The organism is Herbaspirillum sp. BH-1 (genome assembly GCF_002870055.1).
In the GTDB taxonomy this organism is placed as follows: Bacteria; Pseudomonadota; Gammaproteobacteria; order Burkholderiales; family Burkholderiaceae_D; genus Herbaspirillum; species Herbaspirillum frisingense.
Map to the genome: position 1 here is coordinate 1 of NZ_PKOI01000009.1, position 57,671 is coordinate 57,671.

The 57,671-nt window shown below is 63.4% G+C and carries 53 protein-coding genes (1 of these 53 running past the window's edge); 41 read left to right on the top strand and 12 right to left on the bottom strand.

Features of this window, described 5'->3' with window-relative positions; translation table 11 throughout:
- Nucleotides 1-455: Lrp/AsnC ligand binding domain-containing protein (locus tag HBH1_RS13580; protein ID WP_102663194.1), on the bottom strand; the 455-nt coding region annotated here is incomplete at its 3' end.
- 371 nt (nt 456-826) lie between these two features.
- Between HBH1_RS13580 and HBH1_RS13585 the strand changes: the two genes are divergently transcribed.
- The 14 genes from HBH1_RS13585 (at nt 827) to HBH1_RS13640 (ending at nt 16,145) form a co-directional block, all read left to right on the top strand.
- On the top strand, nt 827-1,963 hold the full coding sequence (locus HBH1_RS13585; RefSeq protein ID WP_006464874.1) for a branched-chain amino acid ABC transporter substrate-binding protein: 1,137 nt from the start codon (nt 827-829) through the stop codon (nt 1,961-1,963).
- Between the two features lie 239 nt (nt 1,964-2,202).
- Nucleotides 2,203-3,213 carry a trans-3-hydroxy-L-proline dehydratase gene (lhpH, locus tag HBH1_RS13590; protein ID WP_102663195.1) on the top strand — a complete coding sequence of 337 codons (1,011 nt, stop codon included), beginning with the start codon at nt 2,203-2,205 and terminating at the stop codon, nt 3,211-3,213.
- A 26-nt stretch (nt 3,214-3,239) separates the two neighbouring features.
- Nucleotides 3,240-4,178, top strand: coding sequence for a delta(1)-pyrroline-2-carboxylate reductase family protein (locus HBH1_RS13595; protein WP_102663196.1), 939 nt, complete (start codon nt 3,240-3,242; stop codon nt 4,176-4,178).
- A 180-nt stretch (nt 4,179-4,358) separates the two neighbouring features.
- Entirely contained in the window at nt 4,359-5,288 is a 930-nt protein-coding gene (locus tag HBH1_RS13600; protein WP_102663197.1) for a branched-chain amino acid ABC transporter permease, read from the top strand.
- Nucleotides 5,289-5,377: 89 nt separating this feature from the next.
- On the top strand, nt 5,378-6,592 hold the full coding sequence (locus tag HBH1_RS13605; RefSeq protein ID WP_102663198.1) for an ABC transporter permease subunit: 1,215 nt from the start codon (nt 5,378-5,380) through the stop codon (nt 6,590-6,592).
- 15 nt (nt 6,593-6,607) lie between these two features.
- Nucleotides 6,608-7,375: an ABC transporter ATP-binding protein gene (locus HBH1_RS13610; protein ID WP_006464705.1), complete on the top strand. Its 768-nt coding sequence runs from the start codon at nt 6,608-6,610 to the stop codon at nt 7,373-7,375.
- A 174-nt stretch (nt 7,376-7,549) separates the two neighbouring features.
- Nucleotides 7,550-8,275 (top strand): ABC transporter ATP-binding protein, encoded by a 726-nt coding sequence (locus HBH1_RS13615; protein ID WP_102663199.1) that lies wholly within the window; start codon nt 7,550-7,552, stop codon nt 8,273-8,275.
- A 31-nt stretch (nt 8,276-8,306) separates the two neighbouring features.
- Entirely contained in the window at nt 8,307-8,492 is a 186-nt protein-coding gene (locus HBH1_RS24920) for a hypothetical protein (protein ID WP_146012856.1), read from the top strand.
- 61 nt (nt 8,493-8,553) lie between these two features.
- Complete coding sequence (gene putA, locus HBH1_RS13620; protein ID WP_102663200.1) at nt 8,554-12,252, top strand: trifunctional transcriptional regulator/proline dehydrogenase/L-glutamate gamma-semialdehyde dehydrogenase; 3,699 nt, start codon at nt 8,554-8,556, stop codon at nt 12,250-12,252.
- A 221-nt stretch (nt 12,253-12,473) separates the two neighbouring features.
- Nucleotides 12,474-13,010 (top strand): ATP-dependent protease subunit HslV, encoded by a 537-nt coding sequence (hslV, locus tag HBH1_RS13625; protein ID WP_077235891.1) that lies wholly within the window; start codon nt 12,474-12,476, stop codon nt 13,008-13,010.
- Between the two features lie 89 nt (nt 13,011-13,099).
- Nucleotides 13,100-14,434, top strand: coding sequence for an ATP-dependent protease ATPase subunit HslU (gene hslU, locus HBH1_RS13630; protein ID WP_102663303.1), 1,335 nt, complete (start codon nt 13,100-13,102; stop codon nt 14,432-14,434).
- Nucleotides 14,435-14,463: 29 nt separating this feature from the next.
- Nucleotides 14,464-14,664 (top strand): hypothetical protein, encoded by a 201-nt coding sequence (locus HBH1_RS13635; protein WP_102663201.1) that lies wholly within the window; start codon nt 14,464-14,466, stop codon nt 14,662-14,664.
- A gap of 36 nt (nt 14,665-14,700) precedes the next feature.
- On the top strand, nt 14,701-14,856 hold the full coding sequence (locus HBH1_RS25425; RefSeq protein WP_166758426.1) for a hypothetical protein: 156 nt from the start codon (nt 14,701-14,703) through the stop codon (nt 14,854-14,856).
- Between the two features lie 104 nt (nt 14,857-14,960).
- On the top strand, nt 14,961-16,145 hold the full coding sequence (locus HBH1_RS13640) for a porin (protein WP_102663202.1): 1,185 nt from the start codon (nt 14,961-14,963) through the stop codon (nt 16,143-16,145).
- 53 nt (nt 16,146-16,198) lie between these two features.
- Here HBH1_RS13640 and HBH1_RS24925 read toward each other — a convergent pair whose 3' ends face one another.
- Nucleotides 16,199-16,555 carry a hypothetical protein gene (locus HBH1_RS24925; RefSeq protein WP_146012857.1) on the bottom strand — a complete coding sequence of 119 codons (357 nt, stop codon included), beginning with the start codon at nt 16,553-16,555 and terminating at the stop codon, nt 16,199-16,201.
- A gap of 213 nt (nt 16,556-16,768) precedes the next feature.
- Here HBH1_RS24925 and HBH1_RS13645 point away from each other — a divergent pair, with 213 nt between their 5' ends.
- Nucleotides 16,769-18,304: a tetratricopeptide repeat protein gene (locus HBH1_RS13645; protein WP_102663203.1), complete on the top strand. Its 1,536-nt coding sequence runs from the start codon at nt 16,769-16,771 to the stop codon at nt 18,302-18,304.
- 21 nt (nt 18,305-18,325) lie between these two features.
- Here the strand turns inward: HBH1_RS13645 and HBH1_RS13650 are convergent, their stop codons facing one another.
- The 3 genes from HBH1_RS13650 to cyaY all read right to left on the bottom strand — a co-directional run bounded on the left by HBH1_RS13650 (nt 18,326) and on the right by cyaY (nt 21,645).
- On the bottom strand, nt 18,326-20,476 hold the full coding sequence (locus HBH1_RS13650; RefSeq protein WP_102663204.1) for a TonB-dependent receptor: 2,151 nt from the start codon (nt 20,474-20,476) through the stop codon (nt 18,326-18,328).
- Between the two features lie 226 nt (nt 20,477-20,702).
- Nucleotides 20,703-21,170, bottom strand: coding sequence for a type II secretion system major pseudopilin GspG (gene gspG, locus HBH1_RS13655; RefSeq protein WP_006464144.1), 468 nt, complete (start codon nt 21,168-21,170; stop codon nt 20,703-20,705).
- A 142-nt stretch (nt 21,171-21,312) separates the two neighbouring features.
- Complete coding sequence (cyaY, locus tag HBH1_RS13660) at nt 21,313-21,645, bottom strand: iron donor protein CyaY (RefSeq protein WP_102663205.1); 333 nt, start codon at nt 21,643-21,645, stop codon at nt 21,313-21,315.
- Between the two features lie 49 nt (nt 21,646-21,694).
- On the opposite strand from cyaY, the gene HBH1_RS13665 reads away from it, so the two are divergent.
- From HBH1_RS13665 to HBH1_RS13680, 4 genes are all read left to right on the top strand, one after another.
- Nucleotides 21,695-21,925 carry an LPS translocon maturation chaperone LptM gene (locus HBH1_RS13665; protein ID WP_102663206.1) on the top strand — a complete coding sequence of 77 codons (231 nt, stop codon included), beginning with the start codon at nt 21,695-21,697 and terminating at the stop codon, nt 21,923-21,925.
- Between the two features lie 133 nt (nt 21,926-22,058).
- Nucleotides 22,059-23,360, top strand: coding sequence for a diaminopimelate decarboxylase (gene lysA / locus HBH1_RS13670; protein ID WP_102663207.1), 1,302 nt, complete (start codon nt 22,059-22,061; stop codon nt 23,358-23,360).
- Between the two features lie 319 nt (nt 23,361-23,679).
- Nucleotides 23,680-24,582 carry a phage tail protein gene (locus HBH1_RS13675; protein WP_102663208.1) on the top strand — a complete coding sequence of 301 codons (903 nt, stop codon included), beginning with the start codon at nt 23,680-23,682 and terminating at the stop codon, nt 24,580-24,582.
- A 273-nt stretch (nt 24,583-24,855) separates the two neighbouring features.
- Complete coding sequence (locus HBH1_RS13680) at nt 24,856-26,313, top strand: high affinity choline transporter 1 (RefSeq protein ID WP_102663209.1); 1,458 nt, start codon at nt 24,856-24,858, stop codon at nt 26,311-26,313.
- A 57-nt stretch (nt 26,314-26,370) separates the two neighbouring features.
- Here the strand turns inward: HBH1_RS13680 and HBH1_RS13685 are convergent, their stop codons facing one another.
- The gene (locus HBH1_RS13685) at nt 26,371-27,570 is read right to left on the bottom strand and encodes an ATP-binding protein (protein WP_102663210.1); all 1,200 of its coding nucleotides are present in this window, start codon (nt 27,568-27,570) and stop codon (nt 26,371-26,373) included.
- A 324-nt stretch (nt 27,571-27,894) separates the two neighbouring features.
- Between HBH1_RS13685 and otsB the strand changes: the two genes are divergently transcribed.
- From otsB to HBH1_RS13750, 13 genes are all read left to right on the top strand, one after another.
- On the top strand, nt 27,895-28,641 hold the full coding sequence (otsB, locus tag HBH1_RS13690; RefSeq protein ID WP_102663211.1) for a trehalose-phosphatase: 747 nt from the start codon (nt 27,895-27,897) through the stop codon (nt 28,639-28,641).
- 75 nt (nt 28,642-28,716) lie between these two features.
- Complete coding sequence (locus HBH1_RS13695) at nt 28,717-30,606, top strand: glycoside hydrolase family 15 protein (protein WP_102663212.1); 1,890 nt, start codon at nt 28,717-28,719, stop codon at nt 30,604-30,606.
- Nucleotides 30,606-32,000, top strand: a complete 1,395-nt coding sequence (otsA, locus tag HBH1_RS13700; protein WP_102663213.1) for an alpha,alpha-trehalose-phosphate synthase (UDP-forming) — start codon at nt 30,606-30,608, stop codon at nt 31,998-32,000. The genes HBH1_RS13695 and otsA overlap by 1 nt, the downstream gene beginning before the upstream one ends.
- A gap of 179 nt (nt 32,001-32,179) precedes the next feature.
- On the top strand, nt 32,180-32,548 hold the full coding sequence (locus HBH1_RS13705) for an FmdB family zinc ribbon protein (RefSeq protein ID WP_102663214.1): 369 nt from the start codon (nt 32,180-32,182) through the stop codon (nt 32,546-32,548).
- An 18-nt stretch (nt 32,549-32,566) separates the two neighbouring features.
- A complete protein-coding gene (locus tag HBH1_RS13710; RefSeq protein ID WP_006464134.1) occupies nt 32,567-33,202 on the top strand; it encodes a DUF502 domain-containing protein in 636 nt (211 codons plus the stop codon).
- Between the two features lie 98 nt (nt 33,203-33,300).
- Nucleotides 33,301-35,106, top strand: coding sequence for an aspartate--tRNA ligase (aspS, locus tag HBH1_RS13715; RefSeq protein ID WP_077235875.1), 1,806 nt, complete (start codon nt 33,301-33,303; stop codon nt 35,104-35,106).
- 422 nt (nt 35,107-35,528) lie between these two features.
- Entirely contained in the window at nt 35,529-36,830 is a 1,302-nt protein-coding gene (locus tag HBH1_RS13720; RefSeq protein WP_077235874.1) for an MFS transporter, read from the top strand.
- 8 nt (nt 36,831-36,838) lie between these two features.
- A complete protein-coding gene (locus tag HBH1_RS13725; RefSeq protein WP_102663304.1) occupies nt 36,839-38,068 on the top strand; it encodes a metal-dependent hydrolase family protein in 1,230 nt (409 codons plus the stop codon).
- 143 nt (nt 38,069-38,211) lie between these two features.
- The gene (locus HBH1_RS13730) at nt 38,212-39,117 is read left to right on the top strand and encodes a LysR substrate-binding domain-containing protein (RefSeq protein ID WP_077235873.1); all 906 of its coding nucleotides are present in this window, start codon (nt 38,212-38,214) and stop codon (nt 39,115-39,117) included.
- A 51-nt stretch (nt 39,118-39,168) separates the two neighbouring features.
- On the top strand, nt 39,169-39,672 hold the full coding sequence (gene nudB, locus HBH1_RS13735) for a dihydroneopterin triphosphate diphosphatase (protein WP_102663215.1): 504 nt from the start codon (nt 39,169-39,171) through the stop codon (nt 39,670-39,672).
- Between the two features lie 54 nt (nt 39,673-39,726).
- The gene (locus HBH1_RS13740; protein ID WP_006464128.1) at nt 39,727-40,524 is read left to right on the top strand and encodes an endonuclease/exonuclease/phosphatase family protein; all 798 of its coding nucleotides are present in this window, start codon (nt 39,727-39,729) and stop codon (nt 40,522-40,524) included.
- 2 nt (nt 40,525-40,526) lie between these two features.
- Nucleotides 40,527-41,690 carry a phospholipase D-like domain-containing protein gene (locus HBH1_RS13745; protein WP_102663216.1) on the top strand — a complete coding sequence of 388 codons (1,164 nt, stop codon included), beginning with the start codon at nt 40,527-40,529 and terminating at the stop codon, nt 41,688-41,690.
- A gap of 148 nt (nt 41,691-41,838) precedes the next feature.
- Entirely contained in the window at nt 41,839-43,014 is a 1,176-nt protein-coding gene (locus HBH1_RS13750) for an acetyl-CoA C-acetyltransferase (RefSeq protein WP_006464126.1), read from the top strand.
- Between the two features lie 110 nt (nt 43,015-43,124).
- On the opposite strand, the gene HBH1_RS13755 is transcribed toward HBH1_RS13750, so the two are convergent.
- Genes HBH1_RS13755 through HBH1_RS13775 form a run of 5 tightly spaced genes read right to left on the bottom strand, consistent with a single transcriptional unit; the run spans nt 43,125 to nt 47,250 of the window.
- On the bottom strand, nt 43,125-43,934 hold the full coding sequence (locus tag HBH1_RS13755) for a transporter substrate-binding domain-containing protein (RefSeq protein ID WP_102663217.1): 810 nt from the start codon (nt 43,932-43,934) through the stop codon (nt 43,125-43,127).
- A 56-nt stretch (nt 43,935-43,990) separates the two neighbouring features.
- Nucleotides 43,991-44,719, bottom strand: coding sequence for an amino acid ABC transporter ATP-binding protein (locus HBH1_RS13760; protein ID WP_102663218.1), 729 nt, complete (start codon nt 44,717-44,719; stop codon nt 43,991-43,993).
- Nucleotides 44,703-45,350: an amino acid ABC transporter permease gene (locus tag HBH1_RS13765; RefSeq protein ID WP_102663219.1), complete on the bottom strand. Its 648-nt coding sequence runs from the start codon at nt 45,348-45,350 to the stop codon at nt 44,703-44,705. Before HBH1_RS13765 ends, HBH1_RS13760 begins: the two co-directional genes overlap by 17 nt.
- A 12-nt stretch (nt 45,351-45,362) precedes the next feature.
- Complete coding sequence (locus tag HBH1_RS13770; RefSeq protein WP_102663220.1) at nt 45,363-46,046, bottom strand: amino acid ABC transporter permease; 684 nt, start codon at nt 46,044-46,046, stop codon at nt 45,363-45,365.
- A 28-nt stretch (nt 46,047-46,074) separates the two neighbouring features.
- The gene (locus HBH1_RS13775) at nt 46,075-47,250 is read right to left on the bottom strand and encodes an alpha-hydroxy acid oxidase (RefSeq protein ID WP_102663221.1); all 1,176 of its coding nucleotides are present in this window, start codon (nt 47,248-47,250) and stop codon (nt 46,075-46,077) included.
- Between the two features lie 221 nt (nt 47,251-47,471).
- Between HBH1_RS13775 and HBH1_RS13780 the strand changes: the two genes are divergently transcribed.
- The 9 genes from HBH1_RS13780 (at nt 47,472) to HBH1_RS13820 (ending at nt 57,046) form a co-directional block, all read left to right on the top strand.
- Nucleotides 47,472-48,185, top strand: a complete 714-nt coding sequence (locus HBH1_RS13780; protein ID WP_102663222.1) for a FadR/GntR family transcriptional regulator — start codon at nt 47,472-47,474, stop codon at nt 48,183-48,185.
- 47 nt (nt 48,186-48,232) lie between these two features.
- Nucleotides 48,233-48,607: an RNA-binding S4 domain-containing protein gene (locus HBH1_RS13785; RefSeq protein WP_006464123.1), complete on the top strand. Its 375-nt coding sequence runs from the start codon at nt 48,233-48,235 to the stop codon at nt 48,605-48,607.
- A 97-nt stretch (nt 48,608-48,704) separates the two neighbouring features.
- Nucleotides 48,705-49,166 (top strand): hypothetical protein, encoded by a 462-nt coding sequence (locus HBH1_RS13790; RefSeq protein WP_102663305.1) that lies wholly within the window; start codon nt 48,705-48,707, stop codon nt 49,164-49,166.
- 216 nt (nt 49,167-49,382) lie between these two features.
- Nucleotides 49,383-50,108, top strand: a complete 726-nt coding sequence (locus HBH1_RS13795; protein ID WP_102663223.1) for a TetR/AcrR family transcriptional regulator — start codon at nt 49,383-49,385, stop codon at nt 50,106-50,108.
- Nucleotides 50,109-50,126: 18 nt separating this feature from the next.
- Nucleotides 50,127-51,917 carry an acyl-CoA dehydrogenase C-terminal domain-containing protein gene (locus HBH1_RS13800; protein ID WP_102663224.1) on the top strand — a complete coding sequence of 597 codons (1,791 nt, stop codon included), beginning with the start codon at nt 50,127-50,129 and terminating at the stop codon, nt 51,915-51,917.
- Between the two features lie 215 nt (nt 51,918-52,132).
- Nucleotides 52,133-54,520: a 3-hydroxyacyl-CoA dehydrogenase/enoyl-CoA hydratase family protein gene (locus HBH1_RS13805; protein ID WP_102663225.1), complete on the top strand. Its 2,388-nt coding sequence runs from the start codon at nt 52,133-52,135 to the stop codon at nt 54,518-54,520.
- Between the two features lie 50 nt (nt 54,521-54,570).
- Nucleotides 54,571-54,936: an endonuclease domain-containing protein gene (locus HBH1_RS13810; RefSeq protein ID WP_102663226.1), complete on the top strand. Its 366-nt coding sequence runs from the start codon at nt 54,571-54,573 to the stop codon at nt 54,934-54,936.
- A gap of 29 nt (nt 54,937-54,965) precedes the next feature.
- On the top strand, nt 54,966-56,162 hold the full coding sequence (locus HBH1_RS13815) for an acetyl-CoA C-acyltransferase (protein WP_006464118.1): 1,197 nt from the start codon (nt 54,966-54,968) through the stop codon (nt 56,160-56,162).
- Nucleotides 56,163-56,281: 119 nt separating this feature from the next.
- A complete protein-coding gene (locus HBH1_RS13820; protein ID WP_102663227.1) occupies nt 56,282-57,046 on the top strand; it encodes an enoyl-CoA hydratase in 765 nt (254 codons plus the stop codon).
- A 34-nt stretch (nt 57,047-57,080) separates the two neighbouring features.
- Here HBH1_RS13820 and HBH1_RS13825 read toward each other — a convergent pair whose 3' ends face one another.
- On the bottom strand, nt 57,081-57,671 hold the 3' portion of the coding sequence (locus HBH1_RS13825; protein ID WP_102663228.1) for a GGDEF domain-containing protein. The gene runs 561 nt beyond the window's last position; only the last 591 of its 1,152 coding nucleotides appear in the window; the start codon falls outside the window, past its right edge; it ends in the stop codon at nt 57,081-57,083.

The window sequence follows — 57,671 nt, forward strand, 5'->3', positions numbered from 1 at the left end:
GGCAGGCGGATGGTGTTCTTCACCTCTTCCATCACCGCATAGGTATGCGTTTCGCGCACGCCTTTGAGCTGCAGCAGCGACTTGCCCAGGAATTCGCGATAGGCATTCATGTCCTTGACCCGCGACTTGACCAGATAGTCGAAGCCGCCCGCCACCATGTGGCACTCCATGATCTCGGGAATGCTCTGCACGCTCTTCTTGAACTCGGCGAAGACATCCGGCGTGGTGCGGTCCAGCACCACCTCGATGAACACCAGCAGCGACACATCGAGCAACTCCGGATTCAACTGCGCCGCAAAACCCAGGATATAGCCCGCCTCCTGCAGCTTGCGCACCCGTTCCAGGCAGGCTGCCGGCGACAGGTTCACGCGGGCGGCGAGATCGACGTTGCTGATGCGACCGTCGTTTTGCAGCTCCGCCAGAATTTTCTTGCTGATCTTGTCGAGTCCGGCCATGGTTTCTGAACTTTATTCAGTTAAAAAAATTTAGAGTGAATTTTATTCTGATTATAAAGGGAATAAACGCGCCTAATATCAAGGAAGAGTCAATAGAATCCTCCCTCATAAAAAACACAACGTAATGCGGGCATGAAGTGCCGGAAACGGCCTTCTGCGCGGATGACAGCAGTATCTCGGCAAGAGTGTTGACGAGTTTTGTTTTGCCAGGGCTTGCCTGCGCTTACCCCTGTATTCGCAGAAAGTACAGCATCAACGGAATTGCATCGCCCGCGCCCACAAGGCGCGGGGTGGCGCAAATCCTGCTTTTCCAGCGTTTTCAATGCAATCACCAACCGCAGTCTGACTTTCTAGAAGAGAGGAAACACCCCATGTTCAAGCGCGTCTCCGGACTCAACATCATCGCAGCCTCGCTGGCGCTGATCCCCGCCTTCGCCATGGCGCAAGAAGCGCAGGTCGTCAAGATCGGTTTCTCCAGCCCCCTGACCGGTCCCCAGGCATCGGCCGGCAAGGACAACCAGGGCGGTCTGATGATGGCAGTCGAGCGTCTGAATGCGCAACCCATCACCGTGGGCGGCAAGAAGATCAAGTTCGAAGTCATCGCCGAAGACGACCAGGCCGATCCCAAGCAGGGCGTGGCCGTGGCACAGAAGCTGGCTGACCAGGGTGTCAAGGCCATCGTCGGTCCCTACAATTCGGGCGTGACCATCCCCGCCTCGCGCGTCTACAACGATGCCGGCATCGTGGTGGCCACCGTCGCCTCCAACCCCAAGATCACCCAGCAAGGTTTCGCCACCCTGTTCCGCGTGGCCGCCAGCGACAGCCAACTGGGCGGCAAGATGGCCCTGTACGCAGCCAAGGAGCTCAAGCTCAAGCGCGTGGCCGTGATCGATGACCGCACCGCCTACGGCCAGGGCCTGGCCGAGGAATTCGCCAAGGTCGCCAAGGCCAACGGCATCGAAGTGGTCAGCAAGGACTTCACCAACGACAAGGCCACCGACTTCACCGCCATCCTGACCTCGATCAAGGGCAAGAAGCCCGACGCCGTGTTCCTCGGTGGTTATGCTCCGCAAGGCGGCCCGATCAAGCGCCAGATGAAGCAACTGGGCATCGACGTCCCCCTGATGGGCGGCGACGGCATCTGCTCGCCGGAAATGGGTCGTCTGGGTGGCGACGCCATCGGCGAGACCGTCTACTGTACCCAAGGCGGCACCATGCTGGACAAGGCCAAGGACGGCAAGATCTTCTCCGACGACTACCAGAAGAAGTACAGCCGTCCTGCCGAAACCTATGCGGTCTCGTTCTATGACGGCATGATGCTGATCGCCCAGGCCATGAAGCAGGCCAACTCCATCGAGCCCAAGGCCTTCGGCCCGGCCCTGGCCAAGATCAGCTACAAGGGCGTGGCCGGTCAGTACGACTTCGACGCCAACCACGACCTGAAGCAATCGCCCGTGACCGTCTATCGCTTCAAGGACGGCCTGCCGGTCCCCCTGACCAGCTACTGATCGGTCCGCCAGACGGCCTGATCCAGCCGCCCGCTTTTGCGGGCGGCGCGCCAGGCGTCCCCTACCCCGCTCCAGAGTTGTACATCCCCGCTTCCCGCCGGCCCAGGCCGGCTCGGGAGCGGTTTGTCGTACCCGCTTGTACCCGCTTGAGCCTGCACGGCGGGCCATTTCGCCGGCCGGCGCGGCACAGTGTTAGGCTGTGCCTTTGGCGGCGCGCAGCATACCCGGAAGGAAGTCACATGCTCAGCTACACCCGTACCGTCCAGACCATCGATGCCCACACCGGCGGCGAACCGTTGCGCATCGTCGTCTCCGGGCTGCCCAAGATCCCCGCCGGCACCATCCTGCAGCAGCGCGCCTGGCTGCGCGAACACCGCGACGACCTGCGCTGTTTCCTCATGAACGAGCCGCGCGGCCACGCCGACATGTATGGCGCCTACCTGCTGCCGCCGGTCACCGCCGGTGCCGACTTCGGCGTCATCTTCATCCACAACGAAGGCTATAGCGACATGTGCGGCCACGGCATCATCGCCCTGGGCAAGGTGCTGGTCGAAATGGGTTACGTCGAGCGCACGCAGCCGCAGACCCGCATCTGCTTCGATGCCCCGGCCGGCTTCATCGAAGCCTTCGTCGAGTGGGACGGTGTGCGTGCCGGCAAGGTCAGCTTCAACAACGTGCCGGCCTTCATCTATCGTCGCGATGTCGAGGTGCAGACCCCCAGCTTTGGCAAGGTCACCGGTGACATCGTCTTCGGCGGCGCCTTCTACTACTACATCAACGCCGCCCAGGCCGGCCTGACCGTCAAGCCCGAACTGGTGCGCCAGCTGATCCAGCTGGGCGCCGAGACCAAGGCCGCCGTCATCGCCAAGGTCGCCATCCAGCATCCGCTGGAGCCCGGCCTCAATACGCTGTACGGCACCATCATCGACAGCGAACCCAATTTCCCCGGTGCCGATCAATCCAATGTCTGCATCTTCGCCGACCGCGAGGTGGACCGCTCGCCCACCGGCACCGGTACCTCCGGCCGCGCCGCCCAACTGTTCCTGCGCGGACAGCTGGCGCTGAACCAGGGCTACGTCAACGGCAGCATCGTCGGCAGCAATTTCGGCGTGCGCGTGACTGCCGCCACCCAGGTCGGCGAGTTCGATGGCGCGCTCACCGAAGTCAGCGGCCATGCCCACATCATGAGCACCAACCAATGGGTGCTGGAAGAGTCCGATCCCTTCCCGACCGGCTTCTTCCTGCGCTGAGCGCACCCCTTCGAGACAGGACTTCCATGCACATCCTCGATCCCCACCAGAGCGCCCAGGCGCTGCCCTATGCGGCCCTGGTCGATGCCCTGGCACGCGCCGCGCAGGAACTGGCCAGCGGCGCCATCCGCGCGCCCGAACGCCAGGTCGTTCCCATCGATGCCGCCAGCGTCCTGCTGGGCATGCCGGCCATTGCCGAGGACCTCTCGGTGACCAAGCTGATCACCGTCCACGCCGACAACGCGCGCCATCACCTGCCCGCGATCCAGGGCGAGGTCATCGCCTTCGACACCCACACCGGCCGCCGCCTGGCGCTCATGGATGGTCCCACCGTGACCGGCCGTCGCACCGCCGCCATGAGCATGCTGGGCATACGCACCCTGTTGCCGCGCAGGCCGCAATCGGCACTGCTGATCGGCACCGGTGCCCAGGCCGCCGCCCACGCCGATGCCCTGGTCGAGTATTTCGGCGTATCGCAATTCTGGGTCGCCGCACGCGACCTCGACCGCACCCAGGCTTTTTGCCGCGCTATCAGCGAACGTCATCCGCAGGCCGTGGCCAGTCCGCTCCCGGCACGGATGTTGCAAGAGGAATTACCGCGCACCGACGTGGTGATCGCCATGACCACCTCGCGCGTGGCGGTGATCCCCGAAGGGATCGCACCGGATACCCTGGCCATTGGCGTGGGCGCCTTCAAGCCTGACATGGTGGAGTTCCCGGCCACGCTGTTGCATGCCCGTCGCATCGTCGTCGATGACCTGCCCGGATCGCACCACGAGGCGGGTGATCTGATCCAGGCCAAGGTCGATTGGGCGCAGGTGGTGGGCATCGCCGACGTGCTGGCCGGCAAGGCGCCGGCCACCACCCTGCACAAGGACGGGGCACTGCCAGTGTTCAAGACCGTGGGCCAGGCGTCCTGGGACCTGGCCGCTGCGCGCGTGATGCGTCAAACCTTGGGGCTCTGAAATTGAACGTGCAATCGCAGGAAATTTGATAAATAATTTACGGTTTTCTGCGATTGCGGTTTTCCTTGCGGCTGTTGTTCCTCTTTTTTTCGTCTTTCTTTCATTTTTTTCCGCGTTTTTTTCGCATTCCCCTTTTGCAGTTTTTCATATAAATCATCCTCCACAAGGAGACACCGTTTCATGGACATTTTCATCCAGCAGATCATCAACGGATTGGTGCTAGGCAGCATGTACGCACTGATCGCCCTGGGCTACACCATGGTGTACGGGGTGCTGAACCTGATCAACTTTGCCCACGGCGACATCCTGATGGTGGGGGCCATGGTGGGCCTGTCGCTGCTCAAATTGGTGCAGCATGTGGCACCGGACCTGCCGGGCATCGTCAAGCTGATCATCGCCATCGTCGGTGCGATCCCGGTGTGTATCGTGGTCAGTCTCCTGATCGAACGCATCGCCTATCGCCCGCTGCGCAATGCGCCGCGCCTGGCGCCGCTGATCACCGCCATCGGCGTGTCGATCCTGCTGCAGACCTTCGCCATGATGATCTGGGGCCGCAGCCCCCTGCCATTCCCGCAGGTCATGCCTTCCGACCCGGTGCACATCGCCGGTGCCCTGATCTCGCCGACCCAGATCATGCTGCTGGTCCTGGCGCTGGCCGCCATGATCGGCCTGGTGCTGATCGTGGAAAAGACCAAGATGGGCCGCGCCATGCGCGCCACCGCCGAGAACCCGCGCATCGCCGGCTTGATGGGCGTGGACGCCAACCGCGTCATCATCGTCACCTTCGCCATCGGCGCGGCCTTAGCGGCCATCGCCGGCGTGATGTGGGCGGCCAACTATTCCACCGCACAGTTCGCCATGGGCTTCGTGCCCGGCCTGAAGGCCTTCTCGGCAGCGGTGCTGGGTGGCATCGGCAACATCTACGGCGCCATGCTGGGCGGCATCCTGCTGGGCCTGATTGAAAGCCTCGGTGCCGGCTACATCGGCGACCTGACCGGCAACTTCCTGGGCAGCAACTACCAGGACATCTTCGCCTTCATCGTGCTGATCATCGTGCTGACCCTGCGCCCCTCCGGGATCATGGGCGAGCGCGTGGCGGATCGGGCTTGAGTTTCAAGGTGTGCATGCCTTGCACACCTTGAAGACATAAAACCTTAAAAGTTTAAAAAACAGAACTTAGAGAATCGGAAGAGAACACTATGGCTCTCATGACCTTCGACATGAAGCGCAACCCGCAGCAGGCGCGCATCAGCCTGCTGGCGCTGTTGGCGCTGATGATCATCTTCCCCATGATTGCCCAGCATTTCGGCAATTCCTGGGTGCGCATCATGGATATGGCACTGCTCTACATCATGCTGGCCCTGGGCCTGAACGTGGTGGTGGGTTTCGCCGGCCTCCTGGACCTGGGCTACATCGCCTTCTACGCCATCGGCGCCTATACCGCCGGCTTGCTGGCCTCGCCGCAGTTCGCGGCCGTGATCGAGTCCTTCGTCAATACCTATCCCGACGTCGGCAATTTCCTGGTCTGGCTGTATGGTCCGCAGATCGTGCAGAACGGCATCCACCTCTCGCTGTGGCTGATTGTGCCGATCTCGGGCGTGCTGGCGGCCCTCTTCGGCGCGCTGCTGGGGGCACCGACCCTGAAGCTGCGCGGTGACTACCTGGCCATCGTGACCCTGGGCTTCGGCGAGATCATCCGTATCTTCATGAACAACCTGAATGCGCCGGTCAACATCACCAACGGCCCGCAGGGGATCAACCTGATCGACCCGATCCGCGTCTTTGGCGTGTCGCTGGCCGGTGAACCTGGTTCTGGCTCGATGGTGAAGGTCTTCGGCATGAGCCTGCCCTCGGTCAATGCCTACTACTATCTCTTCCTGGTGCTGTGCATCTTCGTGATCTTCTTCTCGGTGCGCCTGCAGGACTCGCGCCTGGGCCGTGCCTGGGTCGCCATCCGCGAAGACGAGATTGCCGCCAAGGCGATGGGCATCAACACCCGCAACGTCAAGCTGCTGGCCTTCGCCATGGGCGCCTCCTTCGGTGGCGTGGCCGGTGCCATGTTCGGCGCCTTCCAGGGTTTTGTGTCGCCGGAATCCTTCTCGCTGACCGAATCCATCGCCGTGCTGGCCATGGTGGTGCTGGGCGGCATCGGTCACATCCCCGGCGTGGTATTGGGTGGCGTGATCCTGGCCGCATTGCCGGAAGTGCTGCGCCACGTGGTGGAGCCGCTGCAGATGGCCATTTTCGGCCGTGTCTGGATCGATGCCGAAGTGCTGCGCCAGCTGCTCTACGGTCTGGCCATGGTGATCATCATGCTGACCCGTCCGGCTGGCCTGTGGCCCTCGCCGCGCCATGAAGACCGTCCCGAAGTGGACCATACCAAAGTCGGCACGACCGGCGAAGTCAAAGCCTAAGCTGGAGCACAGAACATGACACAGACACTGCTCAAGATCCGCGACGTCAGCAAGCGTTTCGGCGGCCTGCAAGCCCTGAACGGCGTGGGCATCACCATCGAGCGCGGCCAGATCTATGGCCTGATCGGCCCCAACGGTGCCGGCAAGACCACCTTCTTCAACGTCATCACGGGCCTGTATCAACCCGACACCGGCAGCTTCGAGCTGGACGGCAAGCCCTATAGCCCCAGCGCCCCGCACGAAGTGGCCAAGGCCGGCATCGCCCGCACCTTCCAGAACATCCGCCTGTTCGGCGAGATGACCGTGCTGGAAAACGTGATGGTCGGTTGCCACGTGCGCACCAAGCAGAACGTGTTTGGTGCGGTCTTCCGCCACAAGGCAGCCCGTGACGAAGAAGCGGCGATCCGCGCCAAGTCGCAGCAACTGCTGGACTTCGTGGGCATCGGCCAGTTCGCCAAGCGCACGGCGCGTCACCTGTCGTACGGCGACCAGCGTCGCCTGGAAATCGCCCGTGCCCTGGCCACCGACCCGCAACTGCTGGCGCTGGACGAACCGGCAGCCGGCATGAACGCCACCGAGAAACTGGGCCTGCGCGAGCTGCTGGTGAAGATCCAGGCCGATGGCCGGACCATCCTGCTCATCGAACACGATGTGAAGCTGATGATGGGCCTGTGCAACCGCATCACGGTGCTGGACTACGGCAAGCCGATTGCCGAGGGCGTACCGGCCGATGTGCAGAAGAACCCGGCGGTGATCGAAGCCTACCTGGGTGCCGGCCACTAAGAGATGGTCTGAACCGGTTGTGCTGGCACTTGCCGTTCGTCCTGAGTAGCGGCGCAGCCGCGTATCGAAGGCGCTCAGGCGCGTCTTCGATACGGCCATGAATGGCCTACTCAGCCCGAACGGTAGTGGATTGATTTCAGTACAGCCTCCAAGCAGCTAGCGAGAGCAAAAAACATGACAACGAACATCCTTAAAGTCGAACAACTGAGCGTGGCCTATGGCGGCATCCAGGCCGTCAAGGGCATTGCGCTGGAAGTCAACGAAGGCGAACTGGTGACCCTGATCGGTGCCAACGGCGCCGGCAAGACCACCACCCTGAAGGCCATCACCGGCACGCTGCCCAGCAGCAAAGTCGATGGCCACATCTCCTACCTGGGCAATCCGCTGAAGGGCAAGAAGTCCTTCGAGCTGGTCAAGGACAAGCTGGCGATGGTGCCGGAAGGGCGGGGCGTCTTCACCCGCATGAGCATCCAGGAAAACCTGCTGATGGGTGCCTACACCAGCAATGACAAGGGCCAGATCCAGGCCGACATCGACCGCTGGTTCGAGGTCTTCCCGCGATTGAAGGAACGTGCCGCGCAGATGGCCGGTACCTTGTCGGGTGGTGAACAGCAGATGCTGGCCATGGCGCGTGCGCTGATGAGCCACCCCAAGCTGCTGTTGCTGGACGAGCCCTCGATGGGCCTGTCGCCGATCATGGTGGAGAAGATCTTTGAAGTGATCCGCAATGTGTCGGCCCAGGGCATCACCATCCTGCTGGTGGAGCAGAACGCCAAGCTGGCGCTGGAGGCGGCGCATCGCGGTTACGTGATGGAGTCCGGCCTGATCACCATGGAAGGCGAGGCCAAACAGATGCTGGATGATCCCCGGGTCAAGGCGGCTTACCTGGGTGAGGGTTGATCCGGACCAGTCTGTCGCGCCGGTGACACCGATGTCAGCAGAACGCCGCATGCCGCAAGGCCTGCGGCGTTTTTTTCATGCTTCTGGCCGCGTCGCCTGCACAGGCGCGGCCGGCCTGGATGTTGCGCTTGTTCCGGGCTTCTGTGGAAAATTAAAGTTGGTTAAATTATTAAATACAAAATTAAATATTGGCTATTTCACTGAAATACAGAATTAATATTGGTCTTTAGCACATAGAATCCGGTTGCCAAAATCCTTCCCATCCTGAACTCCAGACCATGACTACCGTCGCCTCTGCCGCGCCTGCGGCCACCGCTTCCAGCCTGCCTTTCGGCGCCTTCCACGCCGAGCTGCTGCCCGCTCCCAGCCCCCTGCGCGCCGCCATCACCGCCGCCTACCGTCGCGATGAGCGCGAGGCCGTGCAATGGCTGTTGCAGCAGGTCCAGGGCGACCCGTCCTGGAAGGAGTCGACCCAGCAACTGGCCCGGAAACTGGTGCAGCAGGTGCGCGAGAAGCGCACCCGCTCGTCCGGTGTGGACGCGCTGATGCACGAATTCTCGCTGTCCTCGGAAGAAGGCGTGGCGCTGATGTGCCTGGCCGAGGCGCTGCTGCGCATCCCCGATCGCCAGACCGCTGACCGCCTGATCGCCGACAAGATCAGCAAGGGCGACTGGCGCAAGCACCTGGGTGAATCGCCTTCGCTGTTCGTCAATGCCGCCACCTGGGGCCTGCTGATCACCGGCAAGCTGGTGTCCACCAGCAGCGAAAGCGGCCTGACCCAGGCCATCACTCGCCTGATCGGCAAGGGTGGCGAGCCCCTGATCCGCAAGGGCGTGGACCTGGCCATGCGCATGCTGGGCAACCAGTTCGTGACCGGCCAGACCATCGAAGAAGCGCTGGAGAACAGCCGTGACAACGAAAAGCGCGGCTATCGCTACTCCTACGACATGCTGGGCGAAGCGGCCCTGACCATGCATGACGCCGACGCCTACTACCAGTCCTACGAGCAGGCCATCCACGCGATTGGTCGCGCCTCCAACGGCCGTGGTATCAAGGACGGCCCGGGCATCTCGGTCAAGCTGTCGGCCCTGCACCCGCGCTATTCGCGCGCCCAGCACGCCCGCGTGATGGGAGAACTGTTGCCGCGCCTGAAGCAGTTGCTGCTGCTGGCCAAGCAATACGACATCGGCCTGAACATCGACGCCGAAGAGGCCGACCGCCTGGAGCTGTCGCTGGACATGATGGAAGTGCTGGTCGCCGATCCCGACCTGGCCGGCTTCGAGGGCCTGGGCTTCGTGGTGCAGGGTTACCAGAAGCGCTGCCCCTTCGTCATCGACTACCTGGTCGACCTGGCGCGCCGTCATGGCCGCCGCCTGATGATCCGCCTGGTCAAGGGCGCCTACTGGGATAGCGAGATCAAGCGCGCCCAGGTCGATGGCCTGGAAGGCTATCCGGTCTATACCCGCAAGGTGCACACCGATCTTTCCTACCTGACCTGCGCGCAAAAGCTGCTGGCCGCGACTGACGTGATCTACCCGCAGTTCGCCACGCACAACGCGCTGACCCTGTCGGCCATCTTCCACTGGGCCAAGCAGCACCAGATCGACAACTACGAATTCCAGTGCCTGCATGGCATGGGCGAGACCCTGTACGACCAGGTGGTTGGTGCCGACAATTTGGGCAAGGCCTGCCGCATCTACGCCCCGGTCGGTTCGCACCAGACCCTGTTGGCCTATCTGGTACGCCGCCTGCTGGAGAACGGCGCCAACTCTTCCTTCGTCAACCAGATCGTCGATGAGGCGGTCTCGCTGGACAGCCTGGTGGCGGACCCCATCGAGACCGTGCGCGCCCAGGGCGGCCTGCCGCACCCGGCCATTGCCGTGCCGCAGCGCCTGTATGGCGAGGAACGCACGAACTCAGCTGGCATCGACCTCTCCAACGAAACCCGCCTGCAACAGCTGGACCAGGCCTTTGCGGACATGGCTGGCCACCAGTGGCAGGCCGCGCCGCTGGTGGCCGGCGAGATTGTCGCGCAGGCTGCACAGCCAGTGCGCAATCCGGCCGACCATCGCGAAGTGGTGGGGCAGGTGATCGAAGCCACTGTCGCCGATGTCGATACCGCGCTGACCGCCGCCACCGCCTATGCGCCGCAATGGCAATCCACCCCCGCCGTCGAGCGTGCCGCCATGCTGGAACGCGCTGCCGACCTGCTGGAAGCCAACATCGCCGAACTGATGGCCCTGGCCGTGCGCGAAGCCGGCAAGTCCCTGCCCAACGCGATTGCCGAAGTGCGCGAAGCGGTGGACTTCCTGCGCTACTACGCCATCGCTTCGCGCCATGACGGCAACGTCCTGGCCTGGGGACCGGTGGTGTGCATCAGCCCGTGGAATTTCCCGCTGGCCATCTTCATCGGCGAGGTCAGCGCTGCGCTGGCCGCCGGCAACGTGGTACTGGCCAAGCCGGCCGAGCAGACCGCCCTGATCGCCCATCGTGCCGTGCAACTGCTGCACGAGGCCGGTATCCCGCGCGCCGCGCTGCAACTGCTGCCGGGCCGTGGCGAGACCGTGGGCGCGGCCCTGACCTCGGACGTGCGCGTCAAGGGCGTGATCTTCACCGGCTCCACCGAGGTGGCGCAACTGATCAACCGCACCCTGGCCAAGCGCTCGCATGACGATGGCGATGGCAGCGGCGAACACGGCGAAGTACCGCTGATCGCCGAGACCGGCGGTCAGAACGCGCTCATCGTCGATTCGTCCGCCCTGGCCGAACAGGTGGTGCAGGATGTGCTGTCCTCGGCCTTCGACAGTGCCGGCCAGCGTTGCTCGGCACTGCGCGTGCTGTGCCTGCAGGAAGACATCGCCGACCGTACCCTGGAAATGTTGAAGGGCGCCATGGCCGAGTTGCGCGTGGGTCGTCCGGATCGCCTGTCCACCGACATCGGCCCGGTCATCGACGCCGAAGCCCAGCAGAACCTGCTGGCCCACATCGAACGCATGCGCGGCAGCGCCCGTTCAGTGCACCAGCTGCCGCTGGACCCGGCCTGCCAGCACGGTACCTTCGTGCCGCCGACCGTGATCGAGATCGACGACCTGGCGCAACTGCAGCGCGAAGTCTTCGGCCCCGTGCTGCACGTGCTGCGCTATCGGCGCGATGCCCTGCCGCAGTTGATCGACGCCATCAATGCCACCGGCTACGGCCTGACTTTGGGCGTGCATTCCCGCATCGACGAGACCATCGATTTCGTCGCCCAGCGCGCCCATGTCGGCAACATCTACGTCAACCGCAACATCGTCGGTGCCGTGGTCGGGGTTCAGCCCTTCGGCGGTGAAGGCAAGTCCGGCACCGGCCCCAAGGCCGGTGGACCGCTCTATCTGAAGCGCCTGCAACGCAATGCGCAGCTGCATGAGGAACTGACCCGTGCCCAGCCCTCGGCGGTCCCCAACGCCTTGCTGGACAGCCTGCTGGATTGGGCCCGCACGCACGGCCATGAACGCCTGGCCGCCAGCGGCGAGCGCTATCACCGCGACAGCCTGCTGCAGCGCAGCCTGGTGCTGCCCGGCCCCACCGGCGAGCGCAATACCCTGGCCTTCGCCCCGCGTGGCCTGGTGCTGTGCGTGGCCGCCAGCGTGGGTACCCTGCTCAACCAGCTGGCCGCCGCCTTCGCCACCGGCAACACCGTGCTGGTCGACGAGGCCACCGCGGCGCTGCTGCCGGCCGGCTTGCCGGCCCCGGTGCGCGGCGCTATCCGTCGCGCCGCCCGCCTGGATGGCGAAGCGCTGCAGGCGGCGCTGGTGGACAGCCACCAGGCCACCGCCTGGCGTGCCAGCCTGGCGCAGCGGGAAGGTGCGCTGGTGCCGCTGATCCTGTGCAGCGAAGATACGGCCATCCCGCTGTGGCGCCTGCTGGCCGAGCGCGCGCTGTGCGTCAACACCACGGCCGCCGGCGGCAATGCCAGCCTGATGACGATCTCGGTGTAAGCCTACCCGCCGCGTAGCGGAGTCATCCCATCCGCTGAGACGGGCGCCCGGACCTTGTGTCCCGGCGCCCGTTTTTCTTGCCGGCGTACAATATTGCTCCCCTGCGGGCGGCGTGCGGCCGGCATGTCTTGCAATCGGCACGGCCAGCCCCATCTCGACAGGACGTGGGGCGGCCAGGCCTGCCCCGCAGCACCTACGCATATATTTGAACAGAGGCAAGCATGGAACAATTTCACGGCACCACCATCCTTTCCGTCCGTCGCGGCAACCAGGTCGCGCTGGGCGGCGACGGCCAGGTGACGCTTGGCAACATCGTCATGAAGGGCAGTGCGCGCAAGGTGCGCAAGCTCTATCACGGCAAGGTCCTGGTCGGTTTCGCCGGCGGCACGGCTGACGCCTTCACCCTGCTGGACCTGTTCGAAGCCAAGCTGGAAAAACACCAGGGCAACCTCATGCGTGCCTCGGTCGAGCTGGCCAAGGACTGGCGTACCGACCGCATGCTGCGCCGCCTGGAAGCGATGTTGCTGTGTGCCGACAAGGAAACTACGCTGGTCATCACCGGCAATGGCGATGTGCTGGAGCCCAATGACGGCATCGGCGCCATCGGTTCCGGCGGCAGCTACGCGCAATCGGCTGCCAAGGCCCTGTATGAGAACACCGAGCTGACCCCGGCCGAGATCGTCAAGAAATCGCTCACCATCGCCGGCGAGCTGTGCATCTACACCAACCTGAACCACATCATCGAGACGCTGGATTAAGGCTGGATTAAGGCTGGATTAAGCCCCGGCCCCGGTATCACACCGCGCCCGCTCTCCTGATGAACCGTCACAGCGAAAAGATCACCACCATGAACATGACCCCCAAGGAAATCGTCTCCGAACTCGACAAGCACGTCGTCGGCCAGGCCCGCGCCAAGCGCGCGGTGGCCATCGCGCTGCGCAACCGCTGGCGTCGCCAGCAGATCGAGGAGCCACTGCGCCACGAGATCACGCCCAAGAACATCCTCATGATCGGCCCCACCGGTGTGGGCAAGACCGAGATCGCGCGCCGCCTGGCCAAGCTGGCCGATGCGCCCTTCATCAAGATCGAGGCGACCAAATTTACCGAGGTCGGTTACGTCGGTCGTGATGTCGATACCATCATTCGCGACCTGGTCGACATCGGCATCAAGCAGACCCGCGAAGTCGAAACCCGCAAGGTACGTACCCGCGCCGAGGACGCCGCTGAAGACCGCATCCTGGACGTGCTGCTGCCACCGGCACGCGATTTCGGTTTCACCTCCGAGAATGGCAGCAGTGGCGAGAAGGACGACAAGAACACCACCCGCCAGACTTTCCGCAAGCGTCTGCGCGAAGGCGCGCTGGATGATCGCGAGATCGAACTGGAATTGAACGATGCCGCGCCCACCATGGAAATCATGGCGCCACCGGGCATGGAAGAAATGACCGAGCAGATCAAGTCGATGTTCTCGGGCATGGGCAACCAGCGCAAGAAGGCGCGCAAGATCAAGATCAAGGAAGCCATGAAGCTGCTGATCGACGAGGAAGCCGCCAAGCTGGTCAATGATGAAGAGCTCAAGCTGAAGGCCATCACCAACGTCGAGCAGAACGGTATCGTCTTCCTCGACGAGATCGACAAGATCGCCACCCGCTCGCAGAACGGCAACGCCGATGTCTCGCGTGCCGGCGTGCAGCGCGACCTGCTGCCGCTGGTGGAAGGTACGACCGTCAATACCAAGTACGGCATGGTCAAGACGGATCACATCCTCTTCATCGCCTCCGGTGCCTTCCATCTGTCCAAGCCGTCGGACCTGATCCCGGAACTGCAGGGTCGCTTCCCGATCCGGGTGGAGCTGGATTCGCTGTCGATCGCCGATTTCGAACGCATCCTGACCGGCACCGATGCCTGCCTCACCAAGCAATACGAAGCCCTGCTGGCCACCGAAGGCGTGAAGATCGAATTTGCCGACAGCGGCATCAAGCGCCTGGCCGAGATTTCGCACACGGTCAATGAAAAGACAGAAAACATCGGTGCCCGACGGCTCTATACGGTGATGGAAAAACTGCTGGAAGAAATTTCCTTCACGGCCGGCGAGGCCGGGCTCATGATCGACGGTGACTATGTCAACGAACGCCTCGGTGAGCTCGCGGTGGACGAAGACATGTCGCGCTACGTCCTGTAGAAATTGGATAAAAAGCGGGGGAGCTTGCGATGGCCAACAAGACATTGGGAACGCGGCAGAAACTAAGTTTTCGTGTCGAACCGTCGCAATCCCGCCCGCGCAATCCGGTTGCCGTGGCAGCCCAGCAGCGCGCCGGTGGTGCGGGTCCGCATCGCAAGAATGCATCGGCGCAACGGCAGCAGTTGAAGGCCGAACTGCAGAGCAAACTGGGCGGTGATGACAAAGATTGACCAGCCACTGCAGGGCTGCAGGGGAGATGTATCAAAATGTTAGATTTTGATGAAGGCGCCGGTAGAAATGCCGGCGCTTTTTTCATTGGCGCGGTGCGCTTGCAGATGAGAAGCAGCTGCGCAATGCCAGATGAGGCGATAAAAAAATACAACAATTGCCATTTCAATCTTTCGCTCCCGTCTAAAAAATGACTTGTATCGACCAAGGTGCAGTCATGCGCGACGAGAAGCATTAATGTCTGTCCATCCGACTGCAAGTGCGGATCCTCAAGACTATTTTTAGAGAAGGACGTCACATGAAAAAATCTCTGCTGGCACTCGCCGTTCTGGGCGCGTTCGCAGGCGCAGCACAAGCGCAAAGCTCCGTCACGATCTACGGTATCGTCGATACCGGTGTTGTCTACCAAAGCAAGGTTGCTACCGCCAACGGCGGCACCGGCTCCAAGTTCGGTCTGAACTCGGGCATCATCCAAGGTTCGCGCATCGGCTTCAAGGGTGCTGAAGATCTGGGTGGCGGCCTGTCCGCAGTCTTCAACCTGGAAGCTGGCTTCAGCAACGACACCGGCGGCCTGCAAGGTTCCGACGCCACCACCGGTTCCAACCTGTTCCGCCGCAAGTCGGTGGTCGGTCTGGCTGGTAACTTCGGTACCGTCCTGCTGGGTCGTCAAACCGACTTCGCTGACACCATCTCGGCTTACACCGCCGTGCAAGACTTCGGTGGCTGGGTCAACAACTCCGGTTCCGGTCTGGATCGCCTGCAAGGCACCCGTACCAACAACTCGATCAGCTACACCACGACCAACCTGAGCGGCTTCACCGGTAACCTGATGTACGGCTTCGGCGAAACCGCTGGCCAGACCTCCGCCGGTCAATCCTTCGGCGTTGGCGGCAAGTACGACAACGGTCCTCTGGGTCTGGGCATCAACTACTACCAGTCCAAGGCTGGTTCGACCCCGTCTGACGTTTCGCTGATCCCGGCAACCTCGACTACCGCCAGCGTCAACACCCTGTCGGCCAACGCTGGCAGCTCCGCTCAGAAGGTCCTGAACGTGGCAGCGTCCTACCAGTTCGGTCCGGCACGCGTGTACGGTAACTACTCGCGCGTGAAGCAAGACCTGAACACCCAGGCCAACCTCACCGCCATCGGCGTGGGTTCGCTGACCACCGTGACCAACCGTACGCTGGCCCGTTCCAACAAGGCTGACATCTACGAAATCGGTACCGCTTATTCCTTGACCCCATCGCTGAAGCTGCTGGCGGCCGTGGACCACACCCGTGCCACCTTCGACGGCGTGGATAACAAGGCCAAGCTGACCCAGGTCAGCCTGGGTACCGACTACTGGCTGTCCAAGCGTACCGACCTGTACGCCTTCCTGGCTTACACCAAGGCTAGCGATCTGGTCAATCCGGGCGTCTCCGACAGCACCGGTAACGATGGCAACCAAGGCGCCGTCGCCGTGGGTATCCGCCACAAGTTCTAATGTGAATGAGCAGCGTCGTCGACTTTGACGACGCCTGCCGATCCACAATCGGACTAGCAGTAATCGCAGTGATCAAAGCGCCGCATGATTTTCATGCGGCGCTTTTTTTCATGCTTTTCGACGATTCCGTTTTTGTTAGTTTTCTGTTTCTGTTTCTTACATTTTGCAACAATAAAAGTCAGGTCGTAAAAACCTGATGGTCGCTTCGCATTCGGCTCGGTTTCGCTTTCCACAGGAGGGCTGCAGGCGGCACGGAAACCCCGTTTATTGTGCCGCAAAATACTCGCCTTTACATCGCCAAATCCTGACGAAACCCTGACTGGTGGCCGATCTTGATGACTGTAAAGAAAGCGTAATAAGCCTTCCTGTTTGCGCACTTTTCCGCGCCGCACTGCTCTAATATTCGCCATACATTTTGATGCTTGCAGGAATCACCTCCCGACCTCATGTCTGACGACGGGGCACTTGCAGTATCTCCCTTCACGCTCTGATAGCGGCATCAATTTCTAAGTTTTTGATGCATACGGAACCGACGCAGCTTTCTGCGCCGGAGGGGATTTTTTTTCCCCGGATTTTGTTTGCAGTCGCAAGCGCAAAAGCAAGCGCAACAGAAAGGAAGCAACATGGCCACAAGAGAAGAGCTGGCAGTCATCAAGGCGGCCCGTGCCGGAGAATCGCGCGCACAACTGGCTCTGGGTCGACGTTATCTCAATGGCGGCAGCGGTCTGCCGCGCAGCAAGGGCACTGCGTTCTATTGGCTGCGCCGCGCCGCGCAGCAAGGCGTGGACGATGCCTGGATGATCATCGGCCGCAACATCACCTATGAGCAGGTCAAGGACCTGTCCTCGCCCCAGGAGGCCGCGGTCTGGTACGAAAAGGCCTTCGAGGCCGGCGTACCGCAAGCCGGCCTGATCTTTGCCCGGCTGGTGCTGGAGCACACCGACCAGTTCGACAGCAATGCCCATGCGCGCGCCATTGCCGCGCTCTCCCTGCTGGCCAGTCGCGATGATCACCAGGCCCAGTGGCTGCTGGCGCAGCAGATGCAGCGTCACGGCCAGCCGGTGGTGCCGGGTGCGGCCTCCTCGGCAGTCGAAGAAAGGCTGATGCAGGAAGCCGCGCGCGCCGGTATCGAGCAGGCCCAGTACGCCCTGCTCGACAAGGCCTGGCAACAGGGTGAGGGCGAGGCCTTTGCACGTGGCGCACGGCCACTGGTGCAGCGACTGACGGAGCGCAATAGCGCTGCCGTCGGCCAGCTGGAGAAGGAATCCGACGCCACCGGCCTGGTGCAGTTGAGCCCCGAGGAGGCCACGCTGCTGCTGCGCTACGGCCAATGGCAGGCGCGCGCGCCGCAACCCGATCTGCAGGAATTGATGCGCCTGTTCGAGCTGGCCGCCGTGGCCGGCGAGAACGAGGCCCGGCTGGAACTGGGCCTGCTGTGCGCCAAGATCGACCGCCAGGGACAGCGCGTGTTCATGGAACAGGGCCTCGCCAACTTCAAGAAAGCCCTGCACTGGCTGGTGCTGGCGGGAGAGGGCGGCAGCGCGCCGGCGTGGCATGCGTTGGCACGCATCTATTCGCGCTCCATCTATTCGCAGCGCAATCTGCAGGTGGCGCAGCAATATCTGGAAAAGGCGGCCGAGGCCGGCCTGACCGAGGCGCAGGCCGAACTGGCGCACATCTTCTGGCGCAATCGCCGCGATGACCCCATGCATGACGTCAAGGCCCTGTACTGGTGGCAGCAGGCTGCCGCCCGTGGCGATGCGGAGTCGGCCGAGGCGCTGCTGCCGTTCCAGGCGCAGGAAGATGCGCAGGACTGGGCGGTACAGGCGCGTGCGCAGTTGAGCGAGCGGCTACGCAACAGCAACCCCTTCCTGAGTGCCCGCATCGAACTGGCGGCCATCTTCGGTCTGACCAAGCCGGAAGCGCTGCTCATCGACATCAAGCAGGCCGATTACGGGCACTGCCTGGTGGTCGACATCTGTGCCCATCATGCCCGCAGCAAGCGGCGCCTGATCGCGGTGCAAAGCGAGGCGCAGCGCACTGCGATCAACCGCGTCAGTCGCCTGTTCGGCGACGTCGACTGCGGCTTCAGCGGCCCGGAAGGCAATTATCGTCAGCGCCAGTACCGCCTGCGTACCGCCTTTCCCGAAGCCGCCTGAGGCGATGTGCTTGCGCTACGCCTACATGTGGTAGCGCAGGCTCAGCGCGACGTTGCGCGGCGCGCCCGGCAGGCTCAGGTTGGGGCTGCTGCCGTGGCCGGAGATGATGTAGCCGGTGTTGAAGATATTGCCGACGTTCAGTTGCAGCTCATAGCGGGCCGTGCGGTAGGCCGCCATCGCATCGGCGGTCACGTAGCCGGGCAGGGTGACGGTGTTGCCCGGGTTGGCAAAGCGCGCCCCCACGGCATTGGCGCCACCGCCGACGATGAAGCCCTCGCCCAGTTCCTTGGTCAGCCACAGGTTGGCGCTGTGACGCGGCGTCAGGGTGGCATTCTTGCCCTTGAAGGGGACATTGCCGGCCGCCGTGACGCTGGTGTCGAAGGAAGATGACTCGGTGATCACCGCGTCCAGGTAGGCGTATCCGGCCAGCAGTTTCCAGCCCTGCTTGAGGTCGGCACTGAAGGTGAATTCGGCGCCATCGGTGCGCTGCTTGCCGACCGGCACGATCGTATTGTTGGGCAGGGTCGACTTGATGTTGTCGCGCTCCAGACGGAACACCGACACGGTGGCGCTGGCGCGTCCTTCCCAGAAATCATATTTGGCACCGACCTCGGTATTGCGCGTGTTTTCCGGCGCCAGGTCGGCGTTGTTGGTGGCCAGTGCGAAGTTCTCCCCCGAGGGCTGGAAGGAGCGGCTCCACGAGAGGTAATAGGATTGCGTCTCGCTGGGTTGCCACACCAGGCCGGCACGCGGACTGTAGGCGGTATCGGTGCGCGACAGGTTGCTGGGCACACCGGCGGCCGACACCAGCCTGGCCTGTTGGCGGAAGCTGTCGTGGCGCAGGCCGACCAGTGCCTTCCACTGCGCATTCAGGGTGATGCTGTCCTGCAGATAGGCGGCAAAGGTGTCATAGGTGCCGTAGGTCAGCGATGGCGCGGTCACCCGGTCAGGATTGACCAGCGGCAGCACCGGATTGAAGATCGAGACCGGCGCCACGCCCGAGGTGCCACCTGCCACGGCCACGCCGCCGTAGGTAGCGGCGTCCTTGCTCTGGCTGCCCACTTCCACCCCATAGAGGATTTCATGACGGGTCTGGCCCAGCGTCAGCTTCTGCGTCAGCTCGCTCTGGTTGAACCAGCCGTTTTCATCGCGCACCAGCTTGGCATGGTTCAGGGCCATGGTGCCGTTGGTTTCGTTGACGTTGCCGTTGATGTTGGTGTTGTTGCGGTTGAGGTGGTAATCGTAATAGCGCAGGCCGTTGCGGAAGGAAAACTCGTCGTTGAAACGGTGCGTGAAGGTCGCCGTGGTGGACGCCACACGTGACTGCACGAAGTCGGCGTCGCGGGCATTGCGCGCACCGAAGTAGGTGCCGGGGTCCACCGCCACCGGACGCCCGCGATAGGACGGGATGCCGAAGTCCATGACGCGCCGGTCTTCCAGGTAGTCGGCCTGCAGCAGCAATTTGGTATCGGCCGAGAAGCGCAGGGCCAGGGAGGGCGCGATGGCCTTGCGGTCGATGAATTGCTGGGCGCGATAGCTGTCACCACGTTCTACGGCGCCGGTCAGGCGCCAGGACAGCGCGCCGTCGCCGGCAGCGCGTCCCAGGTCCAGCTCGGCGCGCCGACCGGCGGTGCTGTTGGCGGTGATGCCGACGTCGCTGATATCCACGCCCGGCTTCTTGCTCACGCGGTTGATCAGGCCACCCGAGGAGCCGCGGCCATACAGCACGGCGGCCGGGCCCTTGATCACTTCCACATTTTCCACATTGGACAGGTCGCGGAAATACAGCGCATCGTCGCGGAAGCCATCCACGAACTGGTCCCCGATGGCGGTAAAGCCGCGGATGAACACCTGGTCGCGCTGGCCGTCGCCGGTGGACAGGCCCAGCCCGGGCACGTTCTTCAGGACATCCTGCAGCGAGGCCGCATTCTGGTCGCGGATCACCTGGGCCGGCACCACGTTGATGGTCTGCGGCACGTCGCGCAGCGGAGCTTCGCTCTTGGTGGCACTGACCGCGGTCGGCGCCACATAGCCGTCATTGGTACGGGCACCGCTGACTTCGATGGCGGGCAGGGAAGAAGCGGATTCCTGCGCCCAGGCCAGGGAGGACAGGGAGGAAAGGGAGCAGGTGGCCAGGACGGCCAGGTACAAGGGTTGCAGGCGGAAATTCATTTTATTCTTCACAATGAGGTCGATTAATAGGAATAATTATTATTCGTATTAAATGATGATTGTAAGAAGATGTAAATAGAAAGCTGCATACTTGCCATGCGCTCCCGTGAAATGGGAGCGGCAAGGCCAGTGAGCTTGCCCGTGAGGGCAGGGTCACATCGTGTAAGTCAGGAAATCAGGAAATCAGGGAATCGGGGGAGAGGGCCAAGCGCGAGGGCGCTCGGCTTCAGTGCAGGTGAATGGCCTGTTCGCCATCGGCACCGCCATCCGGGCCGGCCTGGCCGAAGGAATACAACGAATAGCTGGTGCCATCGTCGTCGGCCTCGTACTGGTAGGAATTGCCCCAGGGGTCGCGTGGCAGGCGGTCGACGTAGCCGCCGATGGCCCAGTTGGCCGGCACCGGTGCCCGCGTGGGCTTGATCACCAGCGCCAGCATGCCCTGCTGGGTGGTGGGGTAGCGGCCATTGTCCTGGCGATAGCGGTCCAGGCCGCTGGCGATGGCCTGCATGTCCTTTTCGGCGGCCATGGCCTGCGGGCTGTGGTCATGGTTGAAGCGTGCCACCAGCGGCGGCAGTGCCAGGGCGGCGGCCACCGCCAGCACGGTCAATACCAGGATCCAGCGCAGGCGCGCCAGGCCGCGCTGCAGGAACAGGAAAGCAGGATGTTGCCGCGAAGGCAGGGAAGAACGGCGCATGGAAGCTGCTGGCTTGGTCAAGGGAGCAAGGGGACAAGGAGACGATAGGAAGTCAACGCTGCGCGACACCGGCTTGCGCACAGACGAGCGAGGTGCCGCCCACTGCCGATACCCACGGCGGCGGCCCGGCACTGGCCGGTCATCAGGGTTGCAGGGTCACCGGCACGCCGGCCTGACTGCTGACCACTGCTGACAACGTGGCATAAAACTCGCTGCCGTCACGGGTGTTGAGCCAGTGCTGGCCGTCGAATTTGTAGTGGAAGCCGCCGGAACGGGCTGCCAGCCACATTTCCTGCATCGGGGCCTGGCTGTTGATGATGATCTTGGAGCCATTGCCGATGCACTCGATCTCCAGCACATTGCCGCTGCGGCTGCATTCCACGTCCAGCTCGCTGGCGTCGCAGGCGTCTTCCAGCGCCGTCTCGATGGCGTTGAGGGTGGCATCAGCCAGGTCCAGGAATTCCGATTCGGTCATGCTACACTCCAAGGCATTCTAAGATTTCGATGTAATCCGACATTTTATCGTGAAGTCACACTATTCTCCCGTCCGTCGTGCAGCTTCCCTGGCCCTCTGTGCCGCCGCCTTGATGCTGGCCGGCTGCGGCCAGAAAGGTCCGCTGTACATGCCCAAGGTGCCGCCCGACCCGTTTGCGCATACCCAGCCCAAACCGGCGACCCCGCAGCCGGACACCAAGGCTGGCGCGCAGCAGGGTGGCGACGTGACCCCGGCGGCAACTGACGCCCCCGCCAAATAAGCCTTCCCGCTGCGTGACCCCGAGGGGCCGCGCAGGCAATATCGCAAAACAGCCGCAAAGCGGTGCCGAACCCGTCCAGCGCGGTCGGCGCCGGATTCCCCAACAGTTCAGATTTCAGATTTCCCGGATATCCATGTCCCACTTTTCCTACCGCAATGGCGCCCTGCACGCCGAACAGGTTTCGCTGCAGGCGCTGGCCGAACAGTTCGGTACGCCGCTCTACGTCTATTCCAAGGCTGCCCTGGTCGAGAATTTCTCGGCCTATGCCGACGCCTGCCGCAAGGCCGGTCGTGCCGAAGGTGCCAATGATGCAAGGGGTGGGGCGCTGGTGTGCTATTCGGTCAAGTCCAACTCCAACCTGGCGGTGCTGAACCTCCTGGGCCGTCTGGGTTCGGGCTTCGACATCGTCTCCGGCGGTGAGCTGCTGCGCGTGGTGGCTGCCGGCGGCGATGCCCGCAAGGTGATCTTCTCGGGCGTCGGCAAGGGCCGCGACGAGATGAAGCTGGCCCTGGAACATGACATCCTCTGCTTCAACGTCGAATCCATCCCCGAGGTGGCGCGCCTGAACGAAGTGGCCGGCGCCCTGGGCAAGCGCGCCCGCATCTCGCTGCGGGTGAACCCGAATGTGGATGCCAAGACCCACCCCTACATCTCCACCGGCCTGAAGGAAAACAAGTTCGGCGTGGCCTATGAAGATGCGCTGAACTGCTACCGTGCCGCCGCCGCCCTGCCCAATATCGAGGTGGTCGGCATCGATTGCCACATCGGTTCGCAATTGCTGGACGACTCGCCGCTGCTGGAAGCGCTGGACAAGGTCATCGACATGGTCGACACGCTGGAAGCCGAGGGCATTCACATCCATCACCTCGACATCGGCGGTGGCATCGGCATCCGCTACGACGACGAGCAACCGGTGGCCATCGGCGACTACCTGGCCCGCGTGTTCGCCCGGGTCGACGCCTGGCGCGCCAGCAAGTACGACGGCCGTCCGATCCAGGTCATGTTCGAACCCGGCCGCTCGGTGGTCGGCAATGCCGGCCTGCTGCTGACCGAGGTGCAGTACCTCAAGCATGGCGAAGGCAAGAATTTCGCCGTGGTCGATGCCGCCATGAATGATCTGATGCGCCCGGCCATGTATGAAGCCTGGCACGGCGTGAAGACCGTCAAGGAAAACGCCGGCCAGGCGCGTATCTATGACGTGGTCGGTCCGGTCTGCGAATCCGGTGACTGGCTGGCACGCTCGCGTGAGCTGGCCATTGGCGAAGGCGACCTGCTGGCCCTGATGTCGGCCGGCGCCTACGGCATGACCATGGCCTCCAACTACAACACCCGCGGTCGCGCCGCCGAGGTGCTGGTCGATGGCACGCAGGTGCATCTGGTCCGCCAGCGCGAGCAGCCGGCCGATCTGTTTGCGCTGGAAAAGATCGTCGACTGAGTTTGTTGTCGTTCCAATAAGCGGCAGCCCCGGAAACGCGGCTGCCGTTTCCTTTTCAACAGCGTTTATTGATCGGCCGGCAATACGCGCCGGTACTGGGCCTCAGATATTTTTTGCGGAGCCGCATTTTTGTTTTGCCTTTCAGAAATTTGGGCGCAAAATAGCCGTCCGTCCAAAGAACAAATAACGCATCTCGACAAGCCTGGCGCGCAAGCAGCAACGCGCCACCGGAGACCAGGCAAGCCAACAGGCCACAGGACGACAGGGAGAAGACCATGCCACCGGGACGGTGGTCGGTAGCGCAACACAGGGGAATTCCATGCAAGTCCTGGAACGCACAGAGGGAGATCGCGACAAGCGGGTGCACGGCGAGGGCGCCGAAGGCGACCTGGCGTCTGCGCATCCTGGCGCCTCCACATCCACCGCATCATCAAGCCCAGCATCAAGCGCGCCCAGCGTCGAGGAACTGGAAGTCCGTGCCTCGCATATCACCGCCGCCGCCGTGGCTGCAGCTGCCGTCACGGCCGCCGTGGTGACCGCCGCCGGCGAGGAAGCCACGATGCGCACCGAACGCGTGGCGCAGGAGCAGCCCGAGGCGGGCCGCCGCCCGGCGCCCAGCGGCCCGCGCAGCGAACCGCAGGTGGCAGCCTCCACCCGTGGCGCCCTGCTGGTTTCACTGTTGACACTGGCCATCATCGGCCTGGCGCTGTGGCTGGGTGCGCAATGGCCGCAACGCTCGCTCAAGCCGATGCTGACGCAATTGCCGAGCTTTTCCCGGCCCGCGCCGGTAGCCCCTGCTGCCGCAGCCCAGCCGGCTGTCGAAGAAAGCAGCGCAGCGGCCAGCCTGGAGGCCCCCGGACCTGACGCCATCGCCCAGTTGCAGCAGGAAGCCGATGAAAAGGCGCGTCTGCTGGCACAGAAGCGCGCCGCCGCCGAGGCCCGTCATCGCCGCGAGGATGCCGCCCTGGCCCTGCGCGAGCAACGTCGGCGCGAAGCCGAGGCACAACTGGCCAATGCCCGCGCCCAGGCCGAGCGTGCCCAGGCGGCGGTCACCCCACCGCCAGCGGTGGCGACTCCGGCTGCGCCATCCCTGGCAGAGCAGGTCAAGCAATGCAGCGTGCTGTCGCTGTTCGCCCGCGAAAGCTGCCTGTGGAAGCTATGCGACGGCAAGTGGGGCAAGAATGGCTGCCCCTCCTACGAGCGCAATAACGAAGGCGCCTGAGCCGGCGCCGCTGCAGCACCTCTTCCTCCCCTCTCCCTTTCCGGATTGTCTGGATTGCCAGATACGGCCCGGCCGGTACCGCCCTCAGGGGGCGCGGCCGGCCGGGAGCAATTCTTGCTTGCCTGAAGGCCGTCGGCGCAGGACGGCAAGCCCGCCTGTGGTCCCCCCACGACAGATGAAAAGTCTTGCCGCAAGCGGTTTTGCGAACGGTTTTTGCCGTTGACTTGCCGCTATAATGCGCGTTTTTCTTCCCTTCCCTGCAAGGAAAAAGGCATGAATGCACTGCTCTGGTTCGTCGTCCTCTACTGGGTTATCTCGGTGGCCATCGGTCTGTATGCCACCCGATACGTCAAGAGTTCGAAGGACTATGCCGTCGCCGGCCGCTCGCTGCCGATGTCGGTGGTGACCGCGACCGTGTTTGCGACCTGGTTCGGTTCGGAAGCGGTGCTGGGAGTGTCTTCGACCTTCCTCAAGGAGGGCCTGGGCGGCATCGTGGCCGATCCCTTCGGCTCTTCGTTGTGTCTGATCCTGGTCGGCGTCTTCTTCGCCAAGCGCCTGTACCGGATGAATCTTCTGACCATCGGCGACTACTACAAGAAGCGCTTCGGCCGCGCCGCCGAGATGCTGGTGACGATCTGTATCGTCATTTCCTACCTGGGCTGGGTGGCCGCGCAGATCAAGGCCCTGGGCCTGGTCTTCAACGTCGTCTCGGGCGGCTACATCCCGATGCACTGGGGCATGATCATCGGCGCCGGCAGCGTGCTGATCTATACCCTCATGGGCGGCATGTGGGCCGTGGCCATCACCGACTTCCTGCAGATGATCATCGTGGTGGTCGGCATGCTCTACATCGGCTACGAAGTCTCGGGCATGGTCGGCGGTCCCGGCGTGGTGATCGCGCATGCGGCCGAGGCCGGCAAGTTCAACTTCTGGCCGGCCGCCGAGCTCAAGGACGTGCTGTGGTTCTTTGCCGCCTGGATCACCATGATGCTGGGCTCGATCCCGCAGCAGGACGTGTTCCAGCGGGTGATGTCGTCCAAGAACGAAAACGTGGCCCGCAATGCCTCCATCCTGGGCGGCGTGATCTATTTCTTCTTCGTCTTCATCCCCATCTTCCTGGCCTACTCGGCCACGCTGATCGACCCCGCCATGGTCTCGCGCCTGTTGGAGACCGATTCCCAGCTGGTCCTGCCGACCCTGATCATGGAAAAGATGCCGGTCTTCGCCCAGGTGATGTTCTTCGGTGCCCTGTTGTCGGCCATCAAGAGCTGCGCCAGCGCGACCCTCCTGGCCCCCTCGGTGACCTTCACCGAAAACGTGCTCAAGGAAATTCGTCCCTGGAAGAACGACCGTGAATTCCTCTTCACCATGCGCGCCGTGGTACTGGTCTTCACCATCGGTGTCACCTCGCTGGCCCTGAACAGCCAGTCCAGCATCTACGAAATGGTCGAGAACGCCTACAAGGTCACGCTGGTGGCAGCCTTCGTGCCCCTGGCCTTCGGCGTCTACTGGCAGCGCGCCACCCGCCAGGGTGCATTGATGGCCATGGTGCTGGGCCTGGTGTCCTGGATCACGCTGGAATACACCGCTCCGGAAGGCCTGTGGCCGCCCCAGCTGGCCGGCCTGCTGTTCTCCATCGGCGGCATGGTGGTCGGATCGCTCATGCCCCAGGTACTGGCACCGGTGGCCCCCATCGCCGTGGCACCGGCCGAGGGAACGGTCCAGTCCTGAGTTCTTCTTGCCTGCCTGAAACGGTCGCCCGGCTCTGCCGCGCGACCGTTTCTGTTTTTAAGCTTCCGTTGGGTCCCAGTCTGCGGTGGGGATGATGCGTTTCATGAACTCATCGAAGAGTGGGACGGTAAAGGCCGTGTCCCCGTGCGTCGGGCTCCATATCATCCCTTTTGCGATGAGACTGCTGCGCAGGGGGCCCAAGGAAGAGCTCTCGCGGCCCAGCTTGGCGGCGATGTCCCCTGAGCGGTGCGGGCCGGCCCCCAGCTCTGCCATTGCCCTTAGATACTTCTTCTCCGCCGGCGTCAGCCGATCAAAACGTACCCGGAAGAAGCTCTCATCCAGTGCCGCGACTGCTTCGACCGAGGCGGTTTCTACGTCCTGTCGCGTGATGGGGCTGCTGGCTGCGACATCCCATGCGTGCTTGCCCCATTCCTGCAGGAAATAGGGATACCCCTTGGTGAAACCGATGATCAGGTTCACAGCTTCGTTGTCGACGCCCACGCCTTCATCATGTGCCGGCTTGACGATGGCGTCGGCGGCGTCGGTCGCGTCCAGCGGACCTATTATCGGGAAGTCAAACAAGCGTTCAGAATAGGACTTGGCCTCTCCCATCCTGCCTCGGAGCTGAGGCAATCCGGCACCCACGACCACCAGCGGAAGTTGCAGTTGCGCACAGCGGTGCAGGGCCGATGTCAGTGCTGCCAGCTGCTTTTCGGGGACATACTGCAGTTCATCGATGAAAATGGCGACTAGCGTGCCGGCAGCGTGTGCTGCGGCCCCGACCTGCTCCAGCAACATCGTCAAATCACCCTCCAGGTCGCCGTTATCGGCAAGGCCCGGCTCTGGCTCGTAATCGAGTCCGACTTCAACATCGTTGAAGGTGAGCTTCATCTTGCCGACGAATCCCGCAAGGGCGCGCAAGCCGCGAATGGCGACGTCCTTTGCCTGTTCCATACGGCTCAACTTGAGCAGGCCGATGCGCAGCTGCGGTGCCAGTACGGCCGGGAGCGATCTCCCTTCAGGTGCTTCGATGCGGATCGTCACCACTCCGGAACCCTCGGCATCCTTCATCATCTGGTCCAGCAAGACCGTCTTGCCGACACCGCGCAGACCGACGAGCATCATGCTCTTGGCGGGCTTGCCGCGGCGTAGCCTTTCAATGCACAGGCGCATCTTCGCCCGCACTTCATCACGTCCGGCAAGCTCTGGCGGAGGACTGCCGGCACCCGGCGCGTAAGGATTCAGGATAGGGTCCATATATACACGCTTTAGGTAATTTATGTAATCTTCATAAATTAGCTAAAATCAGTAGAAGAAACAAGGTCGAAGGAAGTGGCGTTGCGTAAGACCATGGCCAGGCTGCTTGCCGCGGCCCGATTCTCCCGGGCGGGGAATCGATGGGAGCGGTCAGGGTCTGTTTACTAATCCCTTGATCTAAAACTGGCTATGTTAGCCAGAACTGCTGGGCTAGCCGCTGTCAAAGCATGTTGATAGACCGCTTTTCGACGTAATTTGATATCAATCTAGAAATAGATTGAGCCGAAACCGGAACTTATTTGCTTTCCATCAACCTGAAATGACATGACTGAGCAAACTCGCCCCTACGATTTTGCTGCCGATGCGTTGTTTCTGGATTTCGACGGCACCCTGGTCGAACTGGCGCCACAACCCGAAGAGATCGTGGTGCCGCCGGAACTGATCACGCTGTTGCAGCGACTACAACAAGAATCGGACGGCGCGCTGGCCATCGTCAGCGGCCGCCCCCTGGACCAACTCGACTTCTTCCTGGCGCCGTTGCGCCTGCCGGCCGCGGGCGTGCATGGCGCCGAACGGCGTACCGCCGATGGCCGCATCCTCCAGCAGCCGGTGCCGGACGTGCATCACCTGCGCGAGCGCCTGCTGCCGCTGGTGGAGGGCAATCCCGGTCTGCAGCTGGAACTCAAGCGCGGCGCGCTGGCGCTGCACTACCGGCACGCCGCCCACCTGGAGCAGCGCTGCGTGGAAACCATGATGGACGCCCTGCGCCACGAACCCGGCTTTTCCCTGCTGCACGGCAAGATGGTGGTGGAGGCCAAGCCTCACATCAACAAGGGTGACGCGGTGGCGGCGTTCCTGCATGAAGCGCCTTTCCGCGGGCGTCGCCCGGTCTTCATCGGTGACGACGTGACCGATGAAGCCGGATTCGCCATCGCCCAGGCCGAGACCTATGGCGGCCTGGGCATCAAGGTCGGTACCGGCCCCAGTCAGGCGCAGCAGCGTCTGGCCGATCCGGCCGCGGTGCTGGCCTTGCTGCGAGAGGCCATCCCCGCACGCAGCCTCAGCGGATAACCGCCCGGGCGCAGCACGCGCCCATCATCGCCTTCCATCAAGAAATCTGACCCACAGAACAGAGCACGAGGAACCATGAGCCAGCCCAGCCCCGACCCGCAACAGGAAGCGCAGCCGCAACCGCACTCGCAGACCCAACATTCCGAACAGCCGCACCTGGCCGCCCAGGCACACGACATGCCCTCCACCTCCTCGCTGGACCTGGGGGTGATCGGCAACTGTGCCTTCTCGGCGCTGGTGGACAAGATGGGCCGCATCGTCTGGTGCTGCCTGCCGCGCTTCGATGGCGACCCGGTCTTCAATGCCCTGCTGGACCCCACCGACAATGGCGCGCTGTGGGCCTTCCAGCTGGAGAATTTCTCCCACAGCGAGCAGTGGTACGAACCCAATACCGCTGTGCTGCGCACCCGGCTCTACGATACGCTGGGGCAGGGCATCGAAATCACCGACCTGGCGCCGCGCTTCCAGAGCCGTGGGCGCTTCTTCCGCCCGCTGCAGCTGGTGCGCCGCATCCATCCGCTCTCCGGCGCGCCGCGCATGCGGGTGGTGTTGCGTCCGCGCTTCGACTGGGGCCGTGATATCCCCGCGCAGACCCGGGGCAGCAACCACATCCGCTATGTCGGTCCCGAGCAGACCCTGCGCCTGAACACCGATGCGCCGATCAGCTACATCGTGGACGAGACCGCCTTCGTGGTCAGCCGCCCCTATAACTTCATCCTGGGCCCGGATGAAACCCTGCACGGCGGCATCAACGACACCGCGCGCGATTTCGAACAGGAAACCACCGCCTATTGGCGCAACTGGAGCCGCGCCCTGGCCACGCCGCTGGAGTGGCAGGATGCGGTGATCCGCGCGGCCATCACCCTGAAGCTCTCGGTCTTTGAAGACACCGGCGCCATCATCGCCGCCATGACCACCAGCGTGCCCGAGGCGCCGGGCAGCCAGCGCAACTGGGACTATCGCTATTGCTGGCTGCGCGACGCCTTCTTCGTGGTGCGCGCCCTGAACAGCCTGTCCGAACTGGGGACCATGGAAGACTATCTGCGCTGGCTGACCAACGTGGTGGTGCGCTCCGGCGGTGGCCATGTGCAGCCGCTGTATGGCATCGGGCTGGAAGAAGCGCTGCCCGAGCAGATCCTGGACCATCTGCCGGGCTACCAGCACCACCAGCCGGTGCGCGTGGGCAACCAGGCCTATGAACATTTCCAGCACGACGTCTATGGCAACATCGTGCTGGGTGCGGCCCAGGCCTTCCACGACATGCGCCTGCATCATCGCGCCGGGGCCGAGCATTTCCAGCATCTGGAAGCGGTCGGTGAGCGCGCCTACGAGGTCTACAACCAGCCTGATGCCGGCATGTGGGAGCTGCGCACCCGCTCGCGCATCCATACCTCGTCGGCATTGATGAGCTGGGCTGCTTGTGACCGCCTGGCCAAGATCGCCGCCCGGGTCGATCTGCCCGAGCGGGCCCGCCACTGGGGCGACCGCGCCAAGGAAATTGGCGAGCGCATCCTCACCGAAGCCTGGAACGAGCAGCGCCAGGCCTATGCCGAAAGCTTCGGCGGCCGCGATCTCGACGCCAGTGTGCTGCTGATGGTGGAAGTGGGCCTGATTGCGCCGACCGACAAGCGCTTCATTTCCACCGTCGAGGCGCTGGAAAAACACCTGTGCGATGGCCCCTACATGCGCCGCTACGAAGCACCGGACGACTTCGGCCGGCCCGAGACCGCCTTCAACATCTGCACCTTCTGGCGTATCGACGCGCTGGCCCGCATCGGCCGCAAGGAGCAGGCCCGTGAAATCTTCCAGGCCATGCTGGATGCCCGCAACCACCTGGGCCTGCTGTCCGAGGATACCCATCCGGTCACCCGCCAGATGTGGGGCAATTTCCCGCAGACCTATTCGATGGTGGGCATCATCAACTGTGCAATGCGCCTGTCGGCGTCATGGGAGGCGGTGATCTGATGTCGCGACTCGTTGTTGTCTCCAATCGCCTGGCCGATCCCCGCAAGCCCGCCGCTGGCGGCCTGGCGGTGGCGCTGGGCGAAACCCTGAAGAAGACCGGCGGCCTGTGGTTCGGCTGGAGCGGCAAGGTGGTCGAGGACGGCACGCCCGGCGAGGGCGAGCTGCGCGTGAACCAGGCCGGTAGCGTGACCCTGGCCGAGCTGGACCTGTCGCAGGAAGACCACGACGCCTACTACCGTGGCTATGCCAACGGCGTGCTGTGGCCGGTGTTCCACTACCGGCTCGACCTGGCGCACTTCGAGGCCGGCCATCTTGGCGGCTATCGGCGCGTGAACCAGCTGTTTGCGCGCAAGCTGTTCCCGCTGTTGAAGCGCGATGACATCGTCTGGATCCACGACTACCATCTCATCCCGCTGGCCGCCGAGTTGCGCGCCATGGGCTGCGAGGCGCGCATCGGCTTCTTCCTGCACATCCCGCTGCCGCCGCCGCCCATCCTGACCGCCATTCCCTCTCACGAATGGCTGATGCGGGCGCTGTTCGCCTACGACCTGGTGGGCTTCCAGAATCACGCCGACCTGCAGCACTTCGCCCAGTACGTGCAGGCCGAAGCCACGGCCGAGCCGGTCGGCCCCAACCAGTTCCGCGCCTTCAACCGCACGGTGCATGCCAATGCCTTCCCGATCGGCATCGACGTGGCCGAATTCCAGCGCCTGGGCCAGGCCAAGGAAGCGCGCGACACCTATGAAAGCACCAAGGCCGAATACTCGCGCCGCCGCCTGCTGATCGGGGTGGACCGGCTGGATTATTCCAAGGGCCTGCCGCAGCGCATCCGGGCCTTCCGCGAACTGCTGCGCCTGTATCCGGAAAACCGTCACAGCGCCACCCTGCTGCAGATCGCCTCGCCCAGCCGCGAAGACGTGGAAGCCTACGGCGACATCCAGCGCGAGCTGGAAAGCCTGTGCGGCTCCATCAACGGTGATTTCGGCGACTTCGACTGGATGCCGATCCGCTACATCCACCGCACCGTGGCCCGCCGCCGCCTGCCGGGCCTGTACCGCGCCTGCGCGGTCGCGTTGGTCACGCCCTTGCGCGACGGCATGAACCTGGTGGCCAAGGAATTCGTCGCCGCCCAAGACGAGGACGACCCCGGCGTGCTGGTGCTGTCGCGCTTTGCCGGCGCGGCCGAGCAGATGAAGCAGGCACTCATCATCAACCCCTACGACACCCACGGGGCGGCCCAGATGATCCAGCAGGCCCTGCAGATGTCGCAGTCCGAACGGCGCGAGCGCCATGCCGCCTTGATGGAAAACATCCGCCAGTTCGACGTCCACTGGTGGTGCCGCGAATTCCTCGACACCCTGCGCAGCAGCCGCGCCGCTCCCGTCGAGGGCTGACTGGTCACCGGGGCAGGGTAGGGGGAGTGCAGCCCCGAAACTTTCCCAAAAGCAAACACTTTGCCGGCGCGACGGGGCATGCCGTCGCGCGCCAGCATCGCCGCCGCTGGCCGGTTCACTAAAACTCCGCCAAAAGCCTTTATAATTCAGGGTTTTGGAAGTTTTTTGCGGAGTTAGTCATGCCCATTTACGCGTATCGCTGCGAAGCGTGTGGTTTTGCCAAGGATGTCTTGCAGAAGATCTCCGACGATGCGTTGACCGTTTGCCCCTCCTGCCACCAGGACAGCTTCAGGAAGCAGCTCACTGCAGCCGGCTTCCAGTTGAAGGGTTCCGGCTGGTATGTCACCGATTTCCGCGGCAACGGCAGTGGTAGCGCCAACAGCAAGGGTGCCACCGGCACCGGCATTGCCGGCGCCAGCGAGGCTCCGGCCGCAGCAGGTGACGCGGCTGCTGCAGCACCCGCGGCCACACCCGCCCCGGCGGCTGCCACGCCAGCACCAGCGGCAGCGCCGGCGCCTGCTGCGCCCTCTACCCCCAGCGCAAGCTAACGAGGCCCTCCTTCCCCCATGCGCAAATACTTCATCACGGGTCTGCTGATCCTGGTTCCCCTGGCCATCACGCTATGGGTACTGAACCTGATCATCAGCACCATGGACCAGTCACTGCTGCTGCTGCCCGAGGCCTGGCGCCCGCAGCACTGGCTGGGCCACAACATCCCCGGCCTGGGCGCGATCCTGACCTTGCTGATCGTGTTCCTGACCGGCCTGGCCGCGCGCAACTTCATCGGGCGTCGCCTGGTGCTGGTGTGGGAAGGTTTCCTGACCCGCATTCCGGTGGTGAAGTCGATCTATTCCAGCGTCAAGCAGGTCTCCGATACGCTCTTCTCGCCCTCCGGCAATGCCTTCCGCAAGGCCGTGCTGATCCAGTATCCGCGCCAGGGTTCGTGGACCATCGCCTTCCTGACCGGCGCCCCGGGCGGCGAGGTGAAGAACCACCTGGCCGGTGACTTCATCAGCGTCTACGTTCCCACCACGCCCAACCCGACCTCCGGTTTCTTCCTGATGCTGCCGCGTGCCGATGCCATCGAACTCGACATGTCGGTCGATGCAGCCCTGAAGTATGTCGTCTCGATGGGCGTGGTCGCCCCCGAGATGGCGGCCGACAAGAAGATCATCACCGACGCCGCGGCGCCGAAGAATTGACGGGGCGGCCGGTGCCACGCGGCCCGGCCAGCCCCGCCTTCGCCCTTAGCGTCTTCTCTCACGAATCCAACAAGAACACTGTCAACGGAATCACAACCATGTCCATGCGAACCCAATACTGTGGCCTCACTACCGAGGCACTGCTCGGCCAAACCGTCAGCCTGTGTGGCTGGGTGCACCGTCGCCGCGATCACGGCGGCGTGATCTTCATCGACCTGCGCGACCGCGAAGGCCTGGTCCAGGTGGTGTGCGACCCGGACCGCGCCGATGTCTTCAAGAACGCCGAATCGGTGCGCAACGAGTTTTGCCTGCGCATCACCGGCCTGGTACGCAACCGTCCTGAAGGCACCACCAACGCCAACCTGAAGTCGGGCAAGATCGAAGTGCTGTGCCACGAGCTGGAAGTGCTGAACCCGTCGGTGACGCCCCCGTTCCAGCTGGATGACGACAGCCTGTCCGAGACCACCCGCCTGACCCACCGCGTGCTGGACCTGCGCCGTCCGCAGATGCAGAACAACCTGCGCCTGCGCTACAAGGTCGCCATGGAAGTGCGCAAGTTCCTGGATGGCCAGGGCTTCATCGACATCGAAACCCCGATGCTGACCAAGTCCACCCCGGAAGGCGCCCGCGACTACCTGGTGCCCTCGCGCGTGAACGCCGGTGAATTCTTCGCCCTGCCGCAGTCGCCGCAGCTGTTCAAGCAGCTGCTGATGGTGGCCAACTTCGACCGCTACTACCAGATCACCAAGTGCTTCCGCGACGAAGACCTGCGCGCCGACCGTCAGCCCGAATTCACCCAGATCGACTGCGAAACCTCCTTCCTGAACGAGCAGGAAATCCGTGACCTGTTCGAAGGCATGATCCGCCTGGTCTTCAAGAACGCCCTGGACATCGACCTGCCTGACCCGTTCCCGGTGATGGACTTCGCCACCGCCATGGGCATGTATGGTTCGGACAAGCCGGACATGCGCGTCAAGCTGGAATTCACCGAACTGACCGACGTCATGAAGGACGTCGACTTCAAGGTCTTCTCGGGTGCCGCCAACAGCGAAGGCGGCCGCGTGGTCGGCCTGCGCGTGCCGGGCGGTGCCGAAATGCCGCGTTCGGAAATCGACGCCTACACCCAGTTCGTCGCCATCTACGGCGCCAAGGGTCTGGCCTACATCAAGGTCAACGAAAAGGCCAAGGGCCGTGACGGCCTGCAGTCGCCCATCGTCAAGAACATCCACGATGCGGCCCTGAACGCCATCATCGAAAAGACCGGCGCCCAGGACGGCGACCTGATCTTCTTCGGCGCCGACAAGGCCAAGGTGGTCAACGATGCCATCGGCGCGCTGCGCGTGAAGATCGGCCACAGCGATTTCGGCAAGAAGAACGGCCTGTTCGACGACGCCTGGCGTCCGCTGTGGGTGGTCGACTTCCCCATGTTCGAATACGACGAAGACGGCCAGCGCTGGGTCGCCCTGCACCACCCGTTCACCTCGCCCAAGGATGGCCACGAAGACTTCATCTCGACCAATCCTGCAGCGGCCATCGCCAAGGCCTATGACCTGGTCCTGAACGGTTGGGAACTGGGCGGCGGTTCGGTGCGTATCCACCGCGCCGACGTGCAGAGCAAGGTGTTCCGCGCCCTGAAGATCGATGACGAAGAAGCCCGCCTGAAGTTCGGCTTCCTGCTGGACGCGCTGCAATACGGCGCGCCCCCGCACGGTGGCATCGCCTTCGGCCTGGACCGCCTGGTCACCATGATGGCTGGCGCCGAGTCGATCCGCGACGTGATCGCCTTCCCCAAGACCCAGCGCGCCCAGTGCCTGCTGACCCACGCCCCTTCGGCGGTGGACGAGAAGCAGCTGCGCGAGCTGCACATCCGCCTGCGCAATACCGAGCCGGCTGTGAAGGCCTGATCGGCTTATCGATTTTCTCGATAAACCCAGCGAAAAGCGCGTGCAGGAATGCACGCGCTTTTTATTTTTATAAATAATATAAATTTTATTCTTGCGTGATATCAGGCGGGATTCCGGTCGTCGTTGCGCCCCGACGACCGTTCGTCCTGAGTAGCGGCATTGCCGCGTATCGAAGGCGCCTTTGCCTACTCACCGACCCGCGCAGGAGTGTCTTCGATACGGCCCTGAAGGGCCTACTCAGTCCGAACGGTTCCAGATGGATTCACGTGAGGACCCGCTTGTGGTTCTTGAGTCTACATTTCCCTGAACCTGAATCCATGCATGCGCTGCAAGCATGGCGGCATGCACAGATATCATTTCCGCCAGGCCCCCTCGCACCCTATCATCGGCCGGATATTCAACGTCCGACATGAGGGGAAAGCATGCAAGGAACGACATTACCAGCCGGCGGGATGCCGCTGGTCAGCAACCACCAGCGCCGCCGCGCCATCATTGCCACCGTCATCGGCAACGGCCTCGAATGGTTCGACTTCACCGTCTACAGCTTCTTCGCGGTGATCATCGCCAAACTGTTCTTCCCGACCGGCAATGACCTCACTTCCTTGCTGCTGGCCGTGGCCACCTTCGGCGTCGGTTTCTTCATGCGCCCGGTGGGCGGCATCCTGCTGGGTATCTACGCCGACCGCGTGGGTCGCAAGGCGGCGCTGTCGGTGACCATTCTGTTGATGGCGGTGGGCACCACCATGATCGGCCTGGCGCCGACCTATGAAAGCATCGGCCTGTTCGCGCCGCTCATCATCGTCGTTGCACGTCTGCTGCAGGGCTTCTCGGCCGGCGGCGAAATGGGCAGCGCCACCGCCTTCCTGACCGAATATGCACCTGAGCGCGAACGCGCTTTCTATTCCAGCTGGATCCAGGCCAGCATCGGCGTGGCCGTGCTGCTGGGCGCCGCCGTCGGTACCTTCGTCACCTCCAGCCTGAGCCCGGAAGCGCTGTCCAGCTGGGGCTGGCGCCTGCCCTTCCTGCTGGGCATCATCATCGGTCCGGTCGGCTACTACATCCGTAACCACCTCGAAGAGACCCCGACCTTCCTCGAAGAAAAGGACAAGACCGACTCGCCCCTGAAGGAAGTGATCCGCAACTTCCCGCGCGAGACCTCGGCCAGCTTCTCCATGGTGATCCTGTGGACGGTCTGCACCTATGTCTTGCTGTTCTACATGCCGACCTATTCGGTCAAGGTCCTGAAGCTGCCGCAGACCACCGGCTTCATCGCCGGCATGGTGGGTGGACTCTGCATCATGGTCTTGGCGCCCATCGTCGGTCGCATGGCGGATCGCATCGGCCGTCGTCCGCTGCTCTCCGGCTCGGCCGCGTTGATCCTGGTGCTGGCCTATCCCATGTTCGCCTACATCAACAGCGCGCCCAGCCTGTCGACGCTGCTGATCTTCCAGCTGGTCTTCGGCACCCTGATTGCGGCCTACACCGGCCCCATCCTGGCGGCGTTCTCGGAACTGTTCCCGGCCAAGGTGCTCTCCACCGGCCTGTCGGTAGCCTACAACCTGGCCGTGACCATCTTCGGCGGCTTTGCCTCCTTCTTCATCACCTGGCTGATCGCCGCCACCGGCAGCACCATGGCACCGGCCTTCTACGTGATGATCGCTGCCGCCATCAGCTTTGTCGGCACCCGCTTCGTGCGTGAGCCGCAGTATCTGCAACAACATTGATTTTCGCCATGACCAAGATTCTCCTGAAGGGCGGTAACGTCCTCGATCCCGCACTGGGCAGCCTATTCCCGCGCCATGATGTCCTGATCGAAAAAGACCGTATCATCGATGTCTCCGCCACGCCCCTGGATGTGCCGGGCGCACGCGTGATCGATGTGGCCGGCAAGACCGTGATGCCGGGCCTGATCGACTGCCACGTGCACGTGCTGGCCTCGCTGGCCAATCTGGGCTTGAATGCCCTGCAGCCGGGTTCGCTGACCTCCATCCGCGCGTTGCCCATCGTCGAGGCGATGTTGAATCGCGGGTTCACCAGCGTGCGTGATGCCGGTGGCGCCGACTGGGGCCTGGCGCAAGCCATTGCCATTGGCCTGGTGCCGGGTCCGCGCATCTTCCCCTCCGGCAAGGCGCTGTCGCAGACCGGTGGCCACGGTGACTTCCGTCCACGTTCCGATGTGCTGGAGCCTTGCTCCTGCGCGTTCCGTGCCGGTGCCATCGCCCGTGTGGCGGATGGCGTGGACGCAGTGCGTCTGGCCGCCCGCGAAGAACTGCGGAAGGGCGCGACCCAGATCAAGATCATGGCCTCCGGCGGCGTAGCTTCGCCCACCGATCCCATCGGCAACACGCAGTACAGCGAAGATGAAATTCGCGCCATCGTGGCCGAAGCCGAAGCCGCCCAGACCTATGTGATGGCACATGCCTACACCGGTCGCGCCATCTCGCGCGCCGTACGTTGCGGCGTGCGTACCATTGAGCACGGCAACCTGGTCGATGCCGATGCCGCCCGCGTGATGCGCGAGCATGGTGCCTTCGTCGTGCCGACACTGGTCACCTACGATTCGCTGGCCCGCGACGGCGCCCGCCTGGGCTTGCCGCCGGATTCCGTGGCCAAGATCGAATCGGTGCGTCAGGCCGGTCGTGACTCACTGCGCATCTATGCCGAGCATGGCGTGCAGATGGGCTTCGGCTCAGACCTGCTGGGCGAGATGCACCAGGACCAGTCGACCGAATTCCTGATCCGCGCCGAGATCCTGGGCAACCTGGAAACCATCCGCTCGGCGACCTCGATTGCCGCCGCCATCCTGCAGCGCGAGGGTGAACTGGGAACCGTGCGCGCCGGCGCGCTGGCCGACCTGATCGTGGTCGACGGCAACCCCCTGCAGGACATCACGCTCCTGACCGGGCAGGGCGAACACCTGTCGCTGGTCATGCAGTCCGGCCACATCCACCGCAGTCGCTGATCGTTCGATCGCCACGGCGGCCATCACGGCTGCTGCCCTGCCTGCGCCGCTGCTTTCCCGATCGCCATCAGGAAGGCAGCGGCGGGCATGCTTTTCGCTCTACCATCATGGTCTGTTGAAAGAACCGAGCCGGAGCGCCGACCATGCGTATATCACCCCTTCCTCCCCTGCCGTCACTGATCGCCTTCGAAGCCGCCATGCGGCACGGCAGCTTTACGCGTGCCGCCGCTGAACTGCACCTCACACAAAGCGCCATCAGCCGTCAGATCGCCCAGCTGGAACGCTTCCTGGGCAAGAAGCTGTTCCTGCGCGAACCCCGTGCATTGCGCCTGACGGTCAGCGGCCAGCGCTACGCCGCCCTGGTACAACGCCTGCTGGTCGATTGTGCAGAGGCCACCGAAGACATCATGAAGCGCAAGGGCCACCAGGAGTTGACGGTAGCCTGTTCGCAGGGCGTGGCCGTGCTGTGGCTCACGCCCCGGCTGGCGCGCTTTCGGGCGCTGCACCCGGATTGCCACCTGCGCCTGATCGTCAACGACAGCCTGGCGCAACTCTCCGAGACCGACTTCGACATGGGCATCTATTTCCTGCGCGACGGCCCACCCTCAGGGATGGCGGCGCGTCGGCTGTATGACGAGGAAGTGTTCCCGGTCTGTTCGCCCGCCTATCTGGACGGCCGCACCCTGAGCCCGGCCGAGCTGCGCCACGAGACTCTGCTGATGCTGGAAGATGGCCAGCGGCAATGGATGTCCTGGCAGAACTGGATGGCCCACAACGGCATGCCCGATGTCCGCATCGAGCACCAGATCCTGTCCAACCAATACCCCGTGCTGTTGCAGCTGGCCATGGAAGGGCAGGGCATCGTGCTGGCTTGGCGCCACATGATCGATGCCTGTATGGAACAGGGGCTGCTGGTGCGCGCCTGCGAGGCCAGCGCCAGCCTGGGGGGCGGCTATTACGCCGTCTGGCCGCGCGACCGCATCGAGCACGCTGCCGCGCGTGCCTTCCGCAGCTGGCTGGTGGCCGAGAGCGAAGCGTCCCTGCTCTGAGTCGGCGCCGTCCCGATACAATGGAGGCTTTGCTGCAGCCCGGACAGCCCCATGACGCAAGCCAAGCCCTACAAGATTCCCGAATCGGTGCTGGTGGTGATCCACAGCGCCGACTACCACGTACTGCTGATCGAACGCACCGATCAGCCCGGTTTCTGGCAATCGGTGACCGGTTCCAAGGACTATCCCGATGAAGAGCTGTCGGAGACTGCCCGACGCGAAGTGCAGGAAGAAACCGGCATCATCGTCGCCGACGCCGGCGTAGAATCCAGCGGTGATGGCGGAAACCGCGTGCCGCGTGCGCATCTGCGCGACTGGCAACTTTCCAACATCTATGACATCTATCCCGTCTGGCGGCACCGCTATGCGCCCGGCGTGACCAGGAACACCGAGCATGTCTTCGGCCTGCTGGTGCAGCGTGACATCCCGGTGACGCTCGCCCCGCGCGAACACACACGCTACGCCTGGCTGCCCTACCGCGAAGCGGCCGACCGCTGTTTCTCGCCGTCCAATGCGGAGGCAATCCTGCAATTGCCCAGCTACCTGGCCGGCTAGCCCGACAGCAGCGCCAGGACGGAACCGGACAAGAACAAGAGAAAGGTTGCATCGATGAAGCTGCGCATTGCCACATACAACATCCACAAGGGCGTGACCTCCTTTGCCGGACGGCCGCGCATCCTGGCGCTCAAGCAGGCGCTGGCACAACTGGACCCGGACATCCTGTTCCTGCAGGAAGTGCAGGGCCGGCATGATCTCAACGCCCTGCGCCACGCCGCCAACTGGCCGCAGCAGGGCCAGCACGAATATCTGGCCGGCGACACCCACCACGCGGCCTACGGCATGAATGCCGTGTACGACCATGGACACCATGGCAACGCCCTGATCTCCCGCTTCGAAATCGCCTCCATCCGCAACCAGGACGTCTCCGACCATGCCTATGAATCGCGCGGCATCCTGCACTGCGTGGTGCCGGTGGAAGGCGTGGACGTGCATTGCTACGTGATCCACCTCGGCCTGTTCGCCGGTGGCCGCCGCCGCCAGACCGATGCGCTGATGCAGGCGGTCAGTACGTCCTCGCCACCGGATGCGCCGCTGGTGATCGCCGGTGACTTCAATGACTGGACCAACCAGCTGAGCCGCACGCTGTACCAGAACCTGGGTGTGGTCGAGGTGTTCGACCAGCCGCAACCCAACGCGCGCGGCGTGATGCAGGGCTTGCGCCGGCTGGGTGGCCTGTCGGCACCGATCCGCCCGGCCCGCACCTTCCCGGCCATGATGCCGTGGCTGCGACTGGACCGCATCTATGTCCGTGGTTTCCGGGTGGAAACGGCGCAGGTGCTCAAGGATGGCCCGTGGGCGCGCCTGTCCGACCACGCGCCCATCGTCACCGAACTGCACCTGGCCTGATCTTGCGCCACCTCGCCTTTTCCGACGGCAACCAGATTGCCCTGCTGCACAGTGGCGCGGGTTTCTATCCGGCCCTGATCACCGCCATTGATGCGGCCAGGGTCGAGATCTACCTTGAAACTTATATTTTTTCGCTCGACGATACCGGCGTTCTGGTCTGCGAGGCACTGCAACGCGCCGCCGGGCGTGGCGTGGTGGTGTATGTCATCAACGACTGGCTCGGCACCGGCCGCGAAAACACTAACAAATTGCGCCTCGCCCTGAGTGCCGTCGGCGTGCAGCATCGGTCCTTCAATCCCTGGTTCCGGCGCGGCGTGGCGCGCAGTCACCGCAAGCTGTGCGTGGTGGACCGCCAGGTGGCCTTCGTCGGCGGACTCAACATCAATGACGACATGGTCTCCGACCGCGACCACATCACACCGCTGCCTGCGCCGCGCTGGGATTTTGCCGTCAGCATCGTCGGTCCGCTGGTGCAGGATATCTACCGGGAAGTACAGGCCCAGTGGCTGCGCGTGGGCCGTATGAAACTGAAGGCGCGCTGGCGCAATTTCAGGCGCCTGCGCCACGGCCATAGCGGCCCGGTGCATGACCAGACCCAGGCCGCGCTGGTGGTGCGCGACAACTTCCGCAACCGCCGCACCATCCAGCGCGCCTATCTGCAGGCCCTGGGGCGCGCCCGCGAGAGCGCGTTCCTCGCCAATCCCTATTTTGCACCCGGCCGCAAGATGCGGCGTGCCCTGGAAGAGGCGGCCATGCGCGGCGTCAAGGTGACCTTGCTGCTGGGCGTGGGGCAGTTCCTGATGCAGGATGCGGTGGCGCATTCCTTCTATCCCAAGCTCTTGCGTGCCGGCGTGCGCATCGTGGAATACACCCATACCGAGCTGCACGCCAAGGTGGCCGTGGTGGACGACAAGTGGGCCACGGTCGGCTCCAGCAACTATGACGGCCTGTCCCTGTTCGTGAACCAGGAGGCCAACGTCGTGGTCCAGGACCCGGCCTTCGCCGGCTATCTGCGCCAGGAAATCGAAGCCGGCGCCGCCCTGGGCCGGGTGGTGCACCTGTCGGACTTTCTGCATGTGCCCTGGTACAAGCGCGCCGCCTATGGCGCGGCCTTCCTCCTCTATCGGACGGTCATCCACATCATCACCCTCGGGAAAGATGCCTGAGGGAGGCCTTGCCTCTATCTCGCCCTGGCTTGATTTACCGAAGATTCACCGTATCGCATTCGCAGCTGAAATGGGATAGGATGACCATCCCGGTTTTCGACAGGCAGCCGCGCGCGGCTTCCTGCCATTTCAATAAAAGGAGCGAGTTATGGATGATGTGGTCATTGTCGCAGCACAGAGAACGGCGATCGGCAAATTCGGCGGAGCCTTGTCGAAGATCGCAGCAGCCGATCTGGGTGCGCAAGTCATCAAGGCCCTGCTGGCCAAGACCGGCATCAAGCCCGAAGCGATCAGCGAAGTCATCCTCGGCCAGGTGCTGACGGCCGGTCTGGGACAGAACCCGGCGCGCCAGTCGGTCATCAAGTCCGGCCTGCCCGACATGGTCCCCGCCTTCGTGGTGGGCAAGGTCTGCGGCAGCGGCCTGAAGGCGGTGCAACTGGCGGCCCAGGCCATCCGTTGCGGCGACGCCCAGATCGTCATCGCCGGCGGCCAGGAAAACATGAGCGCCTCGCCCCACGTGTTGAACAACTCGCGTGACGGCTTCCGCATGGGCGATGCCAAGCTGACCGACACCATGATCGTCGACGGTCTGTGGGACGTCTACAACCAGTATCACATGGGCATCACCGCAGAGAACGTCGCCAAGAAGTTCGAGATCAGCCGCGAAGAGCAGGACGCCTTCGCCGCCGCCTCGCAAAACAAGGCTGAAGCCGCGCAGAAGGCTGGCAAGTTCAAGGATGAGATCGTCCCCATCGAGATCAAGGGCAAGAAGGAAACCGTAGTCTTCGACACGGACGAATTCGTCAAGCACGGCGTCACCGCCGAAGCCCTGGCCGGCCTGCGCCCGGCCTTCGACAAGGCCGGTACCGTGACCGCCGGCAATGCTTCCGGCATCAACGACGGCGCGGCCGCAGTGGTGGTCACCTCCGCCAAGCTGGCGGCCGAACTGGGTCTGCCGGTGCTGGCCAGGATCAAGGCCTACTCCTCGGCCGGCCTGGACCCCAGCATCATGGGCATGGGCCCGGTCCCGGCGTCGCAGCTGACCCTGAAGAAGGCCGGCTGGACCCCGCAGGACCTGGACCTGATGGAAATCAACGAAGCCTTTGCCGCCCAGGCCATCGCCGTGAACAAGCAGATGGGCTGGGACACCAGCAAGATCAACGTCAACGGCGGCGCGATCGCCCTGGGCCACCCCATCGGCGCCTCCGGCTGCCGCGTGCTGGTGACCCTGCTGCACGAGATGGTGCGCCGGGATGCCAAGAAGGGCCTGGCCAGCCTCTGTATCGGTGGCGGTATGGGTGTGGCGCTGGCAGTGGAGCGTTGAATCCGAGGATAGTCTTGATGTGATGACTGTTGTCTCGAGGAAATATGAAGAAGCGCCGGCTTGCGAGTCGGCGCTTTTTTTTCTCCGCTACGAATCAGCGGATCAGGGACTCAGCGACCCGCCGCCAGGATGTCCGGCGGCAGCTCGGCGTGGTGGTATTTCCGGTAGATCGCGTTGAGCTGGCCATTGCGCAGGTTCTCGCGGACCCAGTGATCGATCTTGTCCTTGAGCCGGGTTTCGCCCTTGCGCAATCCCACCGCCAGCAGGTTGGCCTTGAGCGTGAACTTGCTCTCGATATTGCGTGCCGGATTCTTTTCGTTCACCACCTGCAACAGCATGGGTGATGTTACCCAGACCTCTGCCTGCCCGCTGACCATGGCAGTCATCGAGGTGGCGTCATCATCGAAGCGGGTGATGGTGGCCGAGGGTGGTGCCACCTTGGTCAGTTCCTGGTCATTGGTGGTGCCGCGCGTGGCGATGACCTTCTTGCCGGCGAGGTCGGCCGGGCTGTCGATCTTCATGCCCTTGGGCGCGCCGACCACCACCAGGATGGGTGCATACGGAACCGAGAAATCGATGACCTTGGCGCGCTCCGGCGTGATCGAGAAGGCCGAGACGACCACGTCGGCCTTGTTGGTCTGCAGGTAAGGCACACGATTGGTCAGCGTGGTCGGAATCACTTCCAGTTCCAGGCCGAAGTCCCGGGCCATCAGCTGTGCGGTTTCGACGTCCGAGCCGATCAGCTTGAGCTTGTCGTCCTTCATACTGTAGGGCGGCACGGCCAGGTCGATGGCTACGCGCAGCTTCTTCGCGGCCAGGATGGTATCGAGCTGGTCTGCGTGCGCGCTGCTGGCGGTGAGCAGCAACAGGCCCAGCAACGCATGGCTCAGGTGGCGGATGGGGGATGAAGGGGAATGCATGTCTCGCTCCTTGTGTGAGTAGGAATTTGGGATTGACGTGCTCGGGGAAGAATACGTTACAGCCCGGTGCCGACGAACTGGCGCAGTTCGGCAGTGGCGGGCTGGTCCAGGATGTCGGGGCCGCCTTGCTCCCAGACCTGGCCCTGGTGCATGAAGATCACCTGGTCCGCCACGCGTCGTGCGAAGCCCATCTCGTGGGTCACCAGGATCATGGTCATGCCCTCGGCCGCCATCTGCTCCATCACCTTGAGTACCTCGCCGGTCAGTTCCGGATCGAGTGCCGAGGTCACCTCGTCGAACAGCATCAGCTGCGGTTGCATCGCCAGCGAGCGTGCAATGGCCACGCGCTGTTGCTGGCCACCCGACAATTGCTCGGGATAGGCCTGGGCCTTGTCCGAGAGTCCTACGCGGGTCAGCACATCCTGCGCCAGGGTGTTGGCCTGCGCGGCCGGCATGCGCTTGACTGCGGTGGGGCCGAGCGTGATGTTCTGCAGCACTGTCAGGTGCGGGAACAGGTTGTAGCTCTGGAAGACGATGCCTACATCGCGGCGCAGGGTGCGCAGATCGAGGCCGTCGGCATGCACCGCGTGACTGCATACGCTGATCTGCCCTTCATCGATCTGCTCCAGCCGGTTGATGCAGCGCAGGGCCGTGCTCTTGCCGGAACCGCTCTTGCCGATGATGGCCACGACCTCGCCACGGCGCACCGCAAAGGAGACGCCGCGCAGGACGTGATTGTTGCCGAAACGCTTGTGGACCGATTGCAGTTCAACCACGGTGGACATGGAGTTTCCTTTCGAGCACGCGGCTCCAGCGTGAGAGGGGATAGCACATGGCGAAGTACAGCAAAGCGGCACCGCCGAAGTAGAGGAAGGGCTGGAAAGTGGAGTTGTTGAGCACCTTGGCGTTGTAGGAGAGTTCGGCAAAGCCGATCACCAGCGACGCCACGGAGGTGTTCTTGATCACCTGCACCGCAAAGCCCACCGTCGGTGGCGTGGCCATGCGCAGCGCCTGCGGCAACACGATCATGCGCATGCGCTGCCAGCGGGTCAGGCCGATGCATTCGGCGGCTTCCCATTGGCTCTTGTGTACCGCCTGGATACAGCCTCGCCAGATATCCCCCAGGAAGGCCGAGGCATAGATCACCATGGCGCTGGTCGCAGCCGGCAAGGCTTCCACTGTCCCTACGCCGAGCAGCGCCGGTCCATAGAAACACACTCCCATCAGCACCAGCAAGGGCGTGCCCTGGATCAGCTGCATCCATCCCGATGCCAGGCGACGCACCGCCCGCCGTGGCGAGACGCGCGCCAGCGCCAGGGACAGGCCCAGCACCGCACCCAATGTCAGCGTCAGCGTCGATAGCAGCAACGTGCCCCAGGCGCCCTGCAGCAAGGAGAGAAATTGTTCGTGCGACATCGTCCTGCTCCTTCAGAGCGGCGTGCCCAGCTTGCGCCGGCGCGTGAAGACCAGTTGGCCGAGCAACCAGAAGCCGGCACGCATCAGCCAGGACAGCACCAGATATACGACCCACAGCACCAGGAAAACCTCGAAGTTGCGGAAGGTATCGGACTGCACGCGATTGGCCACGCCCAGCAATTCCTCTGCGCCCACCGAGGACAGGATGCTGGAGGCCAGCATCATCAGCACGAACTGGCCGGTCAGCGCCGGCCAGACGCGTTCCACCGCCGGCTGCAGCACCACGTGCCACAACACCTGCAGCGGTGACAGGCCCAGGCATTGCCCCGCTTCGATCTGGCCGTGGTGGATGGACTCGATGCCGGCACGCACGATCTCACAGGTGTAGGCACCGATGTTGATCACCAGTGCCAGTACCGCGCCGGTCATGATGGGCAGCGTCGCTCCCACCGACGACAGGCCGAAGATCAGGAAGTAGCACTGGATCAGCAGCGGCGTATTGCGGATCACCTCGATGTAGCCGGCCACCAGTGCGCGCAGCCAGCGATGGCGGCTGCCGCTGGCCACGGCGCAGGACGCGCCCAGCATGAAGCCCAGCAAGGTGGCAACGAAGGACAGTTGCACCGTGGTCCAGGCGCCCTGCAAGAGCAGCGGCCAGTGGGCGGCGACGCTGGAGAAATCGAACTGATAGTGCATGTCTGCTCCTCGTTCTCGGTGGGATGGATCAGATGCGACGCAGGTAGCTGGCGTCGAGCTGCGCGATATCCGGGCAGGCCAGCAGGGCCAATACCCGATCGACTTCGCTGCGCAGGATTTCCAGGGCGCGCGCGGCGCCTGCTTCCCCGCCAGCGGCCAGGCCGTAGGTGGTGGCGCGCCCCAGCAGCACCGCATCGGCGCCCAGTGCGATGGCCTTGACGATGTCGGCGCCACGCCTGAAACCACCGTCCAGCATCACCGTCAGCTGGCCCTTTACGGCCGCCACCACCTCGGGTAACACATCCATCGTCGATAGTGCGCCGTCGAGCTGGCGTCCGCCATGGTTGGACAGCACGATGCCGTCCACGCCCAAGGCGACAGCACGTTGTGCATCCTGCACCTGCATCACGCCCTTCAGGACGAGATTGCCGGGCCAGATGCCGCGCAGCCATTCGACGTCGCGCCAGTCCAGGGCCGGCGACAGCGACTGGCCAAGGATGGCAGCGGCGGCTCCGCGCACGCTGGTCTGGCCGGCCGGCAGCAGGTCGCCCAGATTGGCGAAGCGCGGAAAGCCATGCGGATAGAGGATGTCGATCAGCCAGCGCGGATGGCAAAGCACATCGATCTTGTTGCGCAAGTCCAGCTGGCGCGGGCTGCTGAAGTTGCGTAGATCCCATTCGCGCTTGCCATAGACGGCGCTGTCGGTGGTCAGCACCAGCGTATCGATGCCGGCCGCCTGCGCGCGACGGGCGACATCGGCCACGAAGTCGCGATCGCGGTACAGATAGACCTGTTGCCACACTTGCGCGCCGGAGCGGCGCACCACGTCTTCCAGCGAAGTGGTGGAAACATTGGTCAACACGAAAGGCACGCCGGCTTGGCCTGCAGCCCGCGCCATCGCCACATCCCCCTCGCGCGCCAGCAGGCCGCTGAAACCGGTAGGGCCGATCAGGAAGGGGGAGGCGACATCCTTCCCGAACAGTCGGCGCTGCTGGCTGCGCACCGAGACATCGACCAGCGTGCGCGGCACGAAGGCGATCCGCGAAAAGACCTCGCGATTGTGGCGCAGGCTGATCTCTTCCTCGGCCCCGCCCTCGACATACTCGAAGCAAAAATTGGGAACCCGCTTGCGGGCAATGGCACGCAGTTCTTCGATGCTCTGGGCGCGCTGCACCTCCGGCCCGGTGTATAGACGACGTTTCAATTCGACTCTCCCGATGGGACTGCGTGGACATCCTGTTGTCTGGCGGCATGGCCTGCTCGGCAGTGTATTAATTGGTAAGGCCAAAAGCAAATAGTTTTTATTATTTACAAATTGGTAAAGCCAATTGAGATGTGCAGCTTGTGAGACAATCGCCCCTCATTCCAACAACCTGTACCCAAGGTCAGGTTGTTGACGCGCCTTACCAGATCCTTGTTCAAACGATGGCCAGCCAGAAATCGACCGATTCCCGCCGCTTGTACCTGCAGATCGCGGACCGCCTGCGCACCGTGATGTACCAGCCTGGCTTCACCAGCCAGGGCCGGCTGCCGCCTGAGCGCGCACTGGCAGAACAACTGGGGGTGTCACGGCCATCGATACGGGAGGCGCTGGTTGCGCTGGAACTGGAGGGGCGGGTGGAGATCCGCATGGGTTCCGGCGTCTATCTGACCCAGGTGCCACCGCCAGACCTGCTGGAAGAGTCGGCCGCGGACAAGGAGATGGGTAACAGCCTGAGCGACATCATGGGGGCCCGCGCCCTCTTCGAGGGAGCAATCACGGCGCTGGTCGCGCCGCTGGCCAAGCCCAGGGATATCAAGGCGCTGCGCGCCATCTACGACACCATGGAGCGCGAATGTCAGGCCGGCCAGAGTCCTGCTGCGGCTGACCGCGACTTCCACATCCGCATCGCCCAGATGGCTGGCAACGAGGTACTGGTGCAGACCGTGGCGCGGCTCTACGACGAGCGCCAGGATCCGATTTCGGCCAAGTTGCTGGACCATTACGAACCGGCCGACAGCTGGTTCTCGGCCCTGCACGAGCACCGGGAAATCCTGGAGGCCATCGAGGCGCGCGATGCTATTCAGGCGCAAGCGGCGATGCAGCGGCATCTGAAGATGTCGCTCAAGCGCACCATGACGCGCAAGCAATTGAACTGAATCGGGCTACGCCGGACCGTTACGCACAAGGACAGCAAGAGGACAAGATGGACACCACCCGCATCGACAAATGGTGCTGGGCCGCACGCTTCTTCAAGACGCGTTCGCTGGCCACCGAAGCCGTGGACCGCGGCCGCATCAGGCTCAACGGCGAGCGCACCAAGCCGGCCCACAGCGTCAAGCCAGGTGATCGGCTGGACATCGACAACGGCGCCACCGAGTGGGAAGTGCTGGTCATCGGCATCGCCGACAAGCGCGGTTCGGCGGCGGTCGCGGCCACGCTCTATCAGGAGACCGAGGAGAGCGTCCAGCGTCGCGCCACCCAGGCCGAACGCCATCGCCTGTTCCGCGAACCTTCGGCTGAAATCAAGGGCCGTCCCACCAAACGCGACCGTCGGCTGCTGGATCGGTCCTCGTCCTGACCCGGCAGGGCGGCCGCCACCGCGCCACAAGCTCGTTGTAAGATAAGGGCCGCTGTCCATGGCCTGTCTTTTCTCCAACGTAGGTGTGAAGGTGCAGATGTCCCAGGTAGTCCCCTCCGAATCCGCCCAGGCGATGCCGGTGGCGCGGCCGCTCCGCAAGGAATGCCCGCCCGGTGCCTGCGATTGCCAGCGCGAAGCGCTGCTGGAGTGCCTGCATGCGCCCGAGGCGCGCGTGCTGTGGCTGACCCGCGAGGAAGAAAAACGCCTGATCGAACGTATCACCCGGGTGACGACCTATGACGAACTGCTGCACGTGGGCAGTCTCATGCGCAAGAATCTCGGCATCCATCTGCATATCAGTCCCGGTCCCAACGAAGTGCGCACTGTGCGCGGCCTGCAGATCCACCTGGCCGAACAGCCGGGCCTGTGCCGCAAGACCCGCGACACCATCCCGGCGGCCATCCGCAAGTGCCTGGAAAACAACCCCACCATCGTCTATGCCCTGCTGGATGCCCACGACCTGCTGGGTGCCACCGGCGCCCCGCCCGGGGCTTCCTGAGGGCTTGCCGGGCAGCAAAATCGCCCTTGCAGGCCCCGCTGAATTTTTGTTTGACTTTTGCAGCGCGATGAATAATAGTACGATCGTTCGAATAAATTCTGCGTGAAGGTTTATTCACGTCGCGCAGACAGGGTTCAAGACAGCGGCCGCCGGGCCGCACCCGCCGAACCGGTTCCTTCCCGTCGCGACCTGACGACGGATATCAAAGAGATAACGATGACTGAGACAAGCAAGGTGACCACCGCGCCCACCCGGCCCAAGTATCTGCGCAAGGGTGAGCAGACCCGTGCCGCCATCCTGGATGTGGCGCTGGAACTGGCCAGCCGTGACGGCCTGGAAGGGCTGACCATCGGCTTGCTGGCCGAAAAGATGAAGATGAGCAAGTCCGGCGTCTTCGCCCATTTCGGCTCCCGCGAGGACTTGCAGATTGAGGTCGTGCGGCTGTATCACAACCGCTTCGAGCAGGATGTGTTCTATCCCTCCATCAAGGAACCACGCGGCCTGCCGCGCCTGGAAGGGATGTTCGCGCGCTGGATCAAGCAGGTCACGGTGGAAATCGCGCTGGGTTGTATCTACATCAGCGGCGCGGTCGAATACGACGACCGTCCCGGTGCCATCCGCGATCACCTGGTGGCCATGGTCCAGGCCTGGCGCGATGCGCTGGAGCGCTGCATCAAGCAGGCCATGGAAGCCGGCCATCTGCGGCCCGACATCGAGGTCAGCCAGATGGTCTATGAAATGTATGGCCTGATCCTGGCCCTGCACCACGATGCGCGTTTCCTGCACATTCCCGGCAGCGTGGAGCGCGCCGAGGCCAGCTTCCGTCGCCTGATCGACAGCTACCGCCCGCAAGGCAGCGACAGTGCCAGCAACAGCACCGGCAACGGAAACGGTGCCACCCCCGCCAAGAATTCAAAATCGGCTGCCAGGAAGGCAGCCTAAACCCGTCCGGAGACATTCATGCCCCAATACAACGCCCCCTTGCGCGACATGCAATTCGTGCTGCACGAGCTGCTCAATGTGGAGGAAGTGTTCAAAGAACTGCCACCACATGCCGACACCAACCGCGAGCTGGTGGACCAGGTGCTGGAAGAGGGCGGCAAGTTCGCTTCGCAAGTATTGTTCCCGCTGAACCATTCGGGCGACCGCGAGGGTTGCCATTTCGATCGCGAGACCAAGGCCGTCACCACCCCCAAGGGTTTCAAGCAGGCCTACCAGCAGTACGTGGAAGCCGGCTGGGCGGCGCTGTCCTGTGATCCCGAATTCGGCGGCCAGGGATTGCCGCTGACGATCAACAATTCCTTCTACGAGATGCTGAACTCGTCCAACCAGGCCTGGACCATGTATCCCGGCCTGTCGCACGGTGCCTACGAGTGCCTGCACGCGCACGGTTCGGAACAACAGAAGCAGCTCTACCTGCCCAAGCTGGTCTCGGGCGAGTGGACCGGCACCATGTGCCTGACCGAAGCGCATTGCGGTACTGACCTGGGCCTGCTGCGCAGCAAGGCAGAACCCCAGGCCGACGGCGCCTACAAGATCACCGGCAACAAGATCTTCATCTCGGCCGGCGAAAACGACGTCTCCGCCAACATCATCCACCTGGTGCTGGCACGCCTGCCGGATGCACCGGAAGGCTCCAAGGGCATTTCCCTGTTCCTGGTACCGAAGTTCCTGCCCAACGCCGATGGTTCGCTGGGTGCGCGTAATCCCATCTTCTGTGGTGCCATCGAAGAAAAGATGGGCATCCACGGCAACGCCACCTGCCAGATGAACCTGGACGGCGCCACCGGCTGGTTGATCGGCCAGCCGCACAAGGGTCTGCAAGCCATGTTCGTGTTCATGAACGCGGCCCGCCTGGGCGTGGGCATGCAGGGCCTGGGCCTGACCGAAGTGGCCTACCAGAACGCCCTGGTCTATGCCAAGGACCGCCTGCAGATGCGCAGCCTGTCCGGCATCAAGGCTGCCGACAAGCCGGCCGACCCGATCATCGTGCACCCCGACGTGCGCCGCATGCTGCTGACCGCCAAGGCCTTCGCCGAAGGTGGCCGCGCCTTCACCTCCTATGTCGCTCTGGAACTGGACAAGGAACTGAGCCACCCCGACGAACAGGTACGCAAGGATGCCGGCGATATCGTGGCCCTGCTGACCCCGGTGGTGAAGGCCTTCCTGACCGACAACGCCTGGACGGCCACCTCCGAGTGCCTGCAGGTCTATGGCGGCCATGGCTACATCGCCGAGTGGGGCATGGAGCAATACGTGCGCGATGCCCGTATCAACATGATCTACGAAGGCACCAACACCATCCAGTCGCTCGACCTGCTGGGCCGCAAGATCCTGATGGACAACGGTGCCAAGCTGAAGAAGTTCGGCGCACAGATCCAGGCCTTCGTGGAAGAGCATGGCACCGATGAGTCCATGTCCGAATTCATCACCCCGCTGGCCGACATCGGCGACAAGGTAAGCAAGCTGACCATGGAAATCGGCATGAAGTCCTTCGCCAACCAGGACGAAGCCGGTGCCGCCGCCGTGCCTTACCTGCGCGTGGTGGGCCACCTGGTGTTCTCCTATCTGTTTGCGCGCATGGCCAAGATCGCGCTGGAAAAGCAGGGCAGCGGTGACGCCTTCTACACCGCCAAGCTGGCCACGGCGCGCTTCTACTTCGCGCGCCTGCTGCCGGAGACCGCCATGCTGATCCGCCAGGCCCGTTCCGGCGCGGCCAACCTGATGGCCCTGGACGCCGAGTTGTTCTGACCGCAACACCACGCCGCCGCCGGGTCTGTTGTCCCGCGGCGGCGTTGATCTACCGCAATGTGGCCCGGCATGGCGTCATGTCGGTGTCACCCCTGCAAGGCATGCTGTGACCTTCTGCCGGAAGGCGTACAGTAGTCGCTCGCACCGGCGGTGCGGCAGCCTGCCAGGCCCCGAATTCATGTTTCATGTTTGCAGCACCAGCAAAGGAGATTTGCGTGTCCAATTTCATCGTCAAAAAAGTGGCCGTGCTCGGCGCCGGCGTCATGGGTGCCCAGATTGCCGCCCACTGCATCAATGCCCGCGTGCCGGTCGTGCTGTTCGACCTGCCGGCCAAGGAAGGCCCGAAGAATGGCATCGTGCAACGCGCCATCGAAAACCTGAAGAAACTCAGCCCGGCCCCGCTGGGCAACAAGGACGACGCGGCCCTGATCCAGGTCGCCAACTACGAGGATGACCTGGCCGTGCTGGAAGGCTGTGACCTCATCATCGAAGCCATCGCCGAGCGCATGGACTGGAAGCATGACCTCTACAAGAAGGTCGCTCCGCACATCGGCCCCAAGGCCATCTTTGCCTCCAACACCTCGGGCCTGTCGATCAATGCGCTGTCTGAAGGTTTTGATGCCGGCCTGAAGGCGCGCTTCTGCGGTGTGCACTTCTTCAATCCGCCGCGCTACATGCACCTGGTCGAACTGATCCCGACCCAGTCCACCGAACCGCACATCCTCGACCAGCTGGAAGCCTTCCTCACCACCACCCTGGGCAAGGGCGTGGTACGCGCTTTCGATACCCCCAACTTCGTGGCCAACCGCGTGGGCGTATTCGGTATCCTCGCCACCATCATCGAAGCCGACAAATACGGTCTCTCGGTGGACGTGGTCGATGACCTGACCGGCGCCAAGCTGGGCCGCGCCAAGTCCGGCACCTTCCGCACCGCCGACGTGGTGGGCCTGGATACCATGGGTCACGTCATCCGTACCATGCAGGACAACCTGAAGGATGATCCCTTCTTCTCTTCCTATGCCACACCGCCGCTGCTGGCCAAGCTGGTCGAGCAGGGTGCGCTGGGCCAGAAGAGTGGTGCCGGTTTCTACAAGAAGGTGGGCAAGGACATTCTGCGCATCGACCCGGCCAAGGGCGATTACGTGGCGGGTGGTGCCAAGGCCGATGACATCATCGCCCGCATCTTGAAGGAAAAGGATCCGGTCAAGCGCATGAAGGCGCTGCATGATTCGACCAATCCTCAGGGCCAATTCCTGTGGGCCATCTTCCGCGACGCCTTCCATTACATCGCCGTGCACCTGGAATCGGTGGCCGACAACGCCCGCGACCTGGACTTCGCCATGCGCTGGGGCTTCGGCTGGAGCGTCGGTCCCTTCGAGACCTGGCAGGCTGCCGGCTGGAAGCAGATTGCGCAATGGGTGAAGGAAGATATCGACGCCGGCAAAGCGCTGTCCACTGCTCCGCTCCCGGACTGGGTCTTTGATGGCCGCGATGGCGTGCACTCGGAGAAGGGTTCCTGGTCGCCCTCGAAGAAGGCCGATGTGGCCCGTTCCGAACTGCCGGTCTACCAGCGTCAGGCCTTCCGCGCCCCGTTGGTGGGCGAAGGCGCCGCCGACGGCAAGAGCGCCGGCACTACCTTCTTCGAAGACGAATCGGTCCGCATCTGGCATCAGAACGACGACGTCCTGATCCTGTCCTTCAAGACCAAGATGCACGTGATTGGCCAGGGTGTCATCGACGGCATGAACAAGGCCGTCACCGAAGCCGAGCAGAACTTCAAGGGCCTGGTGATCTGGCACCCGGATGCAGCCGAAGGCGGCGCCTTCTCGGCCGGTGCCGATTTGCAGTCGATGCTGCCGCTGTTCATGTCCGGTGGTGTCAAGGCTATCGAACCGGTGGTGCACCAGCTGCAACAGGCGCACCAGCGCCTGAAGTACGCCAGCGTGCCGGTGATCGCCGCTGTCGCCGGCCTGGCCCTGGGCGGTGGTTGCGAACTGTTGCTGCATACCGCCAAGCGCGTGGTCTCCATCGAGTCCTACATCGGCCTGGTGGAAGTCGGCGTGGGCCTGATCCCGGCTGGTGGCGGCCTGAAGGAAGCGGCCGTGCGTGCCGCCAAGGAAGCCAAGGGCAACGACATCCTGCAGTTCCTGAAGGAATACATGCTGGCCGCGGCCACAGCCAACGTCTCCAAGTCGGCGCTGGAAGCCCGCAAGCTGGGTTACCTGCGCGAGGACGACGTGATCGTCTTCAACCCGTATGAATTGCTGCACGTGGCCAAGGTGGAAGCGCGCGCGCTGTTCGACGCCGGCTATCGTCCGCCACTGTCGCCACAGGTGCCGGTGATCGGCCGCAACGGCCTGGCCACCATCATGGCGCAGCTGGTCAACATGCGTGACGGCGGCTTCATCTCGGCCCACGACTTCAAGCTGGGCAAGATGATCGCCGAGACCGTCGCCGGTGGCGAAGTGGAAGAGGGCAGCATCGTCAACGAACAATGGCTGCTCGACATCGAGCGCAAGTTCTTCATGGAGTTGCTCAACCATCCCAAGACCCAGGAACGCATCATGGGCATGATGCAAACCGGCAAGCCCGTACGCAACTAAAGAACGCTCCCTCCCCTTCAAGGGGAGGGTTGGGGTGGGGATGGGTTGAAATGAAAGGCCAGACCAACACTTTCAGCAAACTTGCGGCCAAGCAGTTACGCAAGACCATGACCGAAGCCGAGCAAAGACTCTGGCATCGTCTGCGCGGTCAGCAACTGGACGTGAAGTTTCGCCGTCAGCACCCCTTTGAAAATTACGTACTCGATTTTGTCTGTCTGGAACGGCGCCTGGTGATTGAAGTAGACGGCGCGCAGCATGTCGGCAATCAGGATGACGAGAACCGGACCGCGAAATTGAATCAGGCAGGTTTCACGGTTCTACGCTTTTGGAATAACGAAGTATTGAATGAGACGGATGTGGTCGTTCAGGCAATCTGGAATGCATTGAACCCATCCCCACCCCAGCCCTCCCCTTGAAGGGGAGGGAGAGTCCAAGGAGATTTTGAATGAGCAAACAACTGCAAGACGCCTACATCGTCGCCGCTACCCGCACCCCCATCGGCAAGGCGCCGCGTGGCATGTTCAAGAACACCCGTCCGGACGACCTGCTGGTGCGCGCCATCCAGTCCGCCGTGGCGCAGGTGCCCGGCCTGGACCCCAAGCTGATCGAGGACGCCATCGTCGGCTGCTCCTTCCCCGAAGGTGCGCAAGGCCTGAACATGGCGCGTAACGCCGTATTGCTGGCCGGGCTGCCCAATACCATCGGCGGCGTCACCATCAACCGTTACTGCGCCTCCGGTATCACCGCCATTGCCATGGCCGCCGACCGCATCCGCGTCGGCGAAGCCGATGTCATGATCGCCGCCGGTGCCGAGTCGATGTCAATGGTGCCGATGATGGGTTTCCATCCCTCCATCAACATCAATGCCTTCAAGGATGAGAACGTCGGCATGGCCTACGGCATGGGCCTGACCGCCGAGAAGGTGGCACAGCAGTGGAAGGTCTCGCGCGAAGCGCAGGATGAATTCGCGCTGGCCTCGCACCAGAAGGCCATCGCTGCCCAGCAGGCCGGCGAATTCAATGACGAGATGACCGCGTTCGAGATCGTCGAGCGCTTCCCCAACCTGGGTACCGGCGAGATCGACATCAAGACCCGTACCGTCAGCCTGGACGAAGGTCCGCGTGCCGATTCCAACCTGGCCGCGCTGGCCAAGTTGAAGCCGGTCTTCGCCGCCAAGGGCAGCGTCACCGCCGGCAACAGCTCGCAGACTTCCGACGGTGCCGGTGCGCTGATCATCGTCTCCGAGAAGATCCTCAAGCAGTTCAACCTCACCCCGCTGGCGCGCTTCGTCTCCTTCGCCGTGCGTGGCGTGCCGCCGGAGATCATGGGCATCGGTCCCAAGGAAGCGATTCCGGCAGCGCTGAAGGCCGGCGGCCTGACCCAGGACCAGATCGACTGGATCGAACTGAACGAAGCCTTCGCCGCCCAGGCGCTGGCCGTCATCGGCGACCTCGGCCTGGACCCGAGCAAGGTCAACCCCATGGGCGGTGCGATTGCCCTGGGGCACCCGCTGGGCGCCACCGGCGCCATCCGTGCGGCCACCACCATCCATGCGCTGCGCCGCAAGAACCTGAAGTACGGCATGGTGACCATGTGCGTGGGTACCGGCATGGGTGCGGCGGGCATCTTCGAACGCGTCTGATCTGCATGTACAAGCGCTGATGAAAAGCCGCACTGCTCACGCCGTGCGGCTTTTTCATTGCTTCCTGCTTGAGCTTCAAACAAGCTAAATCATTTATAAAATTCAAGGAGACCGCGCAGATGGATATCCAACTGAGCAAGGCCGATGGCATCCTGAGCATCCATTTCGACCGTGAAGACAAGAAGAACGCCATCACCGCCGCCATGTACCAGCAACTGGCCGATGCCCTGAAGGAAGCCGAGACCGACAGCGCCGTGCGCGCCATCCTCTTCACCGGCAAGCCACAGGCCTTCTCGGCCGGCAATGATCTGGAAGACTTCCTGAAGAACCCGCCCAAGACCCAGGACGCGCCGGTGTTCCAGTTCCTCTGGCAGATCAGCCATGCCAGCAAGCCCATCGTGGCGGCGGTCTCGGGTGTGGCGGTCGGTATCGGCACCACCCTGCTCATGCATTGCGACCTGGTCTATGCGGCGGACAATGCCAAATTCTCGATGCCCTTCACCCAACTGGGGCTCTGCCCGGAAGCCGCCTCTTCACTGTTGCTGCCGCATATCGCTGGCTATCAGCGTGCTGCCGAGAAGCTCCTGCTGGGCGAAGCCTTCGGTGCCGACGAGGCCGCGCAGATGGGCTTCGTCAATCGCGTCCTGCCGCTGGAAGAATTGCTGCCCTATGCGCAAAAGCAGGCTGCCAAGCTGGCTGCCCTGCCGGCCGCTTCGATCCGCGTGACCAAGCAATTGATGAAGAAGAACCGCGTCACCGCCACCGAGCAGCAGATGGTGACCGAGATCGAACACTTCGCGCGCATGCTCACCGAGCCGGAAGCCAAGGAGGCCTTCACCGCCTTCTTCGAGAAGCGCAAGCCGGATTTCAGCCGCTTCGCCTGATGGCGAGATCCACAGCACAACGGCACTCAGGTCGTCATGTGCTGACCGACATCACCACGACCCGATCACGGCCGGCCCGCTTGGCGTCGTACAGTGCCACGTCGGTGTGCGCCAGCAGGCTTTCCAGGTTGGCCGGCGGAGTCTCGAAGACGCTGCCACCCACGCTCAGGCTGACGGGGTCGGGTGTGGGGAAGCTCTTGCCGGCGACGTGGGCAAAGCCCTGTCGCAGGCTTTCCCCCAGACGGGTGACCTGATCGGTGCTGGCATCCTGCAGCAGGATCACAAATTCATCCCCGCCCAGGCGGGCCGCCAATGCAGCCTCCGGCAAAACCTCGTGCAGCAGCATGCTCAAGGCTTCGAGCAGTTGGTCACCGGCAGCATGGCCGTGCAGGTCGTTGACCTGCTTGAAGTTGTCGATGTCGATCAGCAGCACTGCGCCGGGATGCTGCACGCTGGCCTGCGCCAGCAGCGCGGGGGCGCTGGTCTTGAGGGCGCGGCGGTTGAGCAGGCCGGTCAGGGGGTCGCGGGCCGCCAGCTGGCCGATGTGCTGTTCGCGACGGTACCGCTCGGTGCCGGTCATCGACAGCGCGATCAGCATGATCGCCATCGCGCCTTCGATCAGCGA

Coding starts and splice junctions, on each gene's coding strand:
- HBH1_RS13585 (WP_006464874.1), top strand. CDS start 827: ATGTTCAAGCGCGTCTCCGGACTCAACATCATCGCAGCCTCGCTGGCG.
- lhpH (WP_102663195.1), top strand. CDS start 2,203: ATGCTCAGCTACACCCGTACCGTCCAGACCATCGATGCCCACACCGGC.
- HBH1_RS13595 (WP_102663196.1), top strand. CDS start 3,240: ATGCACATCCTCGATCCCCACCAGAGCGCCCAGGCGCTGCCCTATGCG.
- HBH1_RS13600 (WP_102663197.1), top strand. CDS start 4,359: ATGGACATTTTCATCCAGCAGATCATCAACGGATTGGTGCTAGGCAGC.
- HBH1_RS13605 (WP_102663198.1), top strand. CDS start 5,378: ATGGCTCTCATGACCTTCGACATGAAGCGCAACCCGCAGCAGGCGCGC.
- HBH1_RS13610 (WP_006464705.1), top strand. CDS start 6,608: ATGACACAGACACTGCTCAAGATCCGCGACGTCAGCAAGCGTTTCGGC.
- HBH1_RS13615 (WP_102663199.1), top strand. CDS start 7,550: ATGACAACGAACATCCTTAAAGTCGAACAACTGAGCGTGGCCTATGGC.
- HBH1_RS24920 (WP_146012856.1), top strand. CDS start 8,307: ATGTCAGCAGAACGCCGCATGCCGCAAGGCCTGCGGCGTTTTTTTCAT.
- putA (WP_102663200.1), top strand. CDS start 8,554: ATGACTACCGTCGCCTCTGCCGCGCCTGCGGCCACCGCTTCCAGCCTG.
- hslV (WP_077235891.1), top strand. CDS start 12,474: ATGGAACAATTTCACGGCACCACCATCCTTTCCGTCCGTCGCGGCAAC.
- hslU (WP_102663303.1), top strand. CDS start 13,100: ATGAACATGACCCCCAAGGAAATCGTCTCCGAACTCGACAAGCACGTC.
- HBH1_RS13635 (WP_102663201.1), top strand. CDS start 14,464: ATGGCCAACAAGACATTGGGAACGCGGCAGAAACTAAGTTTTCGTGTC.
- HBH1_RS25425 (WP_166758426.1), top strand. CDS start 14,701: ATGTTAGATTTTGATGAAGGCGCCGGTAGAAATGCCGGCGCTTTTTTC.
- HBH1_RS13640 (WP_102663202.1), top strand. CDS start 14,961: ATGAAAAAATCTCTGCTGGCACTCGCCGTTCTGGGCGCGTTCGCAGGC.
- HBH1_RS24925 (WP_146012857.1), bottom strand. CDS start 16,555: ATGGCGAATATTAGAGCAGTGCGGCGCGGAAAAGTGCGCAAACAGGAA.
- HBH1_RS13645 (WP_102663203.1), top strand. CDS start 16,769: ATGGCCACAAGAGAAGAGCTGGCAGTCATCAAGGCGGCCCGTGCCGGA.
- HBH1_RS13650 (WP_102663204.1), bottom strand. CDS start 20,476: ATGAATTTCCGCCTGCAACCCTTGTACCTGGCCGTCCTGGCCACCTGC.
- gspG (WP_006464144.1), bottom strand. CDS start 21,170: ATGCGCCGTTCTTCCCTGCCTTCGCGGCAACATCCTGCTTTCCTGTTC.
- cyaY (WP_102663205.1), bottom strand. CDS start 21,645: ATGACCGAATCGGAATTCCTGGACCTGGCTGATGCCACCCTCAACGCC.
- lysA (WP_102663207.1), top strand. CDS start 22,059: ATGTCCCACTTTTCCTACCGCAATGGCGCCCTGCACGCCGAACAGGTT.
- HBH1_RS13675 (WP_102663208.1), top strand. CDS start 23,680: ATGCAAGTCCTGGAACGCACAGAGGGAGATCGCGACAAGCGGGTGCAC.
- HBH1_RS13680 (WP_102663209.1), top strand. CDS start 24,856: ATGAATGCACTGCTCTGGTTCGTCGTCCTCTACTGGGTTATCTCGGTG.
- HBH1_RS13685 (WP_102663210.1), bottom strand. CDS start 27,570: ATGGACCCTATCCTGAATCCTTACGCGCCGGGTGCCGGCAGTCCTCCG.
- otsB (WP_102663211.1), top strand. CDS start 27,895: ATGACTGAGCAAACTCGCCCCTACGATTTTGCTGCCGATGCGTTGTTT.
- HBH1_RS13695 (WP_102663212.1), top strand. CDS start 28,717: ATGAGCCAGCCCAGCCCCGACCCGCAACAGGAAGCGCAGCCGCAACCG.
- otsA (WP_102663213.1), top strand. CDS start 30,606: ATGTCGCGACTCGTTGTTGTCTCCAATCGCCTGGCCGATCCCCGCAAG.
- HBH1_RS13705 (WP_102663214.1), top strand. CDS start 32,180: ATGCCCATTTACGCGTATCGCTGCGAAGCGTGTGGTTTTGCCAAGGAT.
- HBH1_RS13710 (WP_006464134.1), top strand. CDS start 32,567: ATGCGCAAATACTTCATCACGGGTCTGCTGATCCTGGTTCCCCTGGCC.
- aspS (WP_077235875.1), top strand. CDS start 33,301: ATGTCCATGCGAACCCAATACTGTGGCCTCACTACCGAGGCACTGCTC.
- HBH1_RS13720 (WP_077235874.1), top strand. CDS start 35,529: ATGCAAGGAACGACATTACCAGCCGGCGGGATGCCGCTGGTCAGCAAC.
- HBH1_RS13725 (WP_102663304.1), top strand. CDS start 36,839: ATGACCAAGATTCTCCTGAAGGGCGGTAACGTCCTCGATCCCGCACTG.
- HBH1_RS13730 (WP_077235873.1), top strand. CDS start 38,212: ATGCGTATATCACCCCTTCCTCCCCTGCCGTCACTGATCGCCTTCGAA.
- nudB (WP_102663215.1), top strand. CDS start 39,169: ATGACGCAAGCCAAGCCCTACAAGATTCCCGAATCGGTGCTGGTGGTG.
- HBH1_RS13740 (WP_006464128.1), top strand. CDS start 39,727: ATGAAGCTGCGCATTGCCACATACAACATCCACAAGGGCGTGACCTCC.
- HBH1_RS13750 (WP_006464126.1), top strand. CDS start 41,839: ATGGATGATGTGGTCATTGTCGCAGCACAGAGAACGGCGATCGGCAAA.
- HBH1_RS13755 (WP_102663217.1), bottom strand. CDS start 43,934: ATGCATTCCCCTTCATCCCCCATCCGCCACCTGAGCCATGCGTTGCTG.
- HBH1_RS13760 (WP_102663218.1), bottom strand. CDS start 44,719: ATGTCCACCGTGGTTGAACTGCAATCGGTCCACAAGCGTTTCGGCAAC.
- HBH1_RS13765 (WP_102663219.1), bottom strand. CDS start 45,350: ATGTCGCACGAACAATTTCTCTCCTTGCTGCAGGGCGCCTGGGGCACG.
- HBH1_RS13770 (WP_102663220.1), bottom strand. CDS start 46,046: ATGCACTATCAGTTCGATTTCTCCAGCGTCGCCGCCCACTGGCCGCTG.
- HBH1_RS13780 (WP_102663222.1), top strand. CDS start 47,472: ATGGCCAGCCAGAAATCGACCGATTCCCGCCGCTTGTACCTGCAGATC.
- HBH1_RS13785 (WP_006464123.1), top strand. CDS start 48,233: ATGGACACCACCCGCATCGACAAATGGTGCTGGGCCGCACGCTTCTTC.
- HBH1_RS13790 (WP_102663305.1), top strand. CDS start 48,705: ATGTCCCAGGTAGTCCCCTCCGAATCCGCCCAGGCGATGCCGGTGGCG.
- HBH1_RS13795 (WP_102663223.1), top strand. CDS start 49,383: ATGACTGAGACAAGCAAGGTGACCACCGCGCCCACCCGGCCCAAGTAT.
- HBH1_RS13800 (WP_102663224.1), top strand. CDS start 50,127: ATGCCCCAATACAACGCCCCCTTGCGCGACATGCAATTCGTGCTGCAC.
- HBH1_RS13810 (WP_102663226.1), top strand. CDS start 54,571: ATGAAAGGCCAGACCAACACTTTCAGCAAACTTGCGGCCAAGCAGTTA.
- HBH1_RS13815 (WP_006464118.1), top strand. CDS start 54,966: ATGAGCAAACAACTGCAAGACGCCTACATCGTCGCCGCTACCCGCACC.
- HBH1_RS13820 (WP_102663227.1), top strand. CDS start 56,282: ATGGATATCCAACTGAGCAAGGCCGATGGCATCCTGAGCATCCATTTC.